At 44.1% G+C, this 53357-nt stretch carries 59 protein-coding genes, 4 tRNA genes and 1 rRNA gene (1 of these 64 only partly in view); 60 read left to right on the top strand and 4 right to left on the bottom strand.

Annotated elements, in window-relative coordinates; genetic code table 11:
- Nucleotides 1–203 precede the first annotated feature (203 nt).
- The 47 genes from rrf to rplQ all read left to right on the top strand — a co-directional run bounded on the left by rrf (nucleotide 204) and on the right by rplQ (nucleotide 32940).
- A 5S ribosomal RNA gene (gene rrf, locus H571_RS0109150) occupies nucleotides 204–319 on the top strand.
- 141 nt (nucleotides 320–460) lie between these two features.
- Entirely contained in the window at nucleotides 461–1432 is a 972-nt protein-coding gene (locus tag H571_RS0109145; protein ID WP_027849037.1) for a biotin--[acetyl-CoA-carboxylase] ligase, read from the top strand.
- Nucleotides 1429–2250, top strand: a complete 822-nt coding sequence (locus H571_RS14795; protein WP_051168259.1) for a type III pantothenate kinase — start codon at nucleotides 1429–1431, stop codon at nucleotides 2248–2250. The genes H571_RS0109145 and H571_RS14795 overlap by 4 nt, the downstream gene beginning before the upstream one ends.
- Nucleotides 2251–2327: 77 nt before the next feature.
- A tRNA-Tyr gene (locus H571_RS0109135) sits at nucleotides 2328–2411 on the top strand.
- 13 nt (nucleotides 2412–2424) lie between these two features.
- Nucleotides 2425–2499: transfer RNA gene (locus H571_RS0109130), tRNA-Gly, on the top strand.
- A gap of 7 nt (nucleotides 2500–2506) precedes the next feature.
- Nucleotides 2507–2581: transfer RNA gene (locus H571_RS0109125), tRNA-Thr, on the top strand.
- Nucleotides 2582–2626: 45 nt separating this feature from the next.
- Nucleotides 2627–2702 (top strand) — tRNA-Trp (locus tag H571_RS0109120).
- 65 nt (nucleotides 2703–2767) lie between these two features.
- Nucleotides 2768–3136, top strand: a complete 369-nt coding sequence (secE, locus tag H571_RS0109115) for a preprotein translocase subunit SecE (protein WP_027849036.1) — start codon at nucleotides 2768–2770, stop codon at nucleotides 3134–3136.
- A 9-nt stretch (nucleotides 3137–3145) separates the two neighbouring features.
- Nucleotides 3146–3679: a transcription termination/antitermination protein NusG gene (nusG, locus tag H571_RS0109110; RefSeq protein ID WP_027849035.1), complete on the top strand. Its 534-nt coding sequence runs from the start codon at nucleotides 3146–3148 to the stop codon at nucleotides 3677–3679.
- A gap of 78 nt (nucleotides 3680–3757) precedes the next feature.
- A complete protein-coding gene (rplK, locus tag H571_RS0109105; protein ID WP_027849034.1) occupies nucleotides 3758–4189 on the top strand; it encodes a 50S ribosomal protein L11 in 432 nt (143 codons plus the stop codon).
- Nucleotides 4190–4888, top strand: a complete 699-nt coding sequence (gene rplA, locus H571_RS0109100) for a 50S ribosomal protein L1 (RefSeq protein ID WP_027849033.1) — start codon at nucleotides 4190–4192, stop codon at nucleotides 4886–4888. It begins immediately after the preceding gene.
- A 212-nt stretch (nucleotides 4889–5100) separates the two neighbouring features.
- Nucleotides 5101–5604 carry a 50S ribosomal protein L10 gene (gene rplJ / locus H571_RS0109095; protein WP_027849032.1) on the top strand — a complete coding sequence of 168 codons (504 nt, stop codon included), beginning with the start codon at nucleotides 5101–5103 and terminating at the stop codon, nucleotides 5602–5604.
- Between the two features lie 57 nt (nucleotides 5605–5661).
- Nucleotides 5662–6030 (top strand): 50S ribosomal protein L7/L12, encoded by a 369-nt coding sequence (gene rplL / locus H571_RS0109090; protein WP_027849031.1) that lies wholly within the window; start codon nucleotides 5662–5664, stop codon nucleotides 6028–6030.
- Nucleotides 6031–6227: 197 nt separating this feature from the next.
- Nucleotides 6228–10307 carry a DNA-directed RNA polymerase subunit beta gene (gene rpoB / locus H571_RS0109085; RefSeq protein WP_027849030.1) on the top strand — a complete coding sequence of 1360 codons (4080 nt, stop codon included), beginning with the start codon at nucleotides 6228–6230 and terminating at the stop codon, nucleotides 10305–10307.
- A gap of 109 nt (nucleotides 10308–10416) precedes the next feature.
- Nucleotides 10417–14631: a DNA-directed RNA polymerase subunit beta' gene (gene rpoC / locus H571_RS0109080; RefSeq protein ID WP_027849029.1), complete on the top strand. Its 4215-nt coding sequence runs from the start codon at nucleotides 10417–10419 to the stop codon at nucleotides 14629–14631.
- A gap of 178 nt (nucleotides 14632–14809) precedes the next feature.
- Nucleotides 14810–15181 (top strand): 30S ribosomal protein S12, encoded by a 372-nt coding sequence (gene rpsL, locus H571_RS0109075; protein ID WP_027849028.1) that lies wholly within the window; start codon nucleotides 14810–14812, stop codon nucleotides 15179–15181.
- A 93-nt stretch (nucleotides 15182–15274) separates the two neighbouring features.
- The gene (rpsG, locus tag H571_RS0109070) at nucleotides 15275–15745 is read left to right on the top strand and encodes a 30S ribosomal protein S7 (protein WP_027849027.1); all 471 of its coding nucleotides are present in this window, start codon (nucleotides 15275–15277) and stop codon (nucleotides 15743–15745) included.
- Nucleotides 15746–15757: 12 nt separating this feature from the next.
- Nucleotides 15758–17863 carry an elongation factor G gene (fusA, locus tag H571_RS0109065; RefSeq protein WP_027849026.1) on the top strand — a complete coding sequence of 702 codons (2106 nt, stop codon included), beginning with the start codon at nucleotides 15758–15760 and terminating at the stop codon, nucleotides 17861–17863.
- Nucleotides 17864–17899: 36 nt separating this feature from the next.
- Nucleotides 17900–19099 carry an elongation factor Tu gene (tuf, locus tag H571_RS0109060; RefSeq protein WP_027849025.1) on the top strand — a complete coding sequence of 400 codons (1200 nt, stop codon included), beginning with the start codon at nucleotides 17900–17902 and terminating at the stop codon, nucleotides 19097–19099.
- Nucleotides 19100–19276: 177 nt separating this feature from the next.
- Nucleotides 19277–19588: a 30S ribosomal protein S10 gene (rpsJ, locus tag H571_RS0109055; RefSeq protein WP_027849024.1), complete on the top strand. Its 312-nt coding sequence runs from the start codon at nucleotides 19277–19279 to the stop codon at nucleotides 19586–19588.
- Nucleotides 19589–19706: 118 nt separating this feature from the next.
- Entirely contained in the window at nucleotides 19707–20348 is a 642-nt protein-coding gene (gene rplC, locus H571_RS0109050) for a 50S ribosomal protein L3 (protein ID WP_027849023.1), read from the top strand.
- A gap of 14 nt (nucleotides 20349–20362) precedes the next feature.
- Entirely contained in the window at nucleotides 20363–20968 is a 606-nt protein-coding gene (gene rplD / locus H571_RS0109045; protein ID WP_027849022.1) for a 50S ribosomal protein L4, read from the top strand.
- Nucleotides 20965–21261: a 50S ribosomal protein L23 gene (rplW, locus tag H571_RS0109040; RefSeq protein WP_027849021.1), complete on the top strand. Its 297-nt coding sequence runs from the start codon at nucleotides 20965–20967 to the stop codon at nucleotides 21259–21261. Before rplD ends, rplW begins: the two co-directional genes overlap by 4 nt.
- 15 nt (nucleotides 21262–21276) lie before the next feature.
- Entirely contained in the window at nucleotides 21277–22101 is an 825-nt protein-coding gene (gene rplB / locus H571_RS0109035) for a 50S ribosomal protein L2 (protein WP_027849020.1), read from the top strand.
- An 18-nt stretch (nucleotides 22102–22119) separates the two neighbouring features.
- A complete protein-coding gene (gene rpsS, locus H571_RS0109030; protein ID WP_027849019.1) occupies nucleotides 22120–22395 on the top strand; it encodes a 30S ribosomal protein S19 in 276 nt (91 codons plus the stop codon).
- A 10-nt stretch (nucleotides 22396–22405) separates the two neighbouring features.
- Entirely contained in the window at nucleotides 22406–22741 is a 336-nt protein-coding gene (gene rplV / locus H571_RS0109025; protein ID WP_425411352.1) for a 50S ribosomal protein L22, read from the top strand.
- 12 nt (nucleotides 22742–22753) lie between these two features.
- A complete protein-coding gene (gene rpsC, locus H571_RS0109020; RefSeq protein WP_027849017.1) occupies nucleotides 22754–23461 on the top strand; it encodes a 30S ribosomal protein S3 in 708 nt (235 codons plus the stop codon).
- A gap of 11 nt (nucleotides 23462–23472) precedes the next feature.
- Complete coding sequence (rplP, locus tag H571_RS0109015) at nucleotides 23473–23886, top strand: 50S ribosomal protein L16 (protein ID WP_027849016.1); 414 nt, start codon at nucleotides 23473–23475, stop codon at nucleotides 23884–23886.
- A complete protein-coding gene (gene rpmC / locus H571_RS0109010; RefSeq protein ID WP_027849015.1) occupies nucleotides 23886–24077 on the top strand; it encodes a 50S ribosomal protein L29 in 192 nt (63 codons plus the stop codon). Before rplP ends, rpmC begins: the two co-directional genes overlap by 1 nt.
- A 1-nt stretch (nucleotide 24078) precedes the next feature.
- Nucleotides 24079–24345, top strand: a complete 267-nt coding sequence (gene rpsQ, locus H571_RS0109005; RefSeq protein ID WP_027849014.1) for a 30S ribosomal protein S17 — start codon at nucleotides 24079–24081, stop codon at nucleotides 24343–24345.
- Between the two features lie 44 nt (nucleotides 24346–24389).
- The gene (gene rplN / locus H571_RS0109000; protein ID WP_027849013.1) at nucleotides 24390–24758 is read left to right on the top strand and encodes a 50S ribosomal protein L14; all 369 of its coding nucleotides are present in this window, start codon (nucleotides 24390–24392) and stop codon (nucleotides 24756–24758) included.
- A gap of 15 nt (nucleotides 24759–24773) precedes the next feature.
- Entirely contained in the window at nucleotides 24774–25091 is a 318-nt protein-coding gene (gene rplX / locus H571_RS0108995) for a 50S ribosomal protein L24 (protein WP_027849012.1), read from the top strand.
- Between the two features lie 17 nt (nucleotides 25092–25108).
- Complete coding sequence (gene rplE, locus H571_RS0108990) at nucleotides 25109–25648, top strand: 50S ribosomal protein L5 (protein WP_027849011.1); 540 nt, start codon at nucleotides 25109–25111, stop codon at nucleotides 25646–25648.
- A 10-nt stretch (nucleotides 25649–25658) separates the two neighbouring features.
- On the top strand, nucleotides 25659–25964 hold the full coding sequence (gene rpsN / locus H571_RS0108985; RefSeq protein ID WP_027849010.1) for a 30S ribosomal protein S14: 306 nt from the start codon (nucleotides 25659–25661) through the stop codon (nucleotides 25962–25964).
- A 24-nt stretch (nucleotides 25965–25988) separates the two neighbouring features.
- Nucleotides 25989–26381: a 30S ribosomal protein S8 gene (gene rpsH / locus H571_RS0108980; RefSeq protein WP_027849009.1), complete on the top strand. Its 393-nt coding sequence runs from the start codon at nucleotides 25989–25991 to the stop codon at nucleotides 26379–26381.
- A 13-nt stretch (nucleotides 26382–26394) separates the two neighbouring features.
- On the top strand, nucleotides 26395–26931 hold the full coding sequence (gene rplF / locus H571_RS0108975) for a 50S ribosomal protein L6 (protein WP_027849008.1): 537 nt from the start codon (nucleotides 26395–26397) through the stop codon (nucleotides 26929–26931).
- A gap of 9 nt (nucleotides 26932–26940) precedes the next feature.
- Complete coding sequence (gene rplR, locus H571_RS0108970) at nucleotides 26941–27291, top strand: 50S ribosomal protein L18 (RefSeq protein WP_027849007.1); 351 nt, start codon at nucleotides 26941–26943, stop codon at nucleotides 27289–27291.
- Between the two features lie 11 nt (nucleotides 27292–27302).
- The gene (gene rpsE / locus H571_RS0108965; protein ID WP_027849006.1) at nucleotides 27303–27803 is read left to right on the top strand and encodes a 30S ribosomal protein S5; all 501 of its coding nucleotides are present in this window, start codon (nucleotides 27303–27305) and stop codon (nucleotides 27801–27803) included.
- A 4-nt stretch (nucleotides 27804–27807) separates the two neighbouring features.
- Nucleotides 27808–27987, top strand: a complete 180-nt coding sequence (gene rpmD / locus H571_RS0108960) for a 50S ribosomal protein L30 (RefSeq protein ID WP_027849005.1) — start codon at nucleotides 27808–27810, stop codon at nucleotides 27985–27987.
- Nucleotides 27988–27990: 3 nt separating this feature from the next.
- A complete protein-coding gene (gene rplO, locus H571_RS0108955; protein ID WP_027849004.1) occupies nucleotides 27991–28425 on the top strand; it encodes a 50S ribosomal protein L15 in 435 nt (144 codons plus the stop codon).
- A gap of 14 nt (nucleotides 28426–28439) precedes the next feature.
- Nucleotides 28440–29768 carry a preprotein translocase subunit SecY gene (gene secY / locus H571_RS0108950; RefSeq protein WP_027849003.1) on the top strand — a complete coding sequence of 443 codons (1329 nt, stop codon included), beginning with the start codon at nucleotides 28440–28442 and terminating at the stop codon, nucleotides 29766–29768.
- A gap of 30 nt (nucleotides 29769–29798) precedes the next feature.
- Nucleotides 29799–29912: a 50S ribosomal protein L36 gene (rpmJ, locus tag H571_RS15850; RefSeq protein WP_072326876.1), complete on the top strand. Its 114-nt coding sequence runs from the start codon at nucleotides 29799–29801 to the stop codon at nucleotides 29910–29912.
- Nucleotides 29913–30047: 135 nt separating this feature from the next.
- A complete protein-coding gene (gene rpsM / locus H571_RS0108945; protein WP_027849002.1) occupies nucleotides 30048–30404 on the top strand; it encodes a 30S ribosomal protein S13 in 357 nt (118 codons plus the stop codon).
- A 60-nt stretch (nucleotides 30405–30464) separates the two neighbouring features.
- Nucleotides 30465–30848, top strand: a complete 384-nt coding sequence (gene rpsK, locus H571_RS0108940) for a 30S ribosomal protein S11 (protein ID WP_027849001.1) — start codon at nucleotides 30465–30467, stop codon at nucleotides 30846–30848.
- A 12-nt stretch (nucleotides 30849–30860) separates the two neighbouring features.
- The gene (gene rpsD / locus H571_RS0108935; protein WP_027849000.1) at nucleotides 30861–31481 is read left to right on the top strand and encodes a 30S ribosomal protein S4; all 621 of its coding nucleotides are present in this window, start codon (nucleotides 30861–30863) and stop codon (nucleotides 31479–31481) included.
- A gap of 36 nt (nucleotides 31482–31517) precedes the next feature.
- Nucleotides 31518–32519, top strand: a complete 1002-nt coding sequence (locus H571_RS0108930; RefSeq protein ID WP_027848999.1) for a DNA-directed RNA polymerase subunit alpha — start codon at nucleotides 31518–31520, stop codon at nucleotides 32517–32519.
- A gap of 40 nt (nucleotides 32520–32559) precedes the next feature.
- Nucleotides 32560–32940: a 50S ribosomal protein L17 gene (gene rplQ / locus H571_RS0108925; RefSeq protein ID WP_027848998.1), complete on the top strand. Its 381-nt coding sequence runs from the start codon at nucleotides 32560–32562 to the stop codon at nucleotides 32938–32940.
- Nucleotides 32941–33012: 72 nt separating this feature from the next.
- Here rplQ and uvrA read toward each other — a convergent pair whose 3' ends face one another.
- Entirely contained in the window at nucleotides 33013–35841 is a 2829-nt protein-coding gene (gene uvrA, locus H571_RS0108920) for an excinuclease ABC subunit UvrA (RefSeq protein WP_027848997.1), read from the bottom strand.
- Nucleotides 35842–35996: 155 nt separating this feature from the next.
- On the opposite strand from uvrA, the gene H571_RS0108915 reads away from it, so the two are divergent.
- The 4 genes from H571_RS0108915 to H571_RS0108900 all read left to right on the top strand — a co-directional run bounded on the left by H571_RS0108915 (nucleotide 35997) and on the right by H571_RS0108900 (nucleotide 41163).
- Nucleotides 35997–37364, top strand: coding sequence for an MFS transporter (locus H571_RS0108915; protein ID WP_027848996.1), 1368 nt, complete (start codon nucleotides 35997–35999; stop codon nucleotides 37362–37364).
- 43 nt (nucleotides 37365–37407) lie between these two features.
- A complete protein-coding gene (locus H571_RS0108910) occupies nucleotides 37408–38103 on the top strand; it encodes a single-stranded DNA-binding protein (protein ID WP_027848995.1) in 696 nt (231 codons plus the stop codon).
- 215 nt (nucleotides 38104–38318) lie between these two features.
- The gene (locus H571_RS14790; protein WP_051168258.1) at nucleotides 38319–39638 is read left to right on the top strand and encodes a tetratricopeptide repeat protein; all 1320 of its coding nucleotides are present in this window, start codon (nucleotides 38319–38321) and stop codon (nucleotides 39636–39638) included.
- 4 nt (nucleotides 39639–39642) lie between these two features.
- Entirely contained in the window at nucleotides 39643–41163 is a 1521-nt protein-coding gene (locus H571_RS0108900) for a FecR family protein (RefSeq protein ID WP_027848994.1), read from the top strand.
- Nucleotides 41164–41192: 29 nt separating this feature from the next.
- On the opposite strand, the gene ligB is transcribed toward H571_RS0108900, so the two are convergent.
- Nucleotides 41193–42920, bottom strand: coding sequence for an NAD-dependent DNA ligase LigB (gene ligB, locus H571_RS0108895; RefSeq protein ID WP_036218012.1), 1728 nt, complete (start codon nucleotides 42918–42920; stop codon nucleotides 41193–41195).
- Nucleotides 42921–43022: 102 nt separating this feature from the next.
- Here ligB and crcB point away from each other — a divergent pair, with 102 nt between their 5' ends.
- Nucleotides 43023–43415 carry a fluoride efflux transporter CrcB gene (crcB, locus tag H571_RS0108890; protein WP_027848992.1) on the top strand — a complete coding sequence of 131 codons (393 nt, stop codon included), beginning with the start codon at nucleotides 43023–43025 and terminating at the stop codon, nucleotides 43413–43415.
- 28 nt (nucleotides 43416–43443) lie between these two features.
- Here crcB and H571_RS0108885 read toward each other — a convergent pair whose 3' ends face one another.
- Nucleotides 43444–43755 (bottom strand): PepSY domain-containing protein, encoded by a 312-nt coding sequence (locus H571_RS0108885; protein WP_027848991.1) that lies wholly within the window; start codon nucleotides 43753–43755, stop codon nucleotides 43444–43446.
- 152 nt (nucleotides 43756–43907) lie between these two features.
- Between H571_RS0108885 and H571_RS0108880 the strand changes: the two genes are divergently transcribed.
- Nucleotides 43908–44567 (top strand): response regulator, encoded by a 660-nt coding sequence (locus H571_RS0108880; RefSeq protein ID WP_027848990.1) that lies wholly within the window; start codon nucleotides 43908–43910, stop codon nucleotides 44565–44567.
- Complete coding sequence (locus H571_RS0108875) at nucleotides 44564–45889, top strand: sensor histidine kinase (RefSeq protein ID WP_027848989.1); 1326 nt, start codon at nucleotides 44564–44566, stop codon at nucleotides 45887–45889. The genes H571_RS0108880 and H571_RS0108875 overlap by 4 nt, the downstream gene beginning before the upstream one ends.
- A gap of 100 nt (nucleotides 45890–45989) precedes the next feature.
- Here H571_RS0108875 and H571_RS0108870 read toward each other — a convergent pair whose 3' ends face one another.
- Nucleotides 45990–48158, bottom strand: a complete 2169-nt coding sequence (locus H571_RS0108870; protein ID WP_027848988.1) for a malate synthase G — start codon at nucleotides 48156–48158, stop codon at nucleotides 45990–45992.
- A gap of 219 nt (nucleotides 48159–48377) precedes the next feature.
- On the opposite strand from H571_RS0108870, the gene H571_RS14785 reads away from it, so the two are divergent.
- The 6 genes in view from H571_RS14785 to H571_RS0108840 are tightly spaced (at most 46 nt apart) and all read left to right on the top strand, a layout consistent with a single transcriptional unit that may run on beyond the window.
- Nucleotides 48378–49364 carry an alpha/beta hydrolase gene (locus H571_RS14785; RefSeq protein ID WP_051168257.1) on the top strand — a complete coding sequence of 329 codons (987 nt, stop codon included), beginning with the start codon at nucleotides 48378–48380 and terminating at the stop codon, nucleotides 49362–49364.
- Nucleotides 49357–49545 carry a hypothetical protein gene (locus tag H571_RS0108860; RefSeq protein ID WP_027848987.1) on the top strand — a complete coding sequence of 63 codons (189 nt, stop codon included), beginning with the start codon at nucleotides 49357–49359 and terminating at the stop codon, nucleotides 49543–49545. Before H571_RS14785 ends, H571_RS0108860 begins: the two co-directional genes overlap by 8 nt.
- A 25-nt stretch (nucleotides 49546–49570) precedes the next feature.
- On the top strand, nucleotides 49571–51316 hold the full coding sequence (locus tag H571_RS0108855; protein WP_027848986.1) for a COG3014 family protein: 1746 nt from the start codon (nucleotides 49571–49573) through the stop codon (nucleotides 51314–51316).
- Nucleotide 51317: 1 nt separating this feature from the next.
- Entirely contained in the window at nucleotides 51318–51944 is a 627-nt protein-coding gene (locus tag H571_RS0108850) for a penicillin-binding protein activator LpoB (protein WP_027848985.1), read from the top strand.
- Nucleotides 51945–51947: 3 nt separating this feature from the next.
- Entirely contained in the window at nucleotides 51948–53003 is a 1056-nt protein-coding gene (locus H571_RS0108845) for an LPP20 family lipoprotein (protein WP_027848984.1), read from the top strand.
- Between the two features lie 46 nt (nucleotides 53004–53049).
- Nucleotides 53050–53357, top strand: partial view of an LPP20 family lipoprotein gene (locus H571_RS0108840; RefSeq protein ID WP_027848983.1) — the 5' portion only. It continues 292 nt past the right edge of the window; 308 of the gene's 600 nt are visible here — the first part of the coding sequence; its start codon is at nucleotides 53050–53052; its stop codon lies off the right edge, out of view.

The raw sequence follows: 53357 nt of genomic DNA, 5'->3' as shown, positions 1-53357 counted from the left end.
CACAGCAACGAAAAAAACCGGATACGACGGTTAATGCACAGAATCAAGGCTGCTTAAACTAAGCAATCAATAGACACCCAGACAAAACACTTTTAAAACACTTGATCTTAAAAAGATCAAAACGAATGTTTGCCCCTTTTTGGATAAAAGCCCAGTAACAACGCAAATAAGCGTTAAAGAAAAGCTTTTAACCGCCAGTTAAGCCTGACGACCATAGCAAGTGGGAACCACCTGATACCTTGCCGAACTCAGAAGTGAAACCGCTCAGCGCCGATGATAGTGTGGGGTCTCCCCATGTGAAAGTAGGTCATCGTCAGGCACTTATTACTAAACCCTCAGCCAATAGGCTGGGGGTTTTTTTATGAAAAAAATTTATCTGGTTACTCAAGCGTGTTTAAGTGTTAATAAGGTTACTTATTTAGGCCTAGACGGTAAAATGTCAGCTACTAAGGAGTAACTAATGAACTTATATCCACTTATTAAATTACTAAGTAATGGCCAATTTCAGACAGGTACACAACTAGGTGATGCGCTAGGGGTTAGTAGAACTGCTGTATGGAAACAAGTTCAACAACTACCCAGCTTGGGTCTTGACGTCATTACCAAAAAAAATGATGGGTATAAGCTATCAGAACCACTAAGCTTGTTGGACATAGATTTAATAGTTACAAAATTAAAGCAAGCTCACTCTCCTCTTGTCGTAAGCTTTTTTCCTAGCTTAGACTCAACCAATCTTGAGCTTTCAAGACGTATAACAAAAGAGCCTGAACTTCTTGATAAACAGTTGGTGTTGGTTGAAAAGCAAACAGCAGGCCGAGGTCGGCGGGGCAGAGAATGGTATAGTCCTTATGCATCCTCTTTAAGTATTTCGTTTGGGTTTAAGGTTGAGGGTGGTGCGAATGTTCTTCAGGCTCTAAGTTTAGCTGTGGCAGTAGTAACTAAACGTGTGCTAGCTAAACAGGGTATAAAAGATATTTTATTAAAGTGGCCTAATGACTTATATCTAAACAATGCAAAGCTTGGTGGTATTTTAATTGAATTAAAGGGTGATCTTGCAGGTCCATGTAATGTAATTATTGGTCTTGGAATTAATGTTTTTCGCACTAAGAATCTACCCAATTTAGACCAACCAATCGTATTTTTAAATGACGTTAAGGAAAATATTTGTAGATCAGTTCTAGCAGTTGAAATTGCATTAGCAATAGATGAACTAGTAACAAATTATCCAATAACAGGCTTCAAGCCTTTTCAAGATGAGTGGAATGAAGCCCATATTTGGAAAAATCAAAATGCCCACATTATCACAAGCAATGAATCAGTAGCGGTAACTCTTGGTGGAGTTAATGAAATTGGTGAACTGCAAGTTACTTATAGTGATGGTAGTGCAGGTTTAATAAATGCGGGTGAAGTTAGTGTGAGGGCAGTTAAATGATATTAGACCTAGATATAGGTAATACGCTAACTAAGTGGCGCCTTAAAAATAGTAATAGTAATGAAATTATTGACCGTGGTTCTATTTGGACACGTGATCGCTGGGAAAACTCTGAATCTATTCCTGATTTTCGCGATATAAAAGTTATGCGTGTTTCTAACGTGGGTGGTAAAGAAGTTTTGGCTGAAGTTGAACGTATTGCACGCCGCTTTCGTGTGCCGCTTCATGTTGCTAGGTCTACTATTAAATTTGCTGGCGTTAGGAATGCCTATAAAGAGCCAGAAAAACTGGGTATAGATCGATGGTTAGGCTTACTAGCTGCTTTTCATGGTTTTGGTGCCTGTTTTGTAGTTGATTGTGGGAGTGCTATCACTATAGACGTAGTTAAAGCAGATGGTGGCCATTTAGGCGGGTATATAGCGCCAGGGATTAGGCTAATGAAAGAAAGCCTTAAGTTAGGTACAAAAAATGTAGCTATAGACCCAGATGATAGCCATAAAGGTTTAATGAACTTCGGTACATCAACACAAGAAGCGGTTAGTCATGGTATTTACCTTTCAGCCTTGGGGCATATTACCCTAGCTTACAAGCAAGCATTCAATATATCTAAACTACAACTCCCCATAATTCTAACCGGTGGTGATGCACAGTTAGTTGCTGGCGGGCTAGAGTTTGAAAGTTTTTGTTGGCCAGATATGGTTTATGCAGGTTTGGAATTAATGTTTCCTGTAACAGATGCAGAAAAACTTGGTAATCTTTCTGGTAAGCCTATAAATAAAAATGAAATAGGGCTTGCTGATCTTGTAGGGAGCTGTTAAAGTTGCCGCCGTTGTCGAGAGAGATATAAATAATGTTTGACAACGGTGATAACTAGTCTATAATTTGTCGCCTAGTTGGAGGGGTACCCTAGTGGTCAAAGGGAGCAGACTGTAAATCTGCCGCGCGAGCTTCGAAGGTTCGAATCCTTCCCCCTCCACCAAATTCTATAGGCTGCGGGCATGGTATAGTGGCTATTACCTCAGCCTTCCAAGCTGAAGAGGCGGGTTCGATTCCCGCTGCCCGCTCCAAGAAAAGGCTCACGTAGCTCAGGGGTAGAGCGCATCCTTGGTAAGGATGAGGTCGGCGGTTCAATTCCGCCCGTGAGCTCCATAGAGTAATCTATGGAGTAGAGCTTTAGCTCTAAATGCCAGATACAGGCCAGTAGCTCAATTGGCAGAGCGACGGTCTCCAAAACCGTAGGTTGGGGGTTCGATTCCCTCCTGGCCTGCCAATCATCCCCAGATTGGTAATTTATCTTTTTCCCAAACGAGCTGATGCAAGGAGTTACCTTCTCTAATGAAAGCAAAAGCCGAAGCTCAGCCAGCCAGTCTGGATGCTCTTAAGTGGTTTGCAGTCCTTCTGTTATTGGCTTTAGCTATAGCAGGTAATATGTATTACGCTGATGCACCTATGTTATACAGGGTGATCGGCGTTGTTGTGCTTTGTGGTTTTGCGGGTTTCGTTTTTATGCGTACCTCTAAGGGTAAGCAGTTAGCTAATCTTGCGCGTGAGGCTAGAACAGAAATTCGCAAGGTTGTTTGGCCGACTCGCCCAGAAACAACGCAAACTACACTTATAGTTCTAGCAGCCGTAACGCTGGTAGCATTTTTGCTATGGCTTGTTGACTCACTTTTAAGTTGGGTCATCAAAAGTCTGATTTATTAGGGGTAGAAAATGTCCATGCGCTGGTATGTTGTACACGCCTACTCCGGTTTTGAGAAGCAAGTTATGCGCTCACTGCTGGAGCGTATTGCCATCAATAAGATGGAAGATTTTTTTGGTCAAATACTTGTTCCTACTGAAGAAGTAGTTGAGATGCGCGACGGTAAGAAGCGCAAAAGCGAACGTAAATTTTATCCAGGCTATGTGTTAGTCGAGATGGAAATGAACGATGATAGCTGGCACCTAGTAAAAGAAACACCTAAAGTGCTTGGCTTTATTGGTGGTACAGCTGAAAAGCCAGCACCTATCACATCGCGCGAAGCTGACTCTATCTTACAACGAGTACAAGACGGAAGTGACAAGCCAAGACCGCGTACCATGTTCCAGCCTGGTGAAATGGTTAGGGTGCTAGATGGTCCTTTCGCAGATTTCAGCGGTACAGTTGAAGAAGTAAATTACGAGAAAAGTCGCTTGCAAGTTTCTGTAAGCATTTTTGGTCGTCCAACACCGGTTGAATTAGAATTTGGTCAAGTAGAGAAAGAGTAATACTTGATAATCAATGGCTGCATAATAGCAGTTTGTTAAAACGGGAAGCCGTAAGGCGCTATACCCATTGGAGTAATCATGGCTAAAAAAGTACAGTCGTACATTAAGCTGCAAGTTGCAGCTGGTAAAGCAAATCCAAGTCCACCTGTTGGTCCTGCATTGGGTCAGCATGGTGTGAACATCATGGAATTCTGTAAAGCATTTAACGCAGCAACTCAGGATATTGAGCCTGGTTTGCCTACGCCGGTTGTAATTACTGTATACAGCGACCGTAGCTTTACTTTTATTACTAAAACACCGCCCGCTGCTGTTTTATTAAAGAAAACTTTAGGCTTGCAGAAAGCTTCTGCAGAACCTAATAAAAACAAGGTTGGTAAGATTTCTCGTGAACAACTAGAAGAAATTGCTAAAACCAAAGAACCTGACTTAACTGCTGCAGATTTAGACGCTGCAGTTAGAACCATTGCTGGCAGTGCACGCAGCATGGGTATTGACGTGGAGGGCGTGTAAATGGCCAAGTTAACTAAGCGTCAAAAAACAATTGCAGAAAAAGTAGATCCATTAAAAAGCTACAGTGTTGAAGAAGCTGTAACTTTGTTAGCTGGTTTGCCTGCTGTTAAGTTTAAAGAAACAATTGAATTAGCAGTTAATCTAGGTGTGGATCCACGTAAATCTGACCAGGTTGTGCGTGGTGCTACAGTACTGCCAAATGGTACTGGTAATAGCGTTCGTGTAGCTGTGTTTGCACAAGGTGCTGCTGCCGATGCTGCTAAAGAAGCAGGTGCTGATTTGGTGGGTATGGATGACTTGGCTGAACAAGTAAAAGCAGGTGAGCTAAATTTTGATGTGGTTATTGCTGCACCAGACGCTATGCGTGTTGTTGGTATGCTAGGTCAAATTCTAGGTCCACGTGGTCTAATGCCTAACCCAAAAGTTGGTACTGTTACTCCTGATGTTGCGACTGCTGTTAAAAATGCAAAAGCTGGTCAGGTGCGTTTCCGTACAGACAAAAACGGTATTATTCACGCTGGCGTTGGCAAGATTGATTTTTCTGCCGATGCAATTCGTGGCAATATTGATGCGCTAATTTCAGATCTTAAAAAGCTTAAGCCAGCCTCTGCTAAAGGTGTATATGTTAAAAAAGTTACACTTTCTAGCACTATGGGTCCTGGTTTAACAATTGATGTAGCTACCTTAGATTTAAAGTAGTTGCATAACTAACTTTGCGGATGCTGCTAGTGTTTTTGTACTGGCAGTAACCTTCAAAGACCGTAGGTGCTATAAATTAATAGCTTAATTTCCTACGCAGATGGATGACCGCCTACTTTGTAGGTCCAACCATCATACCGACTTCGGATCCCCGAAGGGTTGGAAACCGTGGAGAACGAAAACTCGTATCTCTATATTAGGAGCAAGATAAAGTGGCACTTAATCTAAAAGACAAACAGGCCATAGTTGGCCAGGTCAACGATGCTGCCAAAGCTGCTCAATCTGTAGTTCTTGCTGATTCACGTGGTGTAACTGTTGGCGCAATGAGTGCTTTGCGTAAACAGGCTCGTGAAGCAGGCGTAGATATGCGCGTTGTACGTAATACGCTAGCACGTCGCGCTTTTGCAGAAACTAGCTTTGAATGCTTAACCGAAGAATTTACTGGTCCTACTCTTATTGCTTTCTCTATGGAACATCCTGGCGCAGCTGCCCGTTTGTTTAAAGAGTTTGCTAAGAGTGAAAAAGCTTTTGAAGTTAAAGCGATGGCTTACGAAGGTGAGTTTATCTCTGCTACAGATATCGACCGTCTGGCAACCTTGCCAACTTATGACGAAGCGATAGCAAAACTTATGGCAACTATGAAAGAAGCAGCGGGTGGCAAGCTAGTACGCACTCTTGCAGCTTTACGTGACCAGAAAGAATCAGAAGCTGCTTAAGCTAAACGCTGCATTTTCTGAATCTTAAATAAACATTATTATCTAGGTAGATATAACATGGCACTTACTCAAGAAGATATCCTGAACGCAATTGCGGACATGTCTGTAATGCAAGTTGCAGAGCTAGTTACTGCAATGGAAGAAAAATTTGGTGTTTCTGCAGCTGCAGCTGTAGTAGCAGGACCTGCTGGCGGCGGTGAAGCTGCTGCTGAACAAACTGAATTCGATCTAGTACTAACCAGTGCTGGCGAGAAGAAAGTTGGTGCTATCAAAGCAGTACGTGAAATCACTGGTCTTGGCTTAAAAGAAGCTAAAGCAATGGTTGATGGTGCGCCTGCAACTGTTAAAGAAGGCATGTCTAAAGACGATGCTGAAGCAGCAAAAGCAAAACTTGAAGAAGCCGGTGCATCGGTGGAACTTAAGTAATTTGCATAGCAGCTTAAGGCTGCAGCAGAATGGCTGGTGGTGCAAATGCACTGCCGGCCTTTTTCTGTTAAAAGCAGCTTAATTGAGTTAACTGCATATCACCATAACACCGGGTCGATAGCAGCGGGGCGCACCTCCCCTTGAAGGTGTAGTGACCACTGCGGTCTGGTTTTTGGTGAACAAGCTGGGGAAAATTGATGGCTTACTCGTACACTGAGAAGAAACGTATCCGTAAGGATTTCAGCAAATTGCCAACGGTAATGGACGTACCCTACCTACTAGCAATACAGCTCGACTCCTATCGCCAATTCCTCCAAGAGGATCTTGCCGGTGATGCGCGCACCGAAACTGGTTTACATGCGGCTTTTCAATCCGTATTTCCAATCGAAAGTTATTCAGGCAATGCTGCACTCGAATATGTAAGCTATCGTCTTGGAACCCCAGTATTTGATGTTAAAGAGTGTGTTCTGCGAGGCATTACCTTCGCTGCACCCTTGCGCGTAAAGGTGCGTCTTGTTATTTATGACAAAGACTCGCCAAACAAAGCAATTAAAGACATTAAAGAACAAGAAGTATACATGGGTGAAATGCCACTCATGACCAAGAATGGTACCTTTGTTATTAATGGTACTGAGCGCGTTATTGTTTCTCAGTTACACCGCTCTCCTGGTGTGTTTTTTGACCATGACCGTGGTAAAACCCACTCCTCAGGAAAACTACTTTATTCTGCTCGCGTTATTCCTTACCGTGGTTCTTGGTTAGACTTCGAATTTGATCCTAAAGATTTAGTTTATGTACGTATCGACCGTCGTCGTAAATTGCCGGCAAGTATTCTACTGCGTGCACTCAACTTTAGTTCTGAACAAATTCTAGAAATGTTCTTTGATACCAGTAGCTACCATTTCAAAAAAGATGGTATCTATGTTGATCTTGTTCCCTCACGTTTGCGTGGCGAAACCTCATCTTTTGAAATTAAAGATACGGATGGTAAGGTTTTAGTAGAACAAGACCGTCGCATTACTCAGCGACACATTCGTTTGCTTGAAAAAGCAGGCATTAAGCAACTAGCTGTACCCCTTGAATACCTCCACGGCAAAGTGCTTGCCAAAGATATTATTGATCCATCAAGTGGTGAGTTGTTAGTTGAGTGTAATACAGAAATAACAGAAGAAGTTTTAACCCAGCTTGCAGAAGCTAAAATCAAAAGCTTCGAAACACTGTACACCAACGATTTGGACTGTGGTCCTTTCATGTCCGATACCCTGCGTGTAGATCCTACTCGCACTCAACTAGAAGCCTTAGTTGAAATTTATCGCATGATGCGTCCTGGTGAGCCACCAACTAAAGACTCAGCAGAAGGCTTGTTCAACAATTTATTCTTCTCACCCGAGCGCTATGATCTTTCAAGCGTTGGTCGTATGAAGTTTAACCGTCGTTTGCACCGTGATATTGATACAGGTGAACCTGTACTTTCACACGAAGACATTGTTGATGTGCTGCGTGAATTACTGAACATTCGTAACGGAAAGGGTGAAGTAGACGATATAGATCACCTAGGTAACCGTCGTATACGTTCAGTTGGTGAAATGGCTGAAAACCAGTTCCGTGTTGGTTTAGTGCGTGTTGAGCGTGCGGTTAAAGAGCGTTTATCTTTAGCTGAAAGTGAAGGCCTAATGCCGCAAGACTTAATCAACGCCAAGCCCGTTGCGGCAGCAGTTAAAGAGTTCTTTGGTTCAAGCCAGCTTTCTCAGTTTATGGACCAGAATAACCCGCTTTCAGAAGTAACCCATAAGCGTCGTGTTTCTGCTTTAGGCCCAGGCGGCTTAACCCGTGAGCGTGCAGGTTTTGAAGTGCGTGACGTACACCCGACTCACTACGGTCGTGTTTGTCCTATCGAAACACCTGAAGGTCCAAACATTGGTCTGATTAACTCTTTGGCTACCTATGCACGTACCAACTCTTACGGTTTCCTTGAAACGCCTTACCGTAAAGTTGTTGACGGCAAGGTGACTGATGATATTGCTTACTACTCGGCAATTGAAGAGGGTCAGTTTGTTATTGCTCAGGCATCGGCTACCTTAAATGAAGAGGGCGAGCTGATTGATGACCTAGTTCAGGTTCGTCATAACGGTGATACCACCTTTGTTACGCCTGATCAGGTAACCTTGATGGATGTTTCACCAAGGCAGGTTGTATCCGTTGCAGCTTCCTTGATTCCTTTCCTAGAGCATGATGATGCTAACCGTGCCTTGATGGGTTCGAACATGCAGCGTCAAGCTGTACCTACGCTAAAAGCTGATAAGCCTTTAGTAGGTACAGGTATGGAGCGTTCAGTTGCACGTGACTCGGGTGTTTGTGCAGTTGCACTTCGTGGTGGTGTGGTTGACTCGGTTGACGCTTCTCGTATTGTTGTTCGTATCAACGAAGACGAACTAATCGGTGGTGAAGCTGGGGTCGATATTTATAACCTAACCAAATACACCCGCTCTAACCAAAACACTTGTATTAACCAGCGTCCTATTGTTAAGCCTGGCGATAAAATCACCCAAGGTGATATTTTAGCTGATGGCCCATCCGTAGATATGGGTGAGCTAGCACTAGGGCAAAATATGCGTATTGCATTTATGCCTTGGAATGGTTTCAACTTTGAAGACTCCATCCTAGTCTCTGAGCGGGTGGTAGAAGAAGAACGCTTTACTACCATTCATATTCAAGAACTAACCTGCGTATCTCGTGATACTAAGCTGGGTTCAGAAGAGATAACTGCGGATATTCCTAACGTAGGTGAGTCTGCACTTTCTAAGCTAGATGAATCGGGTGTTGTCTACATAGGCGCTGAAGTTGGTGCGGGTGATATTCTGGTTGGTAAAGTGACACCTAAAGGTGAAACACAGCTAACGCCTGAAGAAAAATTACTGCGTGCCATCTTTGGTGAGAAAGCCTCAGATGTAAAAGACACTTCTTTGCGTGTTGCAACAGGCATGAAAGGCACAGTGATTGATGTGCAAGTCTTTACACGTGATGGTGTAGATAAAGATAAACGTGCTTTATCCATTGAAGAGACGCAATTAAACGAAGTACGTAAAGATTTAAAAGAAGAATACCGTATAGCTGAAGAAGCAACCTTCGCACGTTTACGTAACGCTCTACTAGGACAAGGCGTGAACGGCGGCCCTCAGTTGTCTAAAGGCGCTAAAATTACTGATGACTACTTAGATGATTTAGCAAATGCTGATTGGTTTAAGTTACGTATGCAGGATGAAGCCCTCAACGAACTCCTTGCCCAAGCACAGGTTCAGCTTGATGAACGCAAGAAAATCATGGAAGAAAAGTTCGAAGACAAAAAACGTAAACTGCAACAAGGTGATGATTTAGCACCAGGTGTACAGAAAATTGTTAAGGTTTACGTTGCTGTTAAACGCCGCATTCAGCCGGGTGATAAGATGGCTGGTCGTCACGGTAACAAGGGTGTTGTTTCTGCCATTATGCCGGTTGAAGACATGCCTTATAACGAACAAGGCACACCGGTTGATATCGTTTTAAACCCGCTAGGTGTTCCTTCACGTATGAACGTAGGGCAAATCTTAGAAACCCACCTAGGTCTTGCAGCCAAAGGTTTAGGTGAGCGGATAACTGAGCTATTAGAAAACGAACGTAGCGAACAGATTAAAGAAATCCGCAGTTTCTTAGAAAAAGTTTATAACCTATCTGATGGTTTGCGTTTAGAAGATCTAGCTAGCCTAACAGATGAAGAAGTTATTGAACTGGCACATAACTTGAAGAAAGGTGTGCCTATGGCTACACCGGTATTCGATGGTGCTAAAGAGCATGAAATTAAAGCCATGCTTGAGCTGGCAGGGTTACCTCGTAGCGGTCAGATGGACCTTTACGATGGTCGTACAGGCGAGAAGTTTGATCGACCTGTAACTGTTGGCTATATGTACATGCTTAAGCTTAACCACTTAGTTGATGACAAGATGCACGCGCGTTCTACCGGCTCTTATAGCCTAGTAACGCAGCAGCCTTTAGGTGGTAAAGCGCAGTTCGGTGGTCAGCGCTTTGGTGAGATGGAAGTTTGGGCACTAGAAGCTTATGGTGCCGCTTACACCCTACAAGAAATGCTCACTGTTAAATCAGATGACGTTAATGGTCGTACCAAAATGTATAAAAACATAGTGGACGGTAACCATAAGATGGAACCAGGAATGCCTGAGTCCTTCAACGTCCTGATTAAAGAAATACGTTCCTTAGCGATAGATATCGATCTGGAATATTAAGAGTACAGCCGAGTAGCTACCTACTCGGCAACTTTCCAGCCTTTGCTGGATTGAAAAGATTGCATGACGGGCCTGTCGCCCGTCGCCACTCCAACGGGAGCTGCGGCTGATGAAAGATCTGGTTAATGTGTTACGCAATCAGGGTCAACCTGACGAATTTGAATCATTAAAAATTTCTCTGGCTTCTCCAGACCTGATTCGCTCTTGGTCTTTTGGTGAAGTTAAAAAGCCAGAAACCATCAACTATCGTACGTTCAAACCTGAGCGTGATGGTTTATTCTGTGCAAAAATCTTTGGCCCCACCAAAGACTACGAATGCTTATGCGGTAAATATAAGCGCATGAAGCACCGCGGTATTATCTGCGAAAAGTGTGGTGTTGAAGTTACTCAAGCGAAAGTGCGTCGTGAGCGCATGGCGCATATCGAACTCGCTTCTCCTGTTGCGCACATTTGGTTTTTAAAGTCTTTGCCATCACGTATTGGCCTAATGCTTGACATGACCCTGCGTGATATTGAGCGAGTACTTTATTTTGAAAGTTTTGTTGTTATTGACCCAGGCATGACCACGTTAGAAAAAGGTCAGCTACTAAATGACGAACAATACTTTGATGCCCTAGAAGAGTTTGGTGATGACTTTGATGCCCGCATGGGTGCTGAAGCGGTACAGGAGCTTCTAAAAGATATTGATCTGCACGATGAAATTGAACAGATTCGTGAAGAAATTCCACAAACTTCATCTGAAACCAAGATGAAAAAAATCACTAAGCGTCTAAAAATTCTAGAAGCTTTCCGTGATTCAAATAACCAGCCAGGCTGGATGGTGTTAGAAGTGCTTCCTGTACTTCCACCCGATTTGCGCCCATTAGTTCCCTTGGATGGTGGTCGTTTTGCAACTTCAGACTTAAACGACCTTTACCGTCGTGTAATTAACCGTAACAACCGTTTAAAGCGCCTTCTAGAGCTAAATGCACCTGATATTATTGTACGCAACGAAAAGCGTATGCTTCAGGAAGCAGTTGATGCTCTGTTAGATAACGGTCGTCGTGGACGAGCTATTACTGGCAGCAACAAACGCCCATTAAAATCACTTGCCGATATGATTAAAGGTAAGCAGGGTCGTTTCCGTCAGAACTTGCTAGGTAAGCGTGTTGACTACTCAGGTCGTTCGGTCATCGTGGTTGGACCTACCTTGCGTTTGCACCAGTGTGGTCTACCTAAAAAAATGGCACTAGAGCTATTCAAGCCATTTATTTTTGCCAAGCTAGAAGCACGTGGCCTTGCAACAACCATTAAAGCGGCTAAGAAAATGGTTGAGCGTGAGCTGCCTGAGGTTTGGGATATTCTTGCCGAAGTAATTCGCCAGCACCCAGTTATGCTTAACCGTGCACCTACACTTCACCGTCTTGGTATTCAGGCATTTGAGCCTGTGTTGATTGAAGGTAAGGCCATTCAGTTACACCCCTTAGTTTGTGCGGCTTATAACGCTGACTTTGATGGTGACCAAATGGCTGTGCACGTACCGCTAACGTTAGAAGCTCAGTTAGAAGCACGTGCCTTAATGCTTTCAACTAACAACGTATTATCACCCTCTAATGGTGAGCCAATTATTGTTCCTTCACAGGACGTTGTTCTGGGTCTTTATTACATGACTCGTGAAAAGATTGGTGCCAAGGGTGAAGGAATGGTGTTCAGCAGCATTGAAGAAGCTGAGCGTGCTTACGCGACCGAAAGTGCTGCACTTCATGCCCGTGTTAAGGTTCGTGTAACTGAAACTGATAAAGAAATAGAAGGTGATGCAGTTACTCGCACCAGTCTAGTAGAAACCACCGTTGGTCGTGCTTTGTTATCACGCATTATGCCATCAGGCTTGCCTTTTGAGCTTGCTAACAAGGCATTAAACAAAAAAGCGATTTCTCGTTTAATTAACGAAGCTTATCGTCGTGTTGGCTTGAAAGATACGGTGATTTTTGCCGACCAGCTGATGTATACAGGTTTCCAATACGCTACCTGGTCTGGTTGTTCTATTGGTGTTAACGATTTTGTTATCCCTGAAGAAAAATCGGCCATTATTGCTGACTCAGAAGCTGAAGTTAAACAAATTGAACAGCAGTTTGCTTCGGGTCTTGTTACACAAGGTGAGAAATACAACAAGGTAATAGATATCTGGTCTAAGGCTAACGACAAGGTTGCCAAGGCGATGATGGTGGGTATTTCAAAAGAAACCGTTGTAGACAAAGATGGCAATGAGTCTGAGCAAGATTCATTTAATAGCGTATTTATCATGGCTGACTCAGGTGCGCGTGGTTCTGCTGCTCAGATACGTCAGTTGGCTGGTATGCGTGGCCTTATGGCTAAGCCTGATGGTTCTATTATAGAAACGCCCATTGTTGCAAACTTCCGTGAAGGTCTTAACGTACTTCAGTACTTTATTTCGACTCACGGTGCACGTAAAGGTTTGGCAGATACGGCACTAAAAACAGCTAACTCAGGTTACTTAACCCGCCGTTTAGTAGACGTAGCACAAGACTTGGTAGTGACTGAGCTAGATTGTGGTACTGAAGAAGGCTTAGTAATGCACCCGGTTATTGAAGGTGGTGACATTATTGTTCCTCTTTCACAGCGTGTACTAGGTCGTGTGGTAGCACGTGACGTTTTAAATGCTGTAACAGGTGATGTGGTTATAGACAAAGGCACACTACTCGATGAAAAGTGGTGTGAGCGCTTAGATTCACTAGGCGTAGATGAAATTGTTGTGCGCTCGGCTATTACCTGTGACACACGTTTTGGTGTGTGCTCTATGTGTTATGGACGCGATCTTGCCCGTGGTCACCAGGTTAACGTGGGTGAAGCAGTGGGTGTTATTGCTGCTCAGTCCATCGGTGAGCCAGGTACACAGCTTACCATGCGTACCTTCCACATTGGTGGTGCGGCATCTCGTGCATCAGCAGTTGACAGCGTACAGGTTAAGCATGGTGGTAAAGTTCGCTTCCACAACATGAAGTTTGTAACGCGTGAAGATGGCAAACTTATTGCGGTGTCTCGTTCAGGTGCACTTGCTATTGCCGATGTTAAAGGTCGTGAGCGTGAGTACTATAAGTTACCCTACGGTGCTGAAGTTAGCGTAACCAATGACGAAGCAGTTGAAGCTGGACAGTTGGTTGCTAAGTGGGATGCGCATACCCATCCTATCGTTGCTGAAGTAGCGGGTCGTGTGCAGTTTATTGATATGGAAGATGGCATTACTATTAACCGTAATATCGATGAGCTAACCGGTCTTTCTTCAATAGAAATTATTGAAACACAGCATCGTCCTGCGGCTGGTAAAGATAAGCGCCCAATGATGTTGCTGCTTGATGCGCAGGGCAAAGAAGTAACGCTACCTGGTAGTCAAACAGCGGTTCAGTACATACTGCCAGGTAAAGCCGTTGTTACTATTGATGACGGTGTAGAGGTAGGCGTTGGTCAGGTAATTGCACGTATTCCACAAGAAAGCAGTGGTAACCGTGACATTACGGGTGGTCTACCAAGAGTTGCGGACCTATTTGAAGCGCGTCGCCCTAAAGAGCCATCCATTATGGCTGAAATTAGCGGTACCATTTCAATGGGTAAAGAAACCAAAGGCAAGCAGCGTATTGTTATAACGCCAGCTAATGGTGACGATCCTTATGAAGCGTTAATACCCAAGTGGCGTAAAATCAACGTATTCGAAGGTGAAAACGTTGAGCGAGGCGAGATAGTTTCTGATGGTCCTTCTAGCCCACACGATATTTTGCGTCTGCTAGGTGTTAGTGAGTTAGCTAAATACATCACCACTGAAGTACAAGATGTTTATCGTCTACAGGGTGTTGTAATTAACGATAAGCACATTGAAGTCATTGTTCGCCAAATGCTACGTAAAGTAGAAATTCAGGAAGTGGGTGATTCTAGCTTCTTGGTTGGTGAGCAGGTTGAATACTTTAAAGTGCTAGAAGAAAACGAAGCGCTCATGAAGGCTAAGAAGTTCCCAGCTAAATTTGAGCGCCTACTGCTTGGTATTACAAAGGCTTCTTTGGCAACTGAATCCTTTATTTCAGCGGCCTCCTTCCAAGAGACAACGCGTGTACTAACTGAAGCAGCCGTAAATGGTAAGCGTGACTTTTTACGTGGTTTGAAAGAAAACGTGGTGGTGGGTCGATTAATACCTGCAGGTACTGGTCTGACTTATCATGCACAACGCAAGCGTCACCGTGAAGATCAGCAAATGAACCTTGGTGGCCCAAGCGCAAGTGAAGTGGAAGCAGCTTTGACTAGTGAACTTTCTGCGCTAGATCAAGACGAAGACTAAGCAATAAAACAAGAGGAATAGGGTTGAATAATCCTACTCCTCTTGACCTTTTATGCTTTATAAACGTAGAATGCGCTTCCTCAAATGAGGGGATAGGTGCGTCTATCCATTTTGTATTATCAGAAATCTGCCTTGTTGACGTACATAAGTACCGAAACAGACATTGGAGATTGCTTGCATGGCAACAATTAATCAGTTGGTTCGCAAGCCACGCAAACGCCGAGTAGCTAAAAGCGATGTTCCTGCGCTTCAAGCTTGCCCGCAAAGACGTGGCGTATGTACTCGTGTTTACACGACTACACCTAAAAAACCTAACTCGGCACTACGTAAGGTATGCCGTGTGCGCTTAACTAATGGTTTTGAAGTTTCTTCATACATTGGTGGTGAAGGTCACAACCTTCAAGAGCACTCGGTTGTGCTAATTCGTGGTGGTCGTGTAAAAGACTTACCTGGTGTGCGTTATCACACCGTACGCGGCGCATTGGATACCTCTGGTGTTCAGGGTCGTAAGCAGGGTCGTTCTAAATATGGCGCCAAGCGTCCTAAGTAATTTTATTTAATACCGTCTGATAAGAGTAAGGCCAGGCCGTTCACGCTTAATGCATGTCCTGGGGTTACCTGAAGACCGTTTAGAGGGCTTATCATGCCAAGAAGAAGAGTTGCGGCAAAACGTGATGTGTTGCCGGATCCGAAATACGGAAGTGATCGTTTAGCCAAATTCATCAACCATGTGATGGAAAGCGGCAAAAAAGCTACTGCCGAGCGCATTGTTTACGGTGCTCTGAGCAAAGTGGAAGAACGCACCAAAAAAGACCCGCTAGAGCTATTCGAAAAAGCTTTAGAAGGCATTCAGCCTTTGGTTGAAGTTAAATCACGTCGTGTTGGTGGTGCTACCTACCAAGTGCCAGTTGAAGTTCGTCCTTCACGTCGTACGGCCCTTGCAATGCGTTGGTTAGTTGATTTTGCCCGTAAGCGTGGTGAAAAATCTATGGATCTACGCCTAGCTGGCGAGATTATGGATGCTGCCGAAGGTAAAGGTGCTGCAGTCAAGAAGCGTGAAGATGTTCACCGCATGGCTGAAGCTAACAAGGCATTCTCACACTACCGCTTCTAAGGGAGGCCTCAAGTGGCACGTAAAACTCCGATTAAATACTACCGTAACATAGGTGTATGTGCGCACGTTGATGCTGGTAAAACTACCACAACAGAGCGTGTGCTTTACTACACTGGTGTTAACCATAAGATGGGTGAAACCCATGATGGTGCATCGACAACTGACTGGATGGAACAGGAGCAAGAGCGTGGTATTACTATCACTTCTGCTGCTGTAACTGCCTTCTGGAAAGGTATGAATCAGCAGTTTGATGAGCATCGCATTAACATCATTGATACACCAGGACACGTTGACTTCACTATTGAAGTTGAGCGCTCGCTTCGTGTACTGGATGGTGCTGTTGTTGTTTTCTGTGGTTCATCTGGTGTTGAACCTCAGTCTGAAACTGTATGGCGTCAGGCTAACAAGTACGAAGTTCCACGTATCGTTTTTGTTAACAAGATGGACCGTTCAGGTGCAAATTTTGAGCGTGTTTTAGGTCAAATTAAAACGCGTCTAGCAGCTAACCCTATTGCCATTCAGCTTCCTATAGGTTCTGAAGAAGACTTCAAGGGTGTTGTTGATCTAGTTAAAATGCAAGCTATCTACTGGAACGAAGCAGACATGGGTTTAACTCATGAATATGCAGATATTCCTGCTGAGCTAGTTGAAGAAGCAGAAGCACTTCGTGAAGAAATGGTTGAAGCAGCAGCAGAAGCCAACGAAGAGCTAATGAATAAATACCTTGAAGAAGGTGAGTTGACTGTAGAAGAAATTAAAGCTGGTCTACGTCAGCGTGTTATCAATAACGAAATTGTACTAGCACTTTGTGGTACTGCATTTAAGAACAAAGGTGTTCCTGCTGTTCTTGATGCTGTTGTTGATTACCTGCCCGCACCTAACGAAGTTCGTCCTATCGAGGGTGAGCTTGAAAATGGTGAAATGGAAGTGCGTTTAGTTGATGATACTGCGCCTTTCTCCGCACTAGCATTTAAAATTGCAACTGACCCCTTTGTAGGAACACTGACTTACATCCGTGTTTACTCGGGTGTGTTAGAAAGTGGTTCGGGTGTATTCAATTCGGTAAAAGAAAAGCGTGAGCGTGTTGGACGTATAGTTCAAATGCAAGCAAACGACCGCGTTGAAATAAAAGAAGTTCGTGCAGGTGACATTGCTGCCTGTATCGGTCTTAAAGATGTTACTACCGGTGATACCCTTTGTGATTCTGATAACAAAATTGTGTTAGAGCGCATGGAGTTCCCTGATCCAGTAATTTCTGTTGCAGTAGAGCCTAAATCTAAAGTTGATCAGGAAAAAATGGGTGTTGCGCTAGGTAAGCTAGCTCAAGAAGATCCATCTTTCCGTGTTAAGACAGATGAAGAATCTGGACAAACAATCATCTCTGGTATGGGTGAGTTGCACTTAGATATTATCGTTGACCGTATGCGTCGTGAATTCAAAGTGGAAGCTAACATTGGTAAGCCACAGGTTGCCTATCGCGAAACTATTCGTAAGAGTGTTGAGCAAGAAGGTAAGTTTGTGCGTCAATCCGGTGGTCGTGGTCAGTACGGTCACGTATGGCTTAAAATTGAACCGCTCACCGACAAGGGTGAAGACGGTGAAAAAAGCTATGAGTTCGTTAACGAAATCGTTGGTGGTGTTGTGCCACGTGAATACGTGCCTGCAGTAGACAAAGGTTGCTTTGAGCAGCTGCAGAATGGTGTTCTTGCTGGCTACCCAATGATCGACGTTAAGGTAACCTTGTTTGATGGTTCCTACCACGACGTCGACTCTAACGAAATGGCCTTCAAAATTGCCGGCTCTTTGGCAATTAAAGAAGGTGCTAAGAAAGCAGGTGCAATGCTGCTTGAGCCTATGATGAAGGTTGAAGTGGTTACACCTGAAGAGTACATGGGCGACGTCATGGGCGACTTGAACCGCCGTCGTGGTCTCGTACAGGGCATGGAAGACATACCAGCAGGTAAGGTCATTCGTGCGGAAGTTCCACTGGGTGAAATGTTTGGCTACGCAACAGACTTGCGTTCCGCAACCCAGGGCCGTGCTAGCTACTCCATGGAGTTTGCTAAGTACTCAGAGGCGCCGGCTAGCATTGTTGAAGCCGTCATAAACCAGAAGTAAATTTATAATCTGCCGTTAACTGAAGAGGTTATCGTTGTGGCTAAAGAAAAATTTGAACGTAGTAAACCGCACCTAAACGTAGGCACCATTGGTCACGTTGACCATGGTAAAACAACCCTAACAGCTGCACTTACTCGCGTATGTGCTGAAGTTTATGGTGGCGGCGGTGCAACCCGTGGTTACGACCAAATCGACAACGCTCCTGAAGAAAAAGAGCGTGGTATCACCATTTCAACTTCTCACGTTGAATATGAGTCACCTACGCGTCACTACGCGCACGTAGACTGCCCAGGACACGCTGACTATGTTAAAAACATGATCACCGGTGCTGCGCAGATGGATGGTGCTATTCTAGTTTGTTCAGCTGCTGATGGTCCTATGCCTCAGACGCGTGAGCACATTCTACTTTCTCGTCAGGTTGGTGTTCCTTACATCGTTGTGTTCATGAACAAAGCGGACATGGTTGATGATGAAGAGCTACTAGAATTAGTAGAAATGGAGATCCGTGATCTTCTATCTACCTATGAGTTCCCTGGCGACGATACCCCTATCGTTATTGGTTCTGCACTGATGGCGCTAGAAGGTAAAGATGACAACGAAATGGGTACTACTGCTGTAACTAAGCTAGTTGAAGCACTAGATAGCTACATCCCTGAGCCTGAGCGCGCGATCGATAAGCCATTCCTAATGCCTATCGAAGACGTTTTCTCTATCTCTGGTCGTGGTACTGTTGTAACTGGTCGTGTAGAGCGCGGTATTGTACGTACTGGTGAAGAAATTGAAATCGTTGGTATCGTAGATACAGTTAAGACCACTTGTACTGGTGTTGAGATGTTCCGTAAGCTGCTAGATGAAGGTCGCGCAGGTGAGAACATTGGTGCACTACTACGTGGTACTAAGCGTGACGATGTACAGCGTGGTCAAGTGCTAGCTAAGCCTGGTTCTATCAACCCTCACACTGTATTCGAAGCAGAAGTTTACGTTCTGTCTAAAGATGAAGGTGGTCGTCATACACCTTTCTTCAAAGGCTACCGTCCTCAGTTCTACTTCCGTACAACTGACGTAACTGGTTCTTGTGAATTGCCAGAAGGCGTAGAAATGGTTATGCCTGGTGACAACGTTAAGCTAGTTGTTACTTTGATTGCACCTATCGCAATGGACGAAGGTTTACGCTTCGCTATTCGTGAAGGTGGTCGTACTGTTGGTGCTGGTGTTGTAGCTAAAATTATTGCTTAATTTAGTTATTCGCTAGTCCAATAATAAGAGGGCTTCCTTAAGGAGGCCCTCTTTGTTGCTAATCTTTTTTAATAAAAGTTTGACACACAAGAAATCACGGCACTATAATGCTGCTCCTTTTTTAGGTGCAGGTGTTAAGTGTCTGTACCCATGTAGCCCGTATCGGAGCATTGGATAATGCAAGACCAGAAAATCCGCATTCGGTTGAAATCGTTTGATCATCGCCTGATTGATCAGTCTGCGCTTGAAATTGTTGAAACAGCAAAGCGCACTGGTGCACAGGTGAAGGGTCCGATTCCATTACCGACTCGCAATGAAAAATTTACAGTGCTAGTATCACCGCACGTAAACAAGGATGCTCGTGACCAGTATGAAGTTCGTACTCATAAGCGTGTGCTCGATATCGTTGAGCCAACTGAAAAAACAGTTGATGCGTTAATGAAGCTTGAGCTGGCCGCAGGCGTTGATGTGCAAATTAGCCTTGGTTAATTTGTTTAAGTAGTAAAGTGGTTAGCGTCGCGAGACGCAGTACAATTTAGATAGTGGAATGCCCTGGAAAAGGCAGCCATAGCGGGTGATAGCCCCGTACACTGATAGGAGACATACAATGACTCTTGCTTTAATCGGAAAGAAAAGCGGTATGACCCGTATTTTCACCGAAGACGGTGCATCAATCCCTGTCACCGTTATTGAAGTCACTCCTAACCGTGTTACTCAGATACGTTCACCAGAGGTGGATGGTTATTCTGCAGTACAGGTTACTGCTGGTTCGCGTAAAGCGAAGCACCTAACCAAGGCGCAAGCTGGGCATTTTGCCAAAGCTAACGTTGAGGCTGGACGCATCGTTCGTGAATATCGTCTTGCTGATGGTGAAGAAGCTCCTGCTGTAGGATCTGATTTAACCGTTAGTCTATTTGAGGCTGGTCAGTTAATTGACGTGATCGGTACATCTAAAGGTAAAGGTTTTCAAGGCGGCGTTAAGCGTTGGAACTTTGCTATGCAAGATGCAACTCATGGTAACTCTCTCTCTCACCGTGCACCTGGTTCCATAGGTCAAAACCAAACTCCTGGCCGTGTATTTAAAGGCAAGAAGATGGCTGGTCACATGGGTGCAGAGCGTGTAACTGTGCAATCCCTAGAAATCGTTCGGGTCGATACAGATCGTAACCTACTATTAGTTAAAGGCGCTGTGCCTGGATCTACTGGTGGTGATGTTCTTGTACGCCAAGCGGTCAAGGCTCGCAGCTAAGAGGATAAAGACACATGAACCTGAATCTAGCCGGAGCTCAGGGTACTGTTGAAGTATCCGATGCGACCTTTGGTAAAGAATTTAACGAAGCCCTTGTTCACCAGGTAGTTGTTGCTTACATGTCTGGTGCGCGTCAAGGTACTCGTGCTCAAAAAACACGCGCAGAAGTTGCTGGCGGTGGTAAAAAGCCATGGCGTCAGAAGGGTACTGGTCGTGCCCGTGCTGGTACTGCAACTTCTCCGATTTGGCGTAAAGGTGGTGTAACCTTTGCTGCTCGTCCTCAAGACCACTCGCAGAAAGTAAACAAAAAAATGTATCGCTCGGCGATGCGTTCTATTCTTTCTGAATTGGCTCGTCAGGATCGTTTAATCGCTGTTGAAGAGTTTACAGTTGAAGCGCCTAAGACAAAGCTACTTGCTGCAAAGCTTGAAGAAATGAAGCTAAGCAAAGTGCTAATTGTTACTTCTGAACTTAATACCAACTTGTATTTGGCTGCTCGCAACCTGCCACACGTTGAAGTTATTGAAGCTAGTGCCGTAGATCCTGTAAGCCTGATCGCCTACGAAAACGTGCTGATGACTGTTTCAGCTCTACGTCAATTCGAGGAGAAATTGGGATGAACCAGGAGCGCATATTTAAAGTGCTACTCGGTCCACACATGACCGAAAAAGCTACTTTACTAGCTGATGAAAAAAATCAGTATGTATTCAAAGTAGCCTCAGATGCGACTAAGCTTGAAATTAAAAAAGCTGTCGAGCAACTGTTTGATGTTAAGGTAAATGCAGTTAGTGTTATTAATACTAAAAGCAAAACCCGACGCACTCTTCACGGTCTCGGTCGTCGCAAAGGTTTCCGCAAGGCTATGGTTAGCCTAGTGGAAGGACAAGCGATCGATTTCGCTGACGCGGAATAAGGCAAGGGGTTAATCATGGCAATTGTTAAAGCTAAACCAACTTCCGCCGGTCGCCGCCACCTAGTTAAGGTGGTGAATAAAGACCTGCATAAAGGTGCGCCCTATGCACCTCTGCTAGAAGCACAAAGCAGATCGGGTGGGCGTAACAATAACGGTCGTATCACTACTCGCCATATTGGTGGTGGTCACCGTCAGCATTACCGCATTATAGATTTTAAAAGAAATAAAGACGGTGTAGTAGGTATTGTAGAGCGTTTGGAGTATGATCCAAACCGTTCCGCAAACATCGCTTTGATTAAGTACATGGATGGTGAGCGCCGCTACATTATTGCCCCTAAAGGCGTAGCAGCTGGTGATCGCATTCAGTCAGGTGTTGATGCACCTATCAAAGCAGGCAATACCTTGCCGCTACGTAATATGCCGTTGGGTTCTACCCTACACTGTATAGAGCTAAAGCCAGGTAAGGGTGCACAACTTGCCCGTTCTGCTGGTGCTTCTGTGCAGCTTGTTGCCCGTGAAGGCGCTTATGCCACACTCAGACTACGTTCTGGTGAGACGCGTAAAGTTCTTGTTGATTGCCGCGGCACCCTAGGTGAAGTGGGTAACAGCGAGCACAGCTTGCGTGTTCTAGGTAAAGCTGGTGCTAGCCGCTGGCGTGGTGTTCGTCCTACCGTTCGCGGTATGGCGATGAACCCCGTCGATCACCCGCATGGTGGTGGTGAAGGCCGCAACAAAGGTAAGAATCCGACTACGCCTTGGGGTGTACCAACCAAGGGTTACAAAACTCGCAAAAACAAGCGTACAGACAATCTAATTGTTCGTCGTCGTAAAGCGAAATAACGTTTAAGGGGATCCGCTGTGCCTCGTTCACTGAAGAAAGGTCCATTTATTGACCTTCATCTGTTGAAAAAAGTGGAAGTTGCGGTCGAAGGTAAAGACAAGAAGCCAATTAAAACTTGGTCTCGTCGTTCAATGATCATTCCAGATATGATCGGCCTTACAATCGCTGTCCACAATGGACGCCAGCATGTACCGGTATTCATCACTGAAGAGATGGTCGGTCACAAGCTGGGTGAATTTGCTGCAACCCGTACATATCGCGGTCATGTAGCTGACAAGAAAGCCAAGCGCTAATCAGGAGGTTATGATGGAAGTCGCCGCTAAAATGCGTGGTGCACGTCTGTCCGCACAGAAAGCCCGCTTGGTTGCTGATCAGGTACGTGGCAAGAAAGTTGCTGATGCACTTAATCTACTAGCCTTCAGCCCCAAAAAGGGTGCGGTACTAGTTAAGAAGGTTTTAGAATCTGCAATTGCGAATGCTGAGCATAACGAAGGTGCTGATATAGACGAACTGCGTGTTTCCACTATTATGGTGGATGAAGGTACAACCATGAAGCGTATTAAACCACGCGCTAAAGGTCGTGCCGATCGCATTCTCAAGCGCACTTGCCATATCACTGTCAAGGTTGCAGACCGGTAAGGAGTTAACCCTATGGGTCAGAAAGTAAATCCAACCGGCATACGCTTGGGAATCGTTAAAGAGCATACTTCTACTTGGTATGCTGAAGGTTCCGCTTATGCCGATAAATTGAATAACGACTTAAAAGTACGTAGCTTCTTAGAAGAGCGTCTTAAGCAAGCTGCAGTAAGCCGTATTCAAATTGAGCGTCCAGCAAACAACGCCCGCATTACTATTCACACTGCCCGTCCAGGCATTGTAATTGGTAAGAAAGGTGAAGATGTTGAGCGCCTACGCAAAGACGTTTCCGACATGATGGGTGTGCCTGTGCACATCAATATCGAAGAAGTCCGTAAGCCCGAGCTAGATGCTGCGCTAGTTGCTCAAAGCGTTGCTGGTCAGCTTGAACGCCGTGTTATGTTCCGTCGTGCTATGAAGCGTTCGGTTCAAAATGCGATGCGTCTCGGTGGTAAAGGCATCAAGATTCAGGTTGGCGGTCGTCTAGGTGGTGCTGAGATTGCCCGCTCTGAATGGTATCGCGAAGGTCGTGTTCCACTACACACCCTACGTGCTGATATCGACTACGCCACTGCTGAAGCTCACACCACCTATGGCATCATCGGTGTCAAAGTGTGGATCTTCAAAGGTGAGATCCTGGGCGGGATCGAAGAGGTTCGTGCCAATGCTGCTAAGCAAGCTCAGCAGCCACAGCATGCTCCTAAGAAAAAAGGTTCCAAGTAAGGGGATAGTCGATGTTACAGCCTAAGCGTACAAAATTCCGCAAGATGCATAAGGGTCGTAACCGCGGCCTGGCTCTTCGCGGAAACAAGGTCAGCTTTGGTGAATTCGGTCTGAAAGCTACTGACCGTGGCCGTCTAACCGCACGTCAAATTGAAGCAGCGCGTCGTACTATGACACGTCATATCAAACGTGGTGGTAAGATTTGGATCCGAGTTTTTCCAGACAAGCCGATCACTGGTAAGCCGTTGGAAGTTCGTATGGGTAAAGGTAAGGGTAACGTAGAGTACTGGGTAGCCCTAATCCAACCTGGCAAGGTTCTGTATGAAGTTGAAGGTGTAAGCGAAGAGTTAGCGCGTCAAGCCTTTGCACTTGCAGCAGCTAAACTTCCTATCCCGACAACTTTTGTTAAACGGACGGTGATGTAATGAATGCTCAAGAATTACGCGGCAAGACTGCAGATGAGCTTAACGAACAGTTGCACAACTTGTTACGTGAGCAATTTCAGCTACGCATGCGCAAAGTGACCGGCCAACTTGGCCAATCGCATTTGCTCAAGCAATTGCGCCGTGATATTGCACGTATTAAAACCGTGCTGAACGATAAGGCGGGTAACTAAAATGGCCGAAGTCGAAAAGAAAGCTAAAACTGTCACCGGTAAGGTGGTTAGCGACAAAATGGAGAAATCCATTATCGTTATGATCGAGCGCAGCGTTGCTCATCCTCTGTACGGTAAATATGTTCGCCGCTCCACTAAGCTACATGCACATGACGAGAAAAACACCGCTCGCATGGGTGACACCGTAACCATCCAGGAAACGCGTCCGATTTCTAAGACCAAATCCTGGAAACTGGTTGAGATTGTTGAACAGGTTAAAGGTATCTGAGGAAACTCAGATACTCTAAAACTGTTCAAGTTTGGAGATAGATTATGATTCAGACACAATCAATGCTGGATGTTGCTGACAATAGTGGTGCCAAACGTGTCATGTGCATCAAAGTGCTAGGCGGTTCACATCGTCGTTATGCACGTGTTGGTGACATCATTAAGGTCACCGTTAAAGATGCCATTCCGCGTGGTAAGGTGAAAAAGGGCCAAGTCCTTAAAGCCGTTGTAGTCCGCACTAGGGCTGCAGTTCGTCGTCCAGACGGATCAGCTATTCGATTTGATGGCAATGCTGCCGTTATTCTCGATGGTAAGGATGCCCCTATGGGTACCCGTATTTTTGGTCCGGTAACACGTGAGCTGCGCGGTGATAAGTTCATGAAGATCATTTCCTTGGCACCTGAAGTGCTGTAAGGAGCGAGGCCGGATATGCGCAAGATTAAACGTGACGATGAAGTGATCGTCATAGCAGGCAAAGACAAGGGTAAGCGTGGCACAATAAAGCGTGTTCTAAATGATGATCGCTTTGTGGTGTCCGGTGTGAATATGATCAAGCGTCACACCCGCCCAAACCCCTACGCCAATCAACCTGGCGGTATTATTGAGCGCGAAGCGCCCATTCATGCTTCCAATGTTGCCATTTTCAATAAAGAAACTGGCAAGGCTGATCGAGTAGGGTTCAAGGTCCTGGACGATGGTTCCAAGGTACGTATTTTCAAGTCGACTCAAACAGAGATCGGCGCGTAATCAAGTCAGGTATCAGTATGGCTAGATTGAAAGAGCTTTACAGTAAAGAAGTAGCAGCCAAACTGAAAGAAGAGCTTGGCTTAAAAAATGTAATGGAAGTTCCTCGCATCACCAAAATCACGCTTAATATGGGTGTGGGTGAAGCACTTAGCGATAAAAAGCTAATGGATAACGCTGTTGCAGATTTAGAAAAATTAAGTGGGCAAAAAGTACTTATAACCAAGGCTCGTAAATCTATCGCAGGCTTTAAAGTTCGTGAAGATTGGCCAATTGGTTGTAAAGTAACCCTACGCCAAGAGCGTATGTGGGATTTCCTCGACCGCCTAGTTGATGTTGCGATTCCTCGTATTCGTGACTTCCGTGGCCTAAACCCCAAGTCTTTTGACGGTCGTGGTAACTACAGCATGGGTGTGCGTGAACAAATCATCTTCCCTGAAATCAACTATGATAAAGTTGACAAAGTGAGAGGATTAGATATCACCATCACCACTACTGCCCGTAACAATGACGAAGGCCGTGCGCTATTAACTGCACTTGGCTTTCCGTTCAAGAAGTAAGGGGATTTAGATGGCGAAGGTATCAATGATTCAGCGTGAGCTGAAGCGCGCCAAACTGGTAGAAAAGTACGCTGCAAAGCGTGCTGAGCTGAAAGCAATAATTGTTAACCCACAGACTTCAGAAGAAGATCAGTGGGCTGCACTTCAGCAACTCCAGAAGCTGCCACGCGACTCTAGTCAATCACGTCAGCGTAATCGCTGCCGCGAAACTGGTCGTCCGCATGGTTTCTATAACAAGTTCGGCCTGGGCCGCACCGCACTGCGTAGAGCAGCTATGCGTGGCGATGTTCCCGGTCTGCGCAAGTCCAGCTGGTAAGCAGGATCCAGGAGTGCAAAGCGAATGAGTATGCAAGACACCCTGGCGGATATGGTTACCCGTATTCGCAATGCACAGATGGCAACTAAAGAGACGGTTACCATGCCGTCTTCTAAGATGAAAATCGAAGTTGCTAGAGTGCTTAAAGAAGAGGGATACGTCGTGGACTATCAGGTCCAGGGTGATGTCAAACCCGAACTGACTGTAACCTTGAAGTATTTTGAAGGCAAAGCGGTCATCGAAAAGATCGAACGTGTTAGCAAGCCAAGTCTGCGTAGCTACAAAGGTAAGAGTAATCTTCCTAAAGTTAATGCTGGTTTAGGCGTTGCGATTGTTTCCACCTCTAAAGGTGTGATGACAGATCGCGCAGCTCGTGCGGCCGGTGTCGGTGGCGAAGTCATCTGCACCGTGTTCTAAGGGGAAGAGTAAAATGTCCCGCATTGCAAAACAATCGATAGAATTGCCAGCTGCTGTTGAGTTTAAACTTAGTGACAGCAAGGTAACTGTAAAAGGTGCCAATGGCACACTTGAGCTAGACCTAACTAATTTGGTTGAAGTTAAAGTGGAAGACAAAACTGTGACGGTTGCTCCTAGCAACCCGAACAACAAGGCTGCCTGGGCACTTGCTGGTACCACCCGTTCACTCATCAATAATATGGTGATTGGTGTTTCTGAAGGTTTTACAAAAAACCTTGAGATCACAGGTGTTGGTTACCGTGCGCAAGCCAAAGGGCAAACAATTAATCTTACCTTGGGCTTCTCCCATCCGGTGGATTACACCCTACCTGAAGGTATTAGTGCAGAAACTCCTAGCAATACCCTTATTATTCTTAAGGGCGCTGACAAGCAAGTTCTTGGCCAGTGTGCTGCAGAGATCCGTAACTACCGCCGTCCAGAGCCTTATAAAGGCAAGGGCATCCGCTATAGCGATGAACTAGTTCGTCGTAAAGAAGCCAAGAAGAAGTAAGGCAGGGTTATGAACGCGAAGAAAGAATCTCGTTTACGTCGTGCCCGCCGTGCCCGCGCCAAAATCCGCGAGCTAGGTGCAGTGCGCTTGTGTGTTAATCGCACACCGCGTCACATCTATGCACAGATAATTTCTGCAGATGGAGGCCAAGTTTTAGCGAGCGCCTCTACTCTTGACGGAAGTCTGCGTACTGGTACGACTGGTAATATCGAAGCCGCCACTAAGGTTGGCAAGCTAATCGCTGAACGTGCTAAAGCTGCTGGCATCAATGCTGTTGCTTTTGATCGTGGTGGTTTTAAGTATCATGGTCGCGTAAAAGCCCTAGCTGATGCGGCACGTGAAGGCGGCCTAGAATTCTAAAGGGTGTAACAATGGCGAATAACGAAAAAACAGCCGGTGACCTGCAAGAACGTCTTGTTCAGGTTAACCGTGTCGCCAAAGTGGTTAAGGGTGGACGTATTTTTGCGTTCACAGCCTTAACTGTGGTTGGTGACGGCAAAGGCCGCGTTGGTTTTGGTCGTGGCAAGGCGCGTGAAGTGCCTGTTGCGATTCAAAAAGCAATGGAGCAGGCACGCCGCAATATGGTAACCGTTAAACTAGACGGTACTACTTTGCAGCACCCTGTCCGTGCAGCACATGGAGCCTCTAAAGTCTTCATGCAGCCAGCTTCTGAAGGTACGGGTGTTATCGCCGGTGGTGCGATGCGTTCAGTATTAGAGTTAGCTGGTGTGCACAACGTTTTGGCTAAGATCTACGGTTCTACTAATCCAGTAAACGTAGTTCGTGCCACGATTAAGGGTCTGGTTGCTATGCAAGCACCAGAAGACATTGCTGCTAAGCGCGGCAAGACCGTAGAAGACATTCTGGGGTAATACCATGGCGAAAATTAAAGTAACTTTGGTACGCAGCCCCATTGGCGTTTTGCCAAAGCATAAGCTGTGTGTTAAAGGTCTTGGTCTACGCCGCATCGGCCATCAGGTCGAAGTGGAAGACACGCCTTCAGTACGTGGCATGATCAATAAGGTCAACTACTTGCTGCAGGTTGAAGGAGCTTAAATCATGCATTTAAACGATCTAAGCCCGGCACCAGGCTCTAAGCCTGCGGGTAAGCGCGTTGGTCGCGGTATTGGTAGTGGCCTGGGTAAAACCGGTGGTCACGGCCATAAAGGTCAGAAATCGCGTTCAGGCGGTACAGTAGCTCCAGGTTTTGAAGGTGGTCAGATGCCCCTTCAGCGCCGTCTACCTAAGTTTGGTTTTACTTCAGTAAAAGCACCTTTGTCTGCAGAAGTGCGTTTACATGAAATTGCCAAAGTTGATGGTGAACTAGTTACTCTACAAACTTTAAAAGATGCAGATGTAATCAAAGATTCCATACTGTACGTTAAAGTAATTCTGTCCGGTGAAATCGACCGTGCTGTTACCCTACAGGGTGTAAAAGCCACTAAGGGTGCACGTGCGGCTATCGAAGCGGCTGGCGGTAAAGTCGAAGACTAGAAGTCGAGGACGAAATGGCAAAACCAGGAACCCTACCAGGTAAGCAAGGTGGCATGAGTGAACTTTGGATACGTCTAAGGTTTGTTTTCTTAGCGATATTAGTTTATCGCCTAGGTGCTCACGTGCCTGTGCCTGGTATTAATCCTGACCAACTTGCTGCTATCTTCGAACAAAACAAAGGCACCATTCTAGACATGTTCAACATGTTCTCGGGTGGTGCACTTGAAAACATGAGTATCTTAGCTTTGGGTATTATGCCCTACATTTCAGCTTCGATAATCATGCAGTTGCTTTCAGCTGTTGTACCTAAGCTTGAAGCACTGAAAAAAGAAGGTGAAGCCGGTCGCCGTAAAATTAACCAATACACACGCTACGGCACTGTAGTATTGGCTATTTTCCAAGCGATAGGTATGTCAGTAGGTTTGGCCGGGCAAAGTGGCGTCGTCTACATGGCGAACTTCGGGTTTTACTTTGTAGCGGTAACAACACTGGTTTGTGGTGCAGTCTTCCTAATGTGGTTGGGTGAGCAGATTACAGAAAGAGGTATCGGTAACGGTATTTCTTTGTTAATTTTTTCCGGTATCGTGGCAGGCTTGCCTGGTGCAATCGGCAGCTCCCTAGAAGTAGCCCGTAGTGAAGGTTCTTGGAATCTAATCCCGCTTTTAGTGATTGGTGTTCTAGGTGTAGCAACCATTGCCTTTGTGGTGTTTATTGAACGTGGTCAACGCCGTGTTACGGTTAACTACGCTAAGCGCCAAGTGGGCAATCAAGTTTATGCAGCACAATCTAATCACTTGCCGTTAAAAGTGAATATGGCTGGTGTAATTCCTCCCATTTTTGCTTCAAGTATCCTGTTGTTCCCTGCGTCCATAGGACAATGGTTTGGAAGTGCTGAAGGTTTTGGTTTGTTGCAGGACTTGTCGCAGCTACTTGCGCCAGGTGCTCCACTCTATATCTTGCTTTTTGCACTCAGTGTTGTATTCTTCTGCTTCTTTTATACAGCACTCATGTTTAACCCCAAAGAAATTGCTGAAAATCTGAAAAAATCAGGTGCTTTTTTACCCGGTATACGTCCTGGTGAACAAACAGCAAAATACATTGATGGGGTGGTAACACGCCTAACCCTGTTCGGTGCACTGTATATCACGGCTGTTTCACTGATGCCTCAGTTTCTGCAGGTGGCTTGGAATATTCCTTTCTATGTCGGCGGTACATCACTTTTGATCGTCGTAGTTGTAGTAATGGATTTCATGGCTCAGCTCCAGTCACACATGATGTCGCACCAGTATCAGAATCAGTCTTTGCTTAAAAAAGCTAACCTTAAAAGCTATGGACGTCGCTAAGGCAGACAGCTTGAAAGGTAGGAGTAGAAGATGAAAGTTCGTGCATCTGTAAAAAAGATCTGTCGTAACTGTAAGATCATTCGTCGTCGTGGATCAGTACGTGTTATCTGTATTGAACCGCGTCACAAACAGCGCCAGGGTTAATCTCTGGACAGGACCATAAAAGGTCTTGCAAAGCTACCCCTTGATATTTTTCTTATCAAGGGGTATGCTTTTTCGCCCTTTATGGACATAAAAACTGGAGTCGGCTTTTACCGGCTTGGAATCGGAGAAATTTGAATGGCACGTATTGCTGGTGTCAACATTCCGGATAACAAACATGCAGTTATCTCGCTAACCTATATTTATGGTGTTGGCAAAACGACTTCTATGGCTATTTGCAAGAAGTCCGGAATAGAGCCCACTCGAAAAATTGGTGACTTGTCAGTTGAAGAACTAGACACACTTCGTGGCGAAGTGGCAGCTTACACCGTTGAAGGTGACCTGCGTCGTGAAGTTACCATGAGTATTAAGCGTCTGATGGACCTAGGCTGTAACCGTGGTATTCGCCACCGTCGCAACCTACCGGTTCGTGGTCAGCGCACCAAAACTAATGCGCGTACCCGTAAAGGCCCGCGTAAACCAATTCGTAAATAAGCTAATGTGCGTGTAGTTTTAATGCACGCTCATTCGTGAATATTCAGGAAAAAAAGTACTATGGCTAACCCGCGTACTCGTAAAAAAGTTAAAAAGTCGGTGGTGGATGGGATTGCCCATATCCACGCCTCTTTTAACAACACCATCATTACGATAACTGACCGCCAGGGCAACACCCTATCTTGGGCTACAGCCGGTGGTTCGGGTTTTCGTGGTTCTCGTAAGAGCACCCCGTTCGCAGCACAGGTTGCTAGTGAACGTGCCGCTAATGCGGCAGCCGAGTATGGTCTGAAGAACGTAGATGTTATGGTTAAGGGCCCTGGCCCTGGTCGTGAATCTGCTGTTCGTGCCCTGAACGCTGCTGGTTTCAAGGTTACCAATATTACTGATGTGACCCCGATTCCACACAACGGTTGTCGTCCACCGAAGAAACGCCGCGTATAAGGAGGCAGACTCATGGCTCGTTACTTAGGTCCAAAATGTAAACTCTCTCGTCGTGAGGGAACAGATTTACTACTCAAGAGTGGTGTAACTGCTTACGAAAAGAAATGTAAGTCTGAATCAGTACCTGGTCAACACGGTCAGCGTCGTAGTCGTCTATCTGACTACGGTTTACAGCTCCGTGAAAAGCAAAAAGTTCGTCGTATGTACGGCGTACTAGAAAAGCAGTTCCGTAACTACTATAAATCAGCAGCTCGACTAAAGGGTGCAACGGGTGAAAACCTCCTGCAACTTCTAGAAGCGCGTTTAGATAACGTAGTTTATCGTATGGGCTTTGGCTCTACGCGTGCAGAAGCACGTCAGTTAGTTAGCCATAAGTCACTTACAGTTAATGGTAAGACAGTTAATGTTCCTTCTTACCAGGTTCAGCCCGGTGATGTCATAGCCGTGCGTGAGAAGGCAAAACAGCAGCTACGCATTAAAAGCGCATTGCAACTGTCTGGTCAGCGTTCTGACGTTTCCTGGGTTGAGGTTGATTCCACTAAGTTAGAAGGTACTTTCAAGTCTAAGCCTGAGCGTACTGATTTATCTGGTGAAATTAACGAAAACCTTATCGTCGAGCTTTACTCCAAGTAATTGGGGTAACCGTCAGGCAGCTAAACAGGTGTTTCTATGCAGCGTTCAGTGACAGAGTTTCTTCGCCCTCGTGACATAAAAGTCGAGACCATTAGTCCGACTCGTGCAAAAATCATTCTTGAACCTTTCGAGCGTGGTTTCGGACATACCCTAGGGAATGCTCTGCGTCGTATTCTTCTTTCTTCGATGCCCGGTTGCGCCATTGTCGAGGCGGATATAGAAGGGGTTGAGCACGAATACAGTGCTATTGAAGGTGTTCAAGAGGATGTTATCGAGATCCTTTTGAATCTTAAGCAAGTTGCGGTGAAAATGTTCAGCCGTGATGAAGCTATTCTGACGCTGAGCAAAAAAGGCCCGGGTGTTGTTACTGCTGGTGACATCAAAGGTGATCACGATATAGAGATCATTAACCCAGATCTAGTTATTGCCAACTTAAATGCAGGTGCATCATTAAACATGACCTTGCGTGTACAGTCTGGCCGTGGCTATGTTGCGGCTGATGCTCGTCAGGCTGATGAAGACGAAACTCGTCCTATCGGTCGTCTAGCGTTAGATGCTACTTTTAGTCCAGTAACTCGGGTTGCTTATACTGTTGAAGCCGCTCGTGTAGAGCAGCGTACAGACCTAGATAAGCTGGTTCTAGAATTGGAAACTGATGGTACTTTGGATCCTGAAGAATCGATCCGACGTGCTGCCACTATCCTACAAGAGCAGCTAGCTGCTTTTGTTGATCTAGAAGCAGATAACCAACAAGAGCCGGAAGAAGAGGAAGATCAAATTGATCCTGTCCTATTACGTCCGGTGGATGATCTTGAATTGACTGTTCGTTCTGCTAATTGCCTAAAAGCCGAGAATATTTACTACATTGGCGATCTTATTCAGCGTACAGAAGTTGAGCTGTTGAAGACACCTAACTTGGGTAAAAAGTCCCTGACTGAAATCAAGGATGTTCTTGCAGCCCGTGGCTTATCACTGGGTATGCGGTTAGAGAACTGGCCACCCGCTAGTTTAAAGAACGACGACAAGGCAACTGCCTAAGCGTCAATTCAAGTCCAAAGGTTTGAAAGGATAAACGACAATGCGTCATCGTAAGAGTGGTCGTAAGCTAAATCGTAATAGTTCACACCGTAAGGCCATGTTTAAAAACATGAGCGTTTCTTTGGTTGAACACGAAGTAATTAAAACTACATTGCCAAAAGCTAAAGAATTGCGTCGCGTTATCGAGCCGCTAATTACTCTAGCCAAGGTAGACAGTGTTGCTAACCGTCGTCTTGCTTTTGCTCGTACCGGTTCTGATGCTGCTGTGGGTAAACTTTTCACAGACCTAGGTAAGCGCTTTGCTACCCGTCCTGGTGGCTATGTTCGCATTCTAAAATGCGGCTTGCGTGCTGGTGACAGTGCACCTATGGCTTATGTTGAGTTAGTTGATCGCCCTGAGGCCTCTGAAGCTGCTGAATAATTAGCTGCTTGATCAACCATAAAAAACCGGCTTTTGCCGGTTTTTTTATTATGTGTTTTAAACTTTTAGCTTTTAACTTGCTGCTAGAGTTTTAGCTAAAAACTGCCCAGTGTAAGAAGCTGCACATTTAGCAACCATTTCAGGTGAGCCTTCTGCAACTAATTGGCCACCGCCTTTACCACCTTCTGGACCTATATCAATTATCCAGTCTGCTGTTTTAATTACATCCAAGTTATGTTCAATAATTACTAATGTATTGCCATGATCCCTTAAGCGATGCAAAACATTTAACAGCATACGTATATCTTCAAAATGTAGCCCAGTGGTGGGTTCATCTAAAATATAGAGTGTTTTACCTGTATCACGTTTTGCGAGTTCCTTAGCCAGTTTGACTCGTTGGGCTTCACCACCTGATAGGGTAATAGCACTTTGCCCTAAACGTATATAAGACAAACCTACATCCATTAGGGTTTGTAAGCGGCGAGCTACTGCAGGAATGGCCGTAAAGAACTCCCGTGCCTCTTCAATTGTCATATCCAACACTTCATGGATATTTTTGCCTTTATAGCGAATTTCTAGGGTTTCACGGTTATAGCGTTTTGCCTTACATAAATCACAAGGCACATAAATATCGGGAAGGAAGTGCATTTCAACTTTAATTAAGCCATCACCTTGGCAAGCTTCACAACGGCCGCCTTTAACATTAAAGCTAAAACGTCCAATTTTATAACCCCTAGAACGCGCTTCTTGCGTGCCTGCAAAGAGTTCACGTATGGGTGTGAATATGCCAGTGTAGGTTGCTGGGTTTGAGCGGGGTGTGCGGCCTATGGGGCTTTGATCTATATCAATCACTTTATCAAGCAAATCTAAGCCTTCAATGCCTGCACAGGGTTCGGGTGTTAAGGTGGTTGCGCCATTTAATAAGGTGGCTGCATGAGGGTAGAGAGTGCCATTAATTAGGGTTGATTTACCTGAACCTGAAACACCGGTAACGCAAGTCATTAAACCCAAGGGAATACTAACGGTGGTTTCTTTAAGATTATTACCACTAGCCTTGTGAATAACTAATTGCTGTTCTGGGTTATTCAAATGGCGTGGGTAAGGAATTTCTATTTTACGCCTGCCGGTTAAATAATCAGCAGTGATAGAACCTTCAGTCGCCATCACCTCGGCAGGAGTTCCCTGTGCAACAATTTGACCGCCATGCACACCAGCACCTGGGCCTATATCTATTAGCCAATCTGCCTGACGTATGGCGTCTTCATCGTGCTCAACCACTATTACTGTATTGCCTAGGTCACGTAGGTGGGTAAGGGTTTGTAGTAGGCGCTCGTTGTCTCTTTGGTGTAAGCCTATGGATGGTTCGTCAAGTATGTACATTACACCCACTAGCCCAGCACCAATTTGGCTAGCCAAGCGTATGCGCTGTGCTTCACCACCCGACAGTGTTTCTGCGCTACGGTCTAAAGATAAGTAATCCAGCCCCACATTCACTAAGAAGGTTAGGCGCTCTACAATTTCTTGCAGAATGCGTACGGCAATTTCACCACGGCGACCTGTTAGCTTTAACCCAGAAAAATATTCGCGTGCTTCACCTAAAGACATTTTAACAACTTCAGGTAAGGTGGTTTCACCTACATACACATTGCGAGAAGCTTCTTTAAGGCGACTACCTTTACACGTTGGGCAGGCGTGAGTAGTTAAAAGGCGAGACAAGTCTTCACGTAGGCTGAGGGACTCAGTTTCGTGATAACGCCTTTCTAAGTTAGGAATCACCCCTTCAAAAGGATGGGCTTTATAAACTTTTTTACCCCGATCACTAATGTAACTAAAGTCGATTTCTTCAGTACCACTACCGTGCAAGACAATTTGTTGAATTTTATTGGGAAGCTGCTGCCAGGGTGTTTCTAATTCAAAGTTGTAATGCTGGGCAAGGTTATTTAACAGGCCAAAATAATAAATACTGCGTCTATCCCAACCTTTAATAACCCCCTCTGCAAGTGAAAGCTCAGGTGCAACTATCAGTTTATGGTCATCGAAAAACTGTTTCATACCCAAGCCATCACAAGTAGGGCAGGCACCAGCTGGGTTATTAAAAGAGAAGATGCGAGGTTCTAATTCAGCTACTGCATAGCCGCAATGAGGGCAAGCAAAGCTGGCAGAAAACAACATATCTGGCTGGTTACCATCCATAAAACTTACCAAAGCCAAGCCTTCAGAAAGGTTTAAGGCCGTTTCAAAAGATTCGGCTAAGCGGAGTTGTTGGTCTGGTTTAACCTTCAAACGGTCAACCACCACTTCAATGGTGTGTTTGCGTTTTTTATCTAGGGTAGGAGTTTCATCTAACTCAACAACAGCACCATCAATACGGGCACGAATAAAACCCTGAGCACGGAGGTCGGCCAAAAGGTTTACATGCTCACCTTTTCTGTCTTGAATAACAGGCGCTAAAATTAGAATGCGTGATTCTTCGGGTAGTTTAAGTACTTCATCTACCATTTCAGATACGGTTTTAGCTTCTAAAGGTACTTGGTGTTCAGGACAACGAGGAATACCTGTGCGTGCATAAAGTAAGCGCAGATAGTCATAAATTTCTGTAATGGTACCCACGGTAGAGCGAGGGTTATGGGACGTTGATTTTTGCTCTATGGAAATAGCAGGAGAAAGCCCTTCAATATGATCAATATCGGGCTTTTCCATCATCGACAAAAACTGTCGAGCATAGGCTGAAAGCGACTCTACATAGCGGCGCTGTCCTTCAGCATAAAGTGTATCAAAAGCGAGAGATGATTTACCCGAGCCAGAAAGACCGGTAATAACAACGAGCTTATCACGTGGAATTTCAATCGAAATATTCTTCAGATTGTGGGTTCGTGCTCCGCGTAAGCGGATTTTATCCAAGGCCACCTGTTTTCTCCTAGTTAATCGCAACCGCTTATTATAGGTTTTATCTGACCCGTCTGTCTGCCTTTGTCTGGTTAGAAAAGGGCTGGCAGGGTACAATTCTAACTTTAAAGTAACGTCAGGTTAGTAAGCCTTAACGAGTAAAAGGTAAAATGCGACAGGATTCACTATCAAAGATTGAAGTAAGAGCAATTAGCGGACTAGCAGGGCTTTATGGCTTAAGAATGCTTGGGCTATTTATGGTTCTACCCGTTATGCCGCTGTTGCTTTTACATTATGAAGGCGCAGAACCCTTTGTAATTGGCTTGGCTATAGGTATTTATGGTTTTACCCAAGCATTGCTACAACTACCCTATGGTTGGTTATCCGATAGGTTTGGGCGTAAGCCACTTATTTATACGGGTTTACTAATATTTGCCTTGGGGAGCCTTGTTGCTGCTATGGCAGATTCTATCTTATGGCTGATTATTGGTCGTGCGCTTCAAGGTGCAGGTGCTATTGCCAGTGTATTAATGGCACTTCTAGCCGATTTAACGCGCGATGATAAACGTACTCAAGCCATGGCCAGTGTAGGTATTAGTATAGGTCTAGCTTTCATTGTTGCTATGGCTGCTGGCCCACTTTTGGCTGGTTGGCTAGGGCTTTCGGGCTTATTTTGGCTTACCGCTATTTTTAGTCTGTTGGGTATGCTTATTGTATGGCGTTGGGTGCCCTCACCACAAAGGGTAAGAAAACACCTAGATGCTGGGGGTATTGATACTAAGCAGGTTGGCAAGGTACTTGTTAATCCACAACTGCTTCGTTTAGATTTCAGCATTCTTGTTTTGCATCTAATATTAACGGGTGTGTTTATTGCTGTGCCAGGTTTGCTGATTGACGCTGGTTGGACACTAACCCAGCATGGTTGGATTTATCTAGTCACCATGCTGCTGGGTTTTGGTCTTATGATCCCGCTCATTATAATTGGCGAAAAAGGCCGTAAGATGAAAGCTATGCTTATGCTAGCGGTAAGCCTTATAGCTGCAGCCCTAGTGTTAATGCCAACCAACTTGGGTAACTGGGCATTATTGCCTGGATTGTTGCTGTTTTTTACAGGCTTCAACCTGTTAGAAGCCAGCTTACCTTCATTAATTAGCAAGCAGTCACCCGTTCAAGCCAAGGGTACGGCTATGGGGATTTATTCTACTTCACAATTTGTTGGTGCTTTTTTAGGTGGTGTTTTAGGTGGGTTCATTCTTACCTATTGGGGGCCGTTAGAGTTACTTTGGAGTGCAGCAGGTCTGTGTCTGCTATGGTTAATGGTATTGGTAGGCTTTAAGCAACCTAGGCATTTGTCTAGCCGTATTTTTACTCTACCTTCTATGACAGGTGAGGCACTAGAAGCCTTTAAAAACGAGCTAGCTAGCCTGCAAGGAGTTGTTGAAGTGGTTTTTTTAGAAGAAGAAACGACAGGCTACTTAAAGCTAGATAAACAGCAGCTAGATGAACAAGTCTTAGATAAACTATTATTGAATAGATAAAACAAAATACATGTAACAGTTAAAGGGTTAAAAGGGGAAAGTTATGGCACGTGGTGTAAATAAAGTAATTCTTATTGGTAATCTAGGTAATGACCCAGATATTCGATTCACTCAGAATCAAAAGCAGGTAGCTAATGTAAGTTTAGCTACCAGTGATCAGTGGACAGATCGTCAAACAGGGCAGAAGCAGGAAAAAACAGAATGGCATAAGGTGGTTTTCTTCGATCGCTTGGCAGAAATTGTTGGTCAATATTTAAAGAAAGGCAGCAAGGTTTATATAGAGGGTAAGTTACAAACCCGTAAGTGGCAAAACCAGCAAGGTATAGATCAGTACACCACTGAGATAGTTGCTAATGAAATGCAAATGCTAGATGGTCGTGGTGATGGTGGTAATCAGAACTACGGTAATGCAGGTCAGCAAGCTCCAGGGGGCTACCAGCAACAAGCACCCCAACAGCAAGCTTATGCAGCGCCTCCACCTCAGCAACCCCAGCAACAAGCTTATGCAGCACCGGCTCCTCAACAAGCACCTCAGCAACAAGCTTATGCAAACCCAGTGCCACATCAACAACCAGTAGCACAGCAAGCCTATGCTAATCCTGCACCAGTCGCTTCACAGCCTGCCGTGCAGCCAACGCATCAAGCTGCGCCACCAGCACCAGCTCAAGCTCCTCAGCAGTCAGCACAACAACCTGCGGGACAAGCTTTTAATGACTTTGATGATGAAATACCTTTCTAATTCAAGATAAAATAAGTAATTTTGAAAAGTTGATTAAAGCCGCTTAAATAGCGGCTTTTTTATAATGTTATTTACTAGTCTGTGGTACGGTCGCGCTGTTATGTATTGATAATCCATTTTTTATGCTTTATTATTTATTTTATTACAATTTGGTGAGCTCATTATTCAACATTATAAATAATTTATGATTGTTATTTTATCTAGTGGATAAGACTATGTTTCAGAATATAAGAATAATTAGTTTCGGTGTTTTGCTTTTTATCTTAAGTTTTTCACTGCACGCTAAGGTTGAAGCGTTAGAGTTACTACTGAAGGAAGAGCGGTTTTCAGAAGCTTATCAGCTAGGGCAGCAACTCTTGCCAGAGCAGGCAGGTAATCCTAACTTTGATATGGCTTTTGGTATTGCTGCTTTAAAAACAGGTGAGTACGACCAAGCGCTTTTTGCATTTGAACGGGTGTTAATGTTCGACAGCAAAGCGCCTGCACCTAGGTTTGAGTTAGCACGTACATACTTTATGTTAGGCAACTTAAATGTTGCACGACGCCACCTAAACCAACTATTAGATACTACTCCCCAGCTACCACCTGCTGCCATGAAGCGAGTGCAATGGTATTTAGCAGCTATAGATGCAAGAGAAGCAGGTAAAGCTGTTGCAACAAGTGATGGTGTAACACGCTTTTATCTTGGTGCAAGATTAGGCTATGAGAGCAACCCTAGTAATATGACCCAGAAAGATGTGCTCTTGTACGATCGCTGGCTACTGACCTTGCCTAAGGTTGAATCAGACACCTTCCATGAGGTTGTTTTAGGTGCTACTCGCTATCAACAGCAGGGTGAAAGTTGGGGCTGGTTTGCTGGTGCAGATGCTAACTTAAGGGGCTACCACGCAGATCAAAGCGATATGGGTAATTATGGTGTTGGTATCAAAGGCGGTGGCATTCTGCTAGGTAAAAGCTGGCGTTTAACCCTGCCCTTACAAGTGAACAAACAACTACGTAAAGATAAAAACGAAGTACTTTTACTAGCCTTAGCCACAGAGTTTAACCAGCGTATTGATGCTAAGTCTGACTACACAGTTTTTGGGCAGCTAGCGGCAGTTAATTTTACACCCGGCAATACACGAGATAAAAAAAGCTTTACCGTTGGCTTAATCTACTCTCATAGAGTGCTAGAGCAGCTTAATCTTTATGGTGGTCCTATTTTTGGCTTAGATAATGCCGATACCAGTAGCGGCAAGCATTTTGGACGCAACCTCTTGGGTACACGCACAGGGCTAGGTTATCGGCTGAATGATCAGCAGCAAATAGATTTCAACCTAAATTATATGAATGCCAAGCATAAAGCTAAAGATCCTGCCTTTCCGAAAACTACTCGTAAAGATGATTTGCTAGGTTTAAATCTTAAATTTAGCCATAAACATTCTAATAATTGGCTGTTCGATTTGGGGCTAGAACATACTAATCAAAGCTCAACACTTAATCTTTATAACTACCGCAGCACACAAGTAAGTGCTGGTGTTAGAAAGGAGTGGTAAGACAATGCAAACGAAGCAAAATCACCTGCGTTTTCATAACAGCTATCGGTTCTTTTTCGCAGCCTTGCTGTTTTTATTTTTAACTACACCAGCAGTTGCTAACCAAGAAGAAGTTGGCAAAGTCTTAATGGCAACCCTTGGTGTTACAGCTGAAAAACCAGCAAGCAAACCACGCAACCTAACTAGGCGCTCATCTATTTATGTAGGTGAAACCATCAAAACACCTGAGGGTGGACGAGCACAAATACGCATGGCCGATGGTGAAATGCTATCTCTTGCTGCTAATAGTGAACTTACAATAGAAGCTTTTGAATATCAGCCAAATACTACAGTCACTAAACAAACAAGTGTTAAGCGTTTAGTTACAGGTGGGTTAAGAACCATTACGGGTGCAGTTAAGGGTAATGATTATGAAATGAAAAGCCGTGCAGGAACTATCGGAATAAGAGGAACAGCCTTCGAAGTGTACACTCAACAAGGTGAAAACCTATTTGTCAGTATTCAACGAGGTAATGTCTATATACAAAATGCTCAGGGAAGTATTGATATAGGTGTAGATCAATTACGAACAGCAGCAAGAATAACAAGCATTAATCAAGCACCAGAAGCCATTTCAGTCAGTGATTTACCACAGTTCTTTGAAGATGCTTTTGCAGAAGACATTACCCTTTCTTTGGCTAACAATGAAAAAGAGCAAGAAGAAGCACCTCCGCTTAGTTTGACAAGCCCAGTTGTGCCTGTAGCTTTGATGCAAGTGGGCTATCAGCCAGATGTAGGCGAAATAGAACTGCAGCGTGATGATTACTTATCTTCAGATACAAAAGCTCCTGAAGCAAATGAAGTAGTTAAGGTGCCACCTTCTGCAGGGCCTTTAGGCTTTTTTATTGGCACAGTTTATGACAATAATGACCCTATAAATATAGCTGCCAGTGCTTTAGTTAACCCAGTTAATATTAGCACAGAAGGTAACTTATCTACTTATACAGGGCAACAGGGTAAAGCAATACTTGGTACTGACAAGAATGTTAACAGTTATAAAATGACAAGTGACTTCAATCCTAGTGACTTTACTCAAAAGAAATTAGATAAAAAATACTCCACCATTTATATTGGAGAGTCAGGTGAATTAGATATTGATGGTGTTAAAAGCGGTCACTTAAACTTTGTATTTGCTACCAATGTGCATACTAGTTTAGCCAGCTTACCCGCAAAGGGTAACTATACATACAATCTAATAGAGAGTTCTAATCATCTTGAAAGCGGAAGTCTAAGTGCAAACTTTGCTACAAGTGAGCTTGATGTGAGCTTATCAACTTATGGATCTAGTTTTCCTTACAAAGGTAGTGGAAAAATAAGTGACTTTTATAATAGTTCAATAAACTTACAAGAAGCCAATGATGGAATGACTGGGTCAATAACAGGACGGTTTATAGGCAATAATGTTGAGGGAGTTATTACTGCTTATGAAATTGATCTTGGCAGTACCCAAAAAGAAAAAGGCGTAGCTGTCTTCGAGCGTCCTTAATTCTATAACCCTAGCAACCTTTATAGGAGCTAGGGTTTAGCAAAACCTTTTACTCCTTTATTGGCCAAAAACTCTGCTTGCTCTTGTATAACTGGGTGGTTAAAAAACTCTAGTAAATCTTGAGCACGTTTTTTGCCTACACCACTCAATGCTTGCCAATCTTCTAAGCTTCTAGCTGCAAGGGTTTGCCAATGCTTAACTTCTTGCTGATTAAATAGTTTATCCGTTCCACTAGGAGGCATACCTAAAGCGCTTAACCAAACTTCTAAAGGCTGTTGTCTGGCTAGGTAAAAATTTAGTGCTAATAATCTGCTTCGTTTAGTACCTATGCCTGCCAATGGCTGTAAATCTTCTACTGTTAAGGCTAGCCAGCTGGTTAAGTCCTTTAATAAGCCTGCATCAAGTAATAACGCCCAAGTTCCTTCACTTATTCCTTGCATATTTAAAGCTTGATAAGAGCTTAACCAAGTTAAACGAGCAATAAATTGCTGTTTACAGCCTTTGGGGTAGGGCGATTTATTTATTGCTTTAGCTTGTAAGCAGCTTAAAAAATGAAAAGCATCTTCAGGTGGGTGATTAGTTTTTGATCTAGGTTGGCTTCTAACTAACACTTCATCTAACTGTGGAAGGGTTAGGCCAGCCAGTTGAATTGTTACTAAATCACCTTTTTGCACATCAAGTTGTTTAAGCTTATTTAAACTGCCTAGACTAGTGCGACTAATGGTGCGCTGGTCTAATTCAAAGGGTTCTAACTCTAATAAAGGGGTAATACGCCCTGTTCGCCCAACTGTATAGGTAATTTTGCTAACACGAGTAACCGCTTGCTGGGCCGGGTGTTTCCAAGCGATTGCCCAGCTAGGTGGTTGCTCCTGCCAAGTTTCTGGCAGGGGTCTTTGTTGCTGGCGTAGCACTACACCATCGGTTGCCATAAACAGGGGCTGGGTGTACCAGTGGTTTTGCCAGTGCTGAACATCGTTTAAACTTTTAACTGGCTGGGTTAAGCCTTGGCTGCGAATAAAGCCCCAGCTAGTTAATTGGTTTAACTGCGCCTGCATACTTAAGCCAGAATTAGGCCAATCCCAAATATACACTTCTACCTTTTTTGCTTCTTCAGCATCAGTTTGCTGGCGCTGCATAAAGCCAGCAATTTGACTACGTGCACCTTGGCTAGTCTGTTTGGCCTGAATATGGTTTGTTAAACGCCACACTAGTTCGCCCTGTAAAACTACTTGGGTTAAGTGGGTGTTTATTTGTTGTGGCACGTTGGGTAAGTTTCTTACTTTTGCAGTCCAGTCTTGTCCCACTCCATTTTTACCACGGCTAATGGCCTGGCTAAGTTTTCCATTAGTATAAATTAGACTAACTGCCACACCATCTGCTTTGGGCTGTACCCATAAGGTTTGGTTAGAACGCTCGTTTATCCACTGTTGAACTGCTTTGCTTGTAGGTAATTTATTTAATCCTGTGTGTGCAAAAGGATGCTTAACTTGTTGTGTTGCTTGGGTAGACAGAGCTACTAAATTTAATTCTGGGTAGCAGACTTGTAGATGAAAAAAGCGCTGCAAAGATTGGTCATAAACTGCATCAGTAACTAAAGAAATGCCCTGCTCATAGTAAGCAAGATTCCACTGGTTAAGTAGTTGCATTAGTTCTTTTGCTTCAAGGTGTTCTTGTGGGTTAGTAGTGCATTCACTTAAGCTAGAAGTTGAGTAGCTAAGAATTAAAAAAGTTAAAATGAACCATTTGATGAGATGCATACTTTCCCCCTTCCTTGTGATGAACAGGTTAAACTTGCATCACTGGGCTAGGCTTAGCCTTGCGACAAATCAATATTAAAGAGCTTTTAATTAAGGAAGGTTATGAATTTACCTCTTGCGGCTTTGGCTGTAGCTACCGGAGCTAGTTGCGGTGCATTGGGGCGTTGGTGGTTATCGCTACAATTTAATAGCAGCCTAGCTTTATTACCCTTGGGTACTTTATTAGCAAATTTATTGGGTGGTTATTTTATTGGTTTGGCACTGGCGTTTTTTGCTCAGCAGCCTAATTTGTCAGCCGAATGGCGCTTGTTTTTGGTGACGGGTTTGCTGGGTGGTTTAACCACTTTTTCTACTTTTTCTGCTGAAGTGTTTAGCCTTTTACAGCAAGGGCGTTACTTATGGGCTTTATTGGGTGTGGCGGGGCATTTGTTCGGCAGCCTGTTAATGACTGCCTTGGGTTTTGCTAGTTACAGCCTTTTTAAAAGTGGGTTCTAAGGATTGCTTTTAAGGCTAAATGCTGGCCTTATTTGCTGGGTAGGTAGTCGGGTATTGGTGCACCTTTATCAAACTCAATTTCAAATTTACGCAAGCGCAAAGTGGCTGGGTAATATTCAGCTTCAACTTTGTTGTTTTGTTGGTCATAACCTTTAATTTCATAGCAGCCATCGTCTACTTTAATTCGGTTAACTGTCCAACCAGCCGTTTCTAACATTTGGCTTAAGTTCTCTTTAGGTTGCCAGTTTACTACTGGGTCTTGGCAATCTTTGCTAGCCAAGGCAGTTCCTGCCATTAGGCTGCTAGCGACTAGGGTGGTAACGAGTAATAACTTTTTCATGACTTTCTCCTTCTAGGTTGGAGTAGTAAGTCTAAGTTGCGAAGCTTACCCTAACCTGAAGAAAGCAATTTTTTTATCTTTTTTTTGCCTTAAGCTGGCTGTCAGCTTGAGCTGCTAAACTTAAAGAAACTAGGATTAAAAGAGGTGCGTTGATGCGCTTATTATTAGTTGAAGACTCAGTTTCTTTAGGTGAGGCGGTTAGGGAACAAATAACGGATACAGGTTATGCAGTGGATTGGATGCAGTGTTTAGCCCATGCACAAACCAGTGTTGCAACCACTGATTACGATTTAATTTTGTTGGATTTGTTGCTACCAGATGGTAAAGGACTCGATTTTTTAAAAGAGCTGCGCCAAGCTGGTAATACTACACCAGTTATAATTTTAACGGCTTTAGACCAGTTAACAGACCGTATAGCAGGGTTAAATGCGGGTGCCGATGATTACCTTGTTAAACCTTTTGATTTAGAAGAATTATCTGCACGAGTTGCTGCGGTTGCTCGGCGCTCTAGTGGCAACCCCAGCCCTATTATCCAGCTAAAAGACCTAAAAGTTGATTTGGTTAGTTGCACAATTACTCGTGGTGAAACGTGCATCAATTTAACCGCTAAAGAGTGGGCAGTGTTTGAAGCACTTTTACAGCATTTGGGTGTGTTGCTATCTCGCACTCAGCTTGAAGATAGCCTTTATGCTTTTGGTGCAGAAATAGAAAGCAATGCTGTTGAAGTGCATATAAGTCGGTTAAGGAAAAAGTTAGGGCATGACCTAATAGAAACTGTTCGAGGTATGGGTTATCGACTGGTTAAACAATGAAATCTAGGCCAATCAGTTTGCAGCGTCGCTTAGGGGTAGGACTAACCTTAGGTTTGGTTGTGTTATGGTTGACAATAACCTTATTAATAGCCGCTATGCTGACTAAAACGCTTAACAAAGCTTTAGATAGCTCACTTGAAGAAGTCGCCCAGCGAATGTTGTCTTTAGCAGTAGTAGAAATCCTTAACCGTGAAACCCCCGATCTACTCCAGCAAGTTGTTGCTTTACACCCCCACGATGAATACATCACCTATCTGGTGCGAAGTGCTGATGGAACCCCCTTGCTGCAATCCCACGCTGTAGATGCAGCAGTTTTTCCTGCTAAACCTCAGTTAGGCTTGCGTACTAGAGCAACCCATCGGCTTTATGGTGCAAGTGCCGTTAGTGGCACTATTTTTATTGAAGTAGCAGAGCCTTTAGCTTCACGCAATCAGGCATTAAGGCAGTCATTAAAACTTTTGCTTTTACCTTTAATTTTTTTAGTACCCCTTAGCCTGTTGGGTATTTGGTTATTTGTTGGTTATAGCCTAGGTGGGGTGAAGGCTTATCGTAATGCGCTGGAAGCACGAGGTGCGAATGATTTAACACCAGTGGTTGCAAATAATTTGCCCACTGAAATTCTACCTATTGCTGAGGCGGTGAATCATCTCTTAGCAAGGCTGCGATTTACCCTAGAAGCAGAACGTAGTTTTACTGCCAATAGCGCCCACGAGTTACGCACACCCTTGGCGGCAGCTTTGGCACAAGTGCAGCGCTTACGCCATGAAGCCCCTAATAGCACTTTTAAAGAGCAGATTATACGCATTGAAAAATCACTAGAAGAGCTGGCAAATCTATCTGAAAAATTACTGCAATTGGCTAAGGCTGACCTAGGTGAATTTTTGGTTGCAACACCTTATGACCTAGGTCAAATACTAGGCTATCTGGTTGATGAGTTAAGTTTAGAAGCTAAAGCTAGGGTTAAATTATTTTTGCCTGAAGCAAAGCAAGTTACTTCGCTTGTCGACCCTGATGCCTTGGCTATTTTAATGCGTAATTTGATTGAGAATGCCTTAAAACATGGTGCAGCAAATCAGCCAGTGGAAGTTCATCTAACGATTGAAGGTGTTTTGCGAGTTATTAATGCAGGGCCAATTGTGCCAGCAGAAGATATGCAGCATTTAACAGAACGTTTTGTGCGCTCCAAAACTTTGGCCAGTGGTTCAGGCTTAGGTTTGGCTATAGCTCAGACTATCGCTCTTGGCGTTGGTACTAAGCTGGTGCTTTACTCACCTGCGAGGGGGCGTGAAGATGGCTTTGAAGCTAGTTTAAAATTGCTGTGATAATTTACAGCAATTGAACTAATTTCAAACAGCAAAAACAATAAAACCGAGCTAAGCTCGGCTTTATTGCAGTAACCTTTAGGGTAAAAAAAGCTACTTACTAGCCTTGGGCTTTTAGCTTCAGGCGGCTGCGATGCAGAACAGGTTCGGTGTAGCCATTGGGTTGAGCACGACCGTCAATGACCAGTTCAAGTGCTGCTTGAAAAGCAACGGATGCATCGAAGTCTTTATGCATAGGCACATAGATAGGGTCGGCAGCATTCTGCTCATCTACTACTTTGGCCATGCGCTTAAGGGTTTCAATCACTTGTTCTTTACTGCAAATGCCGTGGTGTAACCAGTTGGCAATATGCTGGCTAGAAATACGCAGGGTAGCACGGTCTTCCATAAGGCCAATATTGTTAATGTCCGGCACTTTAGAACAACCTACACCTTGGTCAACCCAGCGCACTACATAACCTAAAATACCCTGAGCATTGTTATCGAGTTCTTGCTGAATTTCTTCAGCTGACCAGTTAGGATCAGTTGCTACAGGAATAGTTAGTATGTCATCTAGGTTGGCACGTTCACGAGATTTCAGCTTTTCTTGTACTTCAGCTACATTCACCTGATGGTAATGCAGGGCGTGTAAAGTAGCAGCAGTTGGCGAAGGAACCCAAGCAGTATTAGCACCCGCTTTAGGGTGACCAATTTTTTGCTTCAACATTTCTGCCATTAAATCGGGCATAGCCCACATACCCTTACCAATTTGGGCACGGCCTTTTAAACCAGTGCTTAGGCCAATATCCACGTTCCACTGCTCGTAGGCTTGAATCCAGCTAGAGGTCTTCATATCGCCTTTGCGAATCATCGGGCCGGCTTCCATAGAGGTATGCATTTCATCACCAGTACGGTCTAAAAAGCCAGTATTAATGAAGGCAACACGGTCTTTTGCAGCACGAATACAAGCTTTTAAGTTCACTGTAGTACGGCGCTCTTCATCCATAATGCCCATTTTTAGGGTGAAGCGTTCTAGGCCAAGTAGGTCTTCAACCTTGCCAAACAATTCATCGGCAAACTCAACTTCTTCTGGGCCATGCATCTTGGGCTTAACTATGTACATGCTACCAGTGCGTGAGTTGGTCAGTTGGTTTTTACCTAACAAGTCATGCTTAGCAATGAGCGCGGTTACCGCACAGTCCATAATGCCTTCTGGAATTTCTGAACCGTCTTTTAGCAGAATCGCAGGGTTGGTCATTAAATGACCGACATTACGAATAAACATTAAAGAGCGACCCGGTAGCGTGAAGCTTTCACCCTGAGGGTTGGTGTAGTCACGGTCGCCATTCATTTTACGGGTAAACGTTTTACCGCCTTTAGATACAGGCTCTTCTAAGTTGCCCTGCATTAAACCTAACCAGTTGCTGTAAGCAAGGGTTTTGTCTTCAGCATCAACCGCTGCAACCGAGTCTTCACAGTCCATAATGGTGGTCAGTGCAGCTTCCATTAAAACGTCTTTAACACCGGCAGCATCAACCTGACCGATATGGTGGTTAGGGTCGATTTGAATTTCAAAGTGCATACCGTTGTTTTCTAACAAAAGGCTGCTTGGCTGGTTTGCTTCGCCAGTAAAACCTTTAAGCTGCGCTGGTTTTTTTAGACCAGTAGTTTTGCCATCTTTTAAGCTAACACTTAATTGACCATCAGCCAGGGTGTAGCCAGTTGCATCTTTATGGCTAGCGCCTTCAAGTGGTGCACTTTGGTCTAAAAAGTCACGCGCAAAGGCAATCACTTTTTCGCCACGCACAGGGTTATAGCCTGGACCTTTATCAGCGCCGTTATCTTCGGGTAGTGCATCAGTGCCGTAAAGGGCATCATACAAACTACCCCAGCGCGCATTCACCGCATTTAGCGCAAAACGTGCGTTAGTAATAGGCACAACTAATTGTGGACCCGCTTGTAGGGCAATTTCAGTATCAACTTTAGCGGTACTGGCTTGGAAATCTTCGCCTTCTGGCTGCAAATAACCAATTTCAGTTAAAAAGGCTTTATAAGCAGTAAAATCAAACGTACCTTTGTTGGCTTGGTGCCAAGCATCAATTTTGGCTTGTAGCGCATCACGTTTTTGTAAAAGAGCAATGTTTTTAGGAGCCAGCTCGTGAACTAGGATGTCTAGTCCGGCCCAAAAAGCGTCACTTGTAATTCCGCTACCTGGAATGGCTTGTTCATTAATAAAATTATAAAGCGTTTTGGCGACCTGAAGTCCGCCGGTTTGAACGCGATCAGTCATGTAAAATCGCCTCTTGGCTAGGTGGATTAATGAATAGTTAAAATCTGTAAACTTGCTAGAAACTAGGGCTAACGCACTGTTTTATGTAGTAAATTTACAGGAAGTCTCAATTCGGTAATCTGAAGAAGATACAGCAATTTAGCAGGAAATACACCCTGCCTTTAGGTGAAGGGGTGTTGTAAAATTTTGACAAAAATAAACTGAATCAAGGAGTATTTAATGCTGTGTGCCGACTTTAAAGTAAGGCTTAGGCTTTGGCCGAGTAGTTTTATGGCTGCTCAGTGGATGGATGAACTACCCGAAGACTATGCTGCGTATTTAAAGTTTTATCAGCTAGCCCATAAAAAAGACTTAAGTGGAATGGTAAAAGCACGAGCGGGGTGGATAATACTCAACCAAGAACGCGTGTGGGCGCAAGCATTCCAGCCCAAACTAAATGCTGGGCAAGCACAAGGAACCCTAGTGCATTTACATGGGTATTATGACCACGGTGCCAGCTACCCCTCTTTGCAGCGCTGGGCACTTAAAAATCATTTGTACTATTTAACCGCAGATTTGCCTGGGCACGGCTTATCAAGTGGCGAAAGGGCAAGTATTGAAAGCTTTGCTGATTATCAGTTATTGCTTAATTTTTTAGTTAAGGTTTTAAAAACCGAGAATTTTCCACGGCCCTGGTTGCTAAGTGGTTTTTCAACGGGTGGAGCAATAGCAGTTGAGCACCAATTAACTAAGCCTAGCTTTGACCAGCTGCTCTTACTAGCCCCGCTTATAAGACCTGTAGCTTGGCAAGAAAAACTGGTTAAGTGGTTATGGTTACCTAGCTTAATTATAAAAAAACTACCCAGAAAATTTACTGCCAATTCAAATGACCAGGCTTTTTTAAAGTTTGCTAAACAACAAGATTGTTTGCAAAGTAGGCAATTACCTTTAGCTTGGATTAGCGCTTTAGGGCGTTGGATTAAATTGATAGAAAAGACTAAACCAAGAGAAGTGGAAGCTTTAATTATACAGGGTGATGCAGATTCAACCGTAGACTGGCAATATAACCTAGGTGTACTACATAGGTTGTTACCCAAAGCAGTAACCCAAGTTATAGAAGGTGGAGCGCATCAACTACTAAATGATGCACCAGTACAGCGCTCCCAAGTCCTTGACTGCCTAGATAAATGGCTAACTAAAATTAAAGAGAGAGAAAGTGATGAATAAAATTTGGATTGCTTTGGCTTTAGCTACAGCACTTTTATTTACTGGTTGCTCTAGTGTAGATCCAATCAGTAAAGAAAAGCGTGCAGTTTACGAAGAACAGAAAAAACGTGAGGCAATTGATAGATCACAAAGGGAAGCCGATGCAGGTGGTCGAAGACTAGATAAAGCAATTAAAGATTAATTGCTATAAAACATGGGAAGTGGAAATGGTAAAAGTAAAAGTGGCTAGATTTATTTTAACCTGCTTGGTACTAATACTAGCCTCAGGTTGTGCGAGCCATTCTAATAAAATGGACGCTGCCAAAACACTCATACGTTATGGTGAATATGCAGCAGCAGCGGAAGAAATTAATGGTTTATTAGATGCTGATCGTAATAAGTTATTAAAAGAAGTTGAGTTAGGCGTTTTAAATCAGCTAAAAGGTGATTATTTAACAAGCTTGGCACATTTGGAAACAGCAGACGAGCTTGCTGATGAGTTATATACCATCAGTTTTGGGGACCTAGCAACACGAGCCTCAACCAATGCAACCTTTGTTACCTACCGTGGCAATATTGTTGAGCGGGTATATATCAACTATTTTAAAATGTTAAATTATTTTTATTTGGCAGACGCAGCCACATCTGCCCAAGAAAAACAGCAGCGATTAGATTCTGCTCGAGTAGAAGCTCGACGTGCGATGATTCTTTTAGATGAAAATGTTTTTAAAGTAGGTGACTATGCTGTTGCAGAAGAAGAAAAACAATCAGCTTTATATAAGTTGCAACAGGTTTTTGCAGCAGTTAATGGCAGTGTTGTAAACCCTAAAGAATTAGCCTTTAGAGACAATGCTTTTAGCCATTATATTATAGGTACTTTATTCGAAAAAATAGGTGAAAAAGACTCAGCTAGAGTTAGCTATGAACGAGCTGCCAAGTTGTATGAGCAAGGCTATGTTAAACAGTACAAGCTAGACAAACAGGTAACCAACCAAGCTTGGTATGCTACGGCACTTATGCTTAAAGCAAGGGGTGATAATCGCTGGCATAACATTGCCAAAGATAAGTTGAATACTGATCAACGCAATGAATTAAATCGTTCAGCAGAAGGTCAGGGTCAGCTGGTTGTCATCCAGGAAGTTGATATGATTGCCCCGCGAGGCGAGCTTAATCTTTGGGTGGTTATTCAAAATAATCGTTTAATTATTCGTCCAGTGATTACTGGTACACCTAAGGAAAGAGCTTACCAGCTTGCTTGGTTCTATTATTTGTATGCAGACAAAGGGTTGCTGGGTGTTATTGAAAGAATTAGTGCCGAGGATTACTTAGGATTATTAACATCAAGTCATGAAAAGATATTGCCTATTCCTGGTGTGATGCGATCCACTCTGGAGTCAACAGGTTTGCTTGAAGCCATGACAACGACCGGCATACGTCTAAGTGTTCCTCTGTTGTATTATGAAGAGCTCCCTGTAAAAAAAAGTTATTTAGAAATAAATGGAGAAAACCAAGGCAACTTAATTTTAGCTGATAATGTTTCTGGCTTAGCCATGGCTCAACACCTAGTAGGTGCTCAAGCTGAACTAACCAATGCTATGGCTGTAGAGGCTTTGCGCTTATCGCTATGTATACAAGCCGGTGCACCTGCACCTCTTTGTGCGTTAGCAGCGGGTGCTAGTACATCAGCCGATACACGCTCGTGGCTAACTCTGCCCTATGAAATACGTACCTTACGTGTGGAGCTACCAGCAGGTCAGCATAAACTTAGCTTAGTAAGTGATGTAAATGGCTACCAAGTAGAACAGCTAAAAGAAATTAAAATTAAAGCTAATGAAGTTCATTTGGTTCGGTTACGCACCTTTGCTATTAACCCTAATGGAGCTGTTCCTAAAAGTGTTCAAAAGGCACGGGGTGCAAACAATATTGAATTAATTAAAACAGAGCAGACTATTGTTACTTCTAATGGAGAGTGAAATGAAAAAATCAGGTTTTACATTCAAGCTACTGGTACTAATGACCAGTTTAATAGTGTTTGCTTTAACTGGTTGCGGCGGTACTAAAGTACAACGCCTAGATGCAACGCAGGAAGTTGCATTAACCGATCGCTGGAATGCAACAGACTCACGCTTGGTTTCTGAAGAAATGATCGATGATATGTTGTCCTTTCCTTGGATTAATCGCTGGGCGCAGGCTAACTCAGACCGTAACCGTCAACCTACTGTGCTAGTAATGAGCGTACGTAACCGTTCACATGAGCACATAGCAGTTGATACTTTTATTAATGATTTACGCCGTGCGATGATCCGTTCAGGTCGAGTTGATTTTGTTGCTGGTGGCGATGTTAGAGATGCGTTGCGTGAAGAGCGTAAAGATCAAGAATTTAATGCTACCGCTGATACTGCAGCCCAGTTAGCAGCAGAACATGGAGCTAATTTTGCTTTGTCTGGCTCAATTGACTCTTGGGTAGACCAGCTAGATGGTACACGAGTCACCAATTACCAAATTGACTTAACCCTAATAGATATTCAAACAGGTAGGCAGGTTTGGATGGGGCAGAAAAAGTTACAAAAACAACAGACACGTAGTAAATTCGGGTTTTAAGTAATGCTAACTATAAATAAGCCGTACTACCTATTATTGGTCGGTGTGCTCCTCTCTTTTGGTTTGCTTGGTTGTAGTGCAAGTCAGTCTCAGAAGCAGCTAGTTGCTGAAAAAGGACAAGCAATTAGCGTTAAACCAGGATGGATACACCAGCCACCTCAGCGATTAGGCTATGCCTATGGTGTAGCCAGTTCAGAAATCTACGGTTCAGAAGCTAGAGCACTTGAAACTGCCAGTGAAAAAGCTAAAGCAGATTTGTTGTCTACTATTCGTGTTGAAATAGGTAGTTCAACTGTCTACCAGAAAAGTGCTGCTATGGAATTTCAGGGAGGGATGACACTAAAAGAGAACTTGAATCAGGAAATTAGCAGTAAAATACCTAGTGTAGAACTTAGCGGCATTAAGGTTTCTGAAACCTGGGTAGATACAAAAAATAAAGAAGCCTGGGCTTTGGCAGAGCTAAACACACAGGATGCAGCTCAGCAACTTTTATTGCAATTGACCCAGCTAGAAGAGCGTCTACTTCAACGAGGAACCTTACCTAAGGCTAGCAAGTTAGAGCGTATTCGTTATTTGAAACCCAGCTTACAAGAGTTAGCTGAACGTCGCCAAATCTTGCAGCAATTAACTTTTTTAGGTGCTGCGACACAAGTAGACGCTGCAAGGGTGCAAGCTGTAGAAAAAGTAGAAGTTGAAATTACACAGCTTTTAGCTAGTTTAGGTGTTGAGTTGCAACTAACTACAAATGAAGCAAAAGCTTTACAGGCTAAATTAGCTAGCGCTTTAACTAATTTAGGTTTTAATCTGGTTAACAGTGATTCAGACTTGCGCCTTGTTATACAGTTTAAAAGCAATAAGCTAGAACGAAATGGCTTGAGCTATGTTGATGTAAACGCAAGTGCTCAAATAAATAGTGCAAATAACCGTACTTTGCATGTTATTAATGCAGCAGCACGAGCAGTGTCATCAGAGTTAAATGTTGCAAAGAATAAAGCAGAAAATGAGTTGGCGGAGAAATTAGCTAGCTCTTTAATTGAAAGCTTGTATGAAAATCTTTAACGATGTAGTGGTAAATAATTAAACTGATTTAAATTAAGGAAAAATCATGAAAAAGAATATTTTTTCTCTATCTGCTTTAGCATTTACTTTTGCAGTAATGGCAGGTTGTGGTGACAAACAAGTAGCTCAACAACCAACAGAGCCTGTAAAACCTACTTTTGTAGAGCATTGTGAATATAAACCAGGTATTCAAGCTCCTGAGTGGTATTGTTCACCAAACATTGAAGGGGGCCTGGCAGCAGTAGGCGAGGCTAAGCCTAATGTTGCTCGTGATAATAATATGCAGCGTACTATGGCTATGGCCAATGCTCGTGATGCGTTAGCACGTCAAACACAGGTTAAAGTTCAAAACTT

It is taken from the genome of Marinospirillum minutulum DSM 6287 (assembly GCF_000422325.1).
Lineage (GTDB): Bacteria > Pseudomonadota > Gammaproteobacteria > Pseudomonadales > Halomonadaceae > Marinospirillum > Marinospirillum minutulum.
Note: the sequence above shows the minus strand (reverse complement) of the source record. Positions and strands in the feature narration are given on the sequence as shown.

What these genes read in the sequence shown, in the direction of transcription:
- rplC (WP_027849023.1), top strand. Translation starts at nt 19,707, where the DNA reads ATGACTCTTGCTTTAATCGGAAAGAAAAGCGGTATGACCCGTATTTTC.
- rpsG (WP_027849027.1), top strand. Translation starts at nt 15,275, where the DNA reads ATGCCAAGAAGAAGAGTTGCGGCAAAACGTGATGTGTTGCCGGATCCG.
- rpoC (WP_027849029.1), top strand. Translation starts at nt 10,417, where the DNA reads ATGAAAGATCTGGTTAATGTGTTACGCAATCAGGGTCAACCTGACGAA.
- rpoB (WP_027849030.1), top strand. Translation starts at nt 6,228, where the DNA reads ATGGCTTACTCGTACACTGAGAAGAAACGTATCCGTAAGGATTTCAGC.
- rplA (WP_027849033.1), top strand. Translation starts at nt 4,190, where the DNA reads ATGGCCAAGTTAACTAAGCGTCAAAAAACAATTGCAGAAAAAGTAGAT.
- rplR (WP_027849007.1), top strand. Translation starts at nt 26,941, where the DNA reads ATGAACGCGAAGAAAGAATCTCGTTTACGTCGTGCCCGCCGTGCCCGC.
- rpmC (WP_027849015.1), top strand. Translation starts at nt 23,886, where the DNA reads ATGAATGCTCAAGAATTACGCGGCAAGACTGCAGATGAGCTTAACGAA.
- H571_RS0108930 (WP_027848999.1), top strand. Translation starts at nt 31,518, where the DNA reads ATGCAGCGTTCAGTGACAGAGTTTCTTCGCCCTCGTGACATAAAAGTC.
- rplW (WP_027849021.1), top strand. Translation starts at nt 20,965, where the DNA reads ATGAACCAGGAGCGCATATTTAAAGTGCTACTCGGTCCACACATGACC.
- rplK (WP_027849034.1), top strand. Translation starts at nt 3,758, where the DNA reads ATGGCTAAAAAAGTACAGTCGTACATTAAGCTGCAAGTTGCAGCTGGT.
- rplE (WP_027849011.1), top strand. Translation starts at nt 25,109, where the DNA reads ATGGCTAGATTGAAAGAGCTTTACAGTAAAGAAGTAGCAGCCAAACTG.
- rplX (WP_027849012.1), top strand. Translation starts at nt 24,774, where the DNA reads ATGCGCAAGATTAAACGTGACGATGAAGTGATCGTCATAGCAGGCAAA.
- secY (WP_027849003.1), top strand. Translation starts at nt 28,440, where the DNA reads ATGGCAAAACCAGGAACCCTACCAGGTAAGCAAGGTGGCATGAGTGAA.
- rplQ (WP_027848998.1), top strand. Translation starts at nt 32,560, where the DNA reads ATGCGTCATCGTAAGAGTGGTCGTAAGCTAAATCGTAATAGTTCACAC.
- rplL (WP_027849031.1), top strand. Translation starts at nt 5,662, where the DNA reads ATGGCACTTACTCAAGAAGATATCCTGAACGCAATTGCGGACATGTCT.
- rpsC (WP_027849017.1), top strand. Translation starts at nt 22,754, where the DNA reads ATGGGTCAGAAAGTAAATCCAACCGGCATACGCTTGGGAATCGTTAAA.
- H571_RS0108855 (WP_027848986.1), top strand. Translation starts at nt 49,571, where the DNA reads ATGGTAAAAGTAAAAGTGGCTAGATTTATTTTAACCTGCTTGGTACTA.
- H571_RS0108850 (WP_027848985.1), top strand. Translation starts at nt 51,318, where the DNA reads ATGAAAAAATCAGGTTTTACATTCAAGCTACTGGTACTAATGACCAGT.
- rplO (WP_027849004.1), top strand. Translation starts at nt 27,991, where the DNA reads ATGCATTTAAACGATCTAAGCCCGGCACCAGGCTCTAAGCCTGCGGGT.
- H571_RS0109145 (WP_027849037.1), top strand. Translation starts at nt 461, where the DNA reads ATGAACTTATATCCACTTATTAAATTACTAAGTAATGGCCAATTTCAG.
- H571_RS0108875 (WP_027848989.1), top strand. Translation starts at nt 44,564, where the DNA reads ATGAAATCTAGGCCAATCAGTTTGCAGCGTCGCTTAGGGGTAGGACTA.
- H571_RS14795 (WP_051168259.1), top strand. Translation starts at nt 1,429, where the DNA reads ATGATATTAGACCTAGATATAGGTAATACGCTAACTAAGTGGCGCCTT.
- rplP (WP_027849016.1), top strand. Translation starts at nt 23,473, where the DNA reads ATGTTACAGCCTAAGCGTACAAAATTCCGCAAGATGCATAAGGGTCGT.
- rpsJ (WP_027849024.1), top strand. Translation starts at nt 19,277, where the DNA reads ATGCAAGACCAGAAAATCCGCATTCGGTTGAAATCGTTTGATCATCGC.
- H571_RS0108845 (WP_027848984.1), top strand. Translation starts at nt 51,948, where the DNA reads ATGCTAACTATAAATAAGCCGTACTACCTATTATTGGTCGGTGTGCTC.
- H571_RS0108860 (WP_027848987.1), top strand. Translation starts at nt 49,357, where the DNA reads ATGAATAAAATTTGGATTGCTTTGGCTTTAGCTACAGCACTTTTATTT.
- H571_RS14785 (WP_051168257.1), top strand. Translation starts at nt 48,378, where the DNA reads ATGCTGTGTGCCGACTTTAAAGTAAGGCTTAGGCTTTGGCCGAGTAGT.
- H571_RS0108900 (WP_027848994.1), top strand. Translation starts at nt 39,643, where the DNA reads ATGCAAACGAAGCAAAATCACCTGCGTTTTCATAACAGCTATCGGTTC.
- nusG (WP_027849035.1), top strand. Translation starts at nt 3,146, where the DNA reads ATGTCCATGCGCTGGTATGTTGTACACGCCTACTCCGGTTTTGAGAAG.
- rplD (WP_027849022.1), top strand. Translation starts at nt 20,363, where the DNA reads ATGAACCTGAATCTAGCCGGAGCTCAGGGTACTGTTGAAGTATCCGAT.
- rpsM (WP_027849002.1), top strand. Translation starts at nt 30,048, where the DNA reads ATGGCACGTATTGCTGGTGTCAACATTCCGGATAACAAACATGCAGTT.
- rpmJ (WP_072326876.1), top strand. Translation starts at nt 29,799, where the DNA reads ATGAAAGTTCGTGCATCTGTAAAAAAGATCTGTCGTAACTGTAAGATC.
- secE (WP_027849036.1), top strand. Translation starts at nt 2,768, where the DNA reads ATGAAAGCAAAAGCCGAAGCTCAGCCAGCCAGTCTGGATGCTCTTAAG.
- ligB (WP_036218012.1), bottom strand. Translation starts at nt 42,920, where the DNA reads ATGCATCTCATCAAATGGTTCATTTTAACTTTTTTAATTCTTAGCTAC.
- H571_RS0108880 (WP_027848990.1), top strand. Translation starts at nt 43,908, where the DNA reads ATGCGCTTATTATTAGTTGAAGACTCAGTTTCTTTAGGTGAGGCGGTT.
- rplN (WP_027849013.1), top strand. Translation starts at nt 24,390, where the DNA reads ATGATTCAGACACAATCAATGCTGGATGTTGCTGACAATAGTGGTGCC.
- rpsH (WP_027849009.1), top strand. Translation starts at nt 25,989, where the DNA reads ATGAGTATGCAAGACACCCTGGCGGATATGGTTACCCGTATTCGCAAT.
- H571_RS0108870 (WP_027848988.1), bottom strand. Translation starts at nt 48,158, where the DNA reads ATGACTGATCGCGTTCAAACCGGCGGACTTCAGGTCGCCAAAACGCTT.
- H571_RS0108915 (WP_027848996.1), top strand. Translation starts at nt 35,997, where the DNA reads ATGCGACAGGATTCACTATCAAAGATTGAAGTAAGAGCAATTAGCGGA.
- H571_RS0108910 (WP_027848995.1), top strand. Translation starts at nt 37,408, where the DNA reads ATGGCACGTGGTGTAAATAAAGTAATTCTTATTGGTAATCTAGGTAAT.
- H571_RS0108885 (WP_027848991.1), bottom strand. Translation starts at nt 43,755, where the DNA reads ATGAAAAAGTTATTACTCGTTACCACCCTAGTCGCTAGCAGCCTAATG.
- H571_RS14790 (WP_051168258.1), top strand. Translation starts at nt 38,319, where the DNA reads ATGTTTCAGAATATAAGAATAATTAGTTTCGGTGTTTTGCTTTTTATC.
- rplV (WP_425411352.1), top strand. Translation starts at nt 22,406, where the DNA reads ATGATGGAAGTCGCCGCTAAAATGCGTGGTGCACGTCTGTCCGCACAG.
- rpmD (WP_027849005.1), top strand. Translation starts at nt 27,808, where the DNA reads ATGGCGAAAATTAAAGTAACTTTGGTACGCAGCCCCATTGGCGTTTTG.
- crcB (WP_027848992.1), top strand. Translation starts at nt 43,023, where the DNA reads ATGAATTTACCTCTTGCGGCTTTGGCTGTAGCTACCGGAGCTAGTTGC.
- rpsN (WP_027849010.1), top strand. Translation starts at nt 25,659, where the DNA reads ATGGCGAAGGTATCAATGATTCAGCGTGAGCTGAAGCGCGCCAAACTG.
- rpsL (WP_027849028.1), top strand. Translation starts at nt 14,810, where the DNA reads ATGGCAACAATTAATCAGTTGGTTCGCAAGCCACGCAAACGCCGAGTA.
- rpsE (WP_027849006.1), top strand. Translation starts at nt 27,303, where the DNA reads ATGGCGAATAACGAAAAAACAGCCGGTGACCTGCAAGAACGTCTTGTT.
- rplF (WP_027849008.1), top strand. Translation starts at nt 26,395, where the DNA reads ATGTCCCGCATTGCAAAACAATCGATAGAATTGCCAGCTGCTGTTGAG.
- rplB (WP_027849020.1), top strand. Translation starts at nt 21,277, where the DNA reads ATGGCAATTGTTAAAGCTAAACCAACTTCCGCCGGTCGCCGCCACCTA.
- rpsK (WP_027849001.1), top strand. Translation starts at nt 30,465, where the DNA reads ATGGCTAACCCGCGTACTCGTAAAAAAGTTAAAAAGTCGGTGGTGGAT.
- rpsD (WP_027849000.1), top strand. Translation starts at nt 30,861, where the DNA reads ATGGCTCGTTACTTAGGTCCAAAATGTAAACTCTCTCGTCGTGAGGGA.
- rpsQ (WP_027849014.1), top strand. Translation starts at nt 24,079, where the DNA reads ATGGCCGAAGTCGAAAAGAAAGCTAAAACTGTCACCGGTAAGGTGGTT.